This window comes from Blautia sp. TF10-30 (genome assembly GCF_003481245.1).
Taxonomy (GTDB): Bacteria; Bacillota; Clostridia; order Lachnospirales; family Lachnospiraceae; genus Fusicatenibacter; species Fusicatenibacter saccharivorans.
The window spans coordinates 306-57,976 of sequence record NZ_QUKM01000014.1 but is presented as its reverse complement, the minus strand read 5'-3'; the positions used below and the strand labels follow the sequence as shown (position 1 = coordinate 57,976).

Below are 57,671 nucleotides of genomic sequence, written 5' to 3'. Positions count from 1 at the left end.
CCTCCACATACGCGGAAAACCGGCGGTTCTCACCAGGGGAAAAGAACGGGGAAAAATACCAGAACAGCAGGGCGAAAAGAAGTCCGCCGCACAGAAGCAGAGGGAACAGGATGCGGCGGTGCAGAGAAGCTGGTTTCATAGAATAGGCTCCGGTGCGGACAGTTATCATAAAGTATGAAAAAAATGCTGATTTTATGCGCTTTTTCCGTGGCCTTTCATTTGACTTTCCAAAACGGCTTTGCTATAATCAGTAACGAATGAAATAAGGGACTTTTCAGTGCGGAACGGATTTGAAAAAGAATCCGCGAAGATAAAAGGGAATCAGGTGGAAATCCTGAGCGATCCGGTCACTGTAAGCAGGGAGTGTTAGCTGCAGAAATGCCATTGTGCGAAACGCATGAGAAGGCGCGGCTGCCGTGAAGATCTGCGAGTCAGGAAACCTGCTGGAAAGGTTAGTGAATCGCTTCCGATGAAAGCATATATTCATGGAAAGATGTACGAAGCAAAATCGGACATCTGCTTTTTTGTCGCCATGCGTCCGAAAAAGAGCTCCGGTGGAGAAACTCTTTTGCAGAAAAAGCAGATGTCTGTTTGTCTTTTCGCAGAAAAAATGTGTCCTCAAAAACAAGATTACTTGCAGGGAGACATCATTGACGGGGACAGGCACCGCCCAGCTGCCTGAAAAAGTCAGACGGAATCCGGAGCAGATGCGCGAAGGATATCCGAAGAAAAGGAGAAGTTATGAAAGGAAATTCAAGCAAATTTCTGGCACTGCTGTTGTCGGCGTCCATGATCATGAGCCCGACTGCCAGCGTATTAGCAGATACGCAGGAAAAAGCAGCACAGACAGAAAGCAGCGCAGCCGCAGAGGAAGCGCTGCAGAGCGAAGAAACAGCAGAGACGGCAGAACCGGAAACAACACCGGCAGAAACCGAGAGCAGTGAAAGCACTGCAGAGACTCCGGCAGAAGAGCCGACGGAAACACCGGCTGCGCCTGCAGAGGATCAGACACCGGCAGGATCTGACGAGACCGAGACACCATCTGCAGATGAGGATGCTTCGGAAGATACTGCAGAGGACACTGCAAAAGACGGTGAAGAGACTGCCGATACCACAGAAAAAGAGCCGGAAGCAGCAGATGAGACTTCCCAGGATGCTAAAAAAGAAACACCGGCAAAAGAAGAAACCAAAGATGCTGTAAAAGAGAATACCAGTCCGGCGGCAGAACAGCCGAAAACGGAAGTAAAAGAAACAACCAAAAATGAGGCATCCAATACAGCCGAGGAGAAAGAAACAAAAGCAGCGGAAGCAGCAAAACCGGCAGATGGTGAGTATGAGACTTCTGCAGAAGCAACCGGAAGCATGTTCCGTGTGATTTCTTCCAGACTCATCGTAAAAGATGGAAAACTGAAAGCATCCATTCTGCTGAGTGGAACCGGCTATGATTACCTGTATACGGGAACAGCAGCAGAAGCTGCCGCAGCAGATGAAAAGAGCTGGATTGCTCCGACAGGAAGCGAAACCTATACGGATACGAAGACCGGTGCAGAAAAGACCGGATATCGTTTTGAAATTCCGGTGGAAGAGCTTGACAAACAGATGGATGTTGCCGTTCGCTCAGCCAAGAAAAAAACATGGGCTGATAAAACTGTTACGATCCACAGCACCGCTGCAATCCCGACCGTAACCCCGGAACCGACCGAGCCCCCGGCCCCGAGTGAAACACCAGGCGATGATTCTTCCGAGACACCAGTCAGCGTAGAAGCACCTGTTGTAAAGGACAACGGTCAAGCATTCAAAATGTTCCTCATCTCTGAGGCGACCATGATCAACAAGGGCGACAAACTTGTTCTTACCCTGAAAACAAACAACACATCGTTTGATAAACTGTATTTTGGAAATAATGATGACCTTGCAAAAGCACCGGTTATTCAGGGAATGCAGGAAGCAAACGACGGTTTTTCCTTTGCGTTTGAAGTAGATGCTGACAAAGCCGGCACAACCGTTCCGATTGTTCTTGGAAAGAAAGACGGAACCTGGTATACGAAACAGCAGCTTTACTTTGTGATTCCGGGAACGAAAACACCAGATGTTACACCAACCCCGGAACCGACCGTAACCCCGGAACCGACTGAGACCCCGGCACCAACCGCAACGCCGACCCCGAAGCCATCTAAAGTTCCAAATGGCATTTACAGCGGAACCGCCGAGACGGGTGCTCAGATGTTCAAAGTAGTGGCTGTGGAGCTGACCGTAAAAGATGGTGATATGAAAGCTAAGATCACCTTAAGCGGTGTTGCTTATGACTACCTGTATATGGGAACTCCGGAAGAGGCAGCTGCTGCAGATAAGAGCGCATGGATCGCGGGCATCGGAACAGCGGATTATACGACCGATGACGGACAGACCAAAACCGGAATGCAGTATGAAATCCCGGTAGCAGCACTTGATCAGCCGCTTACCGTTGCATCCCATTCTGAAAAACGGGACAAATGGTATGCAAGAACCATCACCATCGCATCAGCAAGTCTGAAAAAGACCTCAGATCTTCCGGCAGATGAGACAAACAAAATTGCAGACGGTATCTACGAAGCAACTGCTGAGACTGGTGCAGCAATGTTTAAAGTAGTCAAAGTAAAACTGACTGCAAAAGATGGAAAAATGACAGCACTTATCACCTTAAGCGGAGCAGGTTACAATTACCTGTATCTGGGAACAGCAGCAGATGCAGCAGCAGATAAGAGTGCATGGATTGCATCCAAAGGAAAAGGTGAGTACACCTTAAACGGCGAGACCAAAACAGGACTGCAGTTTGAAATTCCGGTAGAAGCACTGGATCAGGGCCTGGCAGTGGCAGCTCACGCAGTAAAGAGCGGCAAATGGTTTGACAGAACCATCACGATCGCATCCTCCAGCCTGAAAAAGACCGGAGATCTGCCGTCGGATGATTCCAACGATCCGAAACCAACCCTCGTTCCGACCAAGACCCCAACCGTATCTCCATCCGAGACACCGGTTGTAAAACCGACCAGCACTCCGACTCCGGCACCGACCCAGAAACCGGCCGATACCAAACCGGAGCAGGAATCCAAATATGAGTCTGACTTAAGCGGCGGCACATCCAAAGTAGACAGTGCAACCACACTGGCAGACGGCGTTTACACACCAGACGGATTCTCCTTCTCCGGCGGATCCGGAAAGGTAACCATCTCCTGCAGCAAGATTACTGTAACGAACGGACAGGCTTATGCAACGATCGCATTCAGCAGTCCGTACTACGGATATGTAAAAGCAAACGGAAATAAATACATGGCAAATGTCAGCGGCGGAAGCAGCATCTTCACCATTCCGGTTGAGCTGAACAAGAACAATACCATCATCGGTATGACCACCAGAATGTCCGTTGCCCATGAGATTTCCTACAACATCTTCATCTCCCTGGCAGCAGCAAAGAAGGGCGGCAGCACTTCTTCCAGCACAGGATTTGTAAAAGCAGACGGAACAATCTCCACGATCAGCACCGATAACTCCAAGCTGGATACCACCGCTCCGGAGATCATGGGACTGGAATACAAAGCAGAGACAAAACTTGCTTACGCAGAGTACTTCAAGATGTATCATTACGACGAAGGTATCACCCTGCTGGAGATCGATATGACAAAAGATACCGAGCGTGATCCGGAGAAACAGACCGAGGACGACAAGAAAGCAGAAGATACCAATACCGCAGCAGCAGAGGATACCGCAGCAGCAACCGACGAGGAAGAAGCGGCAGCAGCATCCGATTCCAAAAAGACCAGCACTGAGAAAGCGAAAGATCTGACCGAAAAGACGAAAGAGCTGTACGAAGGCAATGTTGTCAAATATCTGATCGTTCCGAAAGATGTTGAGATTCCGGCAGGACTGGACAAAGATATGATCGTGATCCAGCTTCCGGTTGAGAAAGCATACGTAGCATCTGAGGATGCCCTGAAACTTCTCGACGAGCAGTTAGACGCAGCAGAGAGCATTAAAGCAGTCGGCATGGAGCAGAAAGACTGCCAGATCGAAAAAATTGCAAAAGCAATGGAAGACAAAAAAATCTCCTTCGACGGAGCATTCGATGATCTGGACTACAAAGCTCTGGTAAAAGACGAAATTGACTTTGCAATTCTTCCGTCTGAGTTCCTTCCGGGAAATGCAAAAGATGAGGAAGATACTGACGCAGCCGACGAGACCGCAGATACCAAAGCTGAGGATCAGAAGGACGATAAAGACGATAAGACAACGGATGAGAAAGCAGACGAAGACAAGACTACGGAAGAACTTCTGAAAGAGGAAAATGAGCGTCTGTCCGACACCGCAGAGCGTCTGGCAACCCTGACCATTCCGATGCTGGTTGACCGTTCCGCAGACGAGAAGACCGATCTTGCGAAAGCAGAGTGGCTGAAAGTCTACGGCGTGATCTTCGGATGCGAGGATCAGGCAAACGAGCTGTTCCAGCAGATGGTAAAGGCAGAAGAGAATAAATAAGTACAATAATTTGCAGCAAAAAATGAGAAAGGGCTGCTGCCGTATGGCAGCGGCTTTTTCTTTAAGAAAGGAATATCAAATGACAGGAAAAAACGAAAGAAAGCTGAAAAAATGGGCCGCACTTTTTCTTGCAGCAGCGATGTCACTGACGGCCTGCGGCAGCACCGCATCAACGGGAAGCAGCACATCGTCCGCGTCGGGCACTTCGGCAGTTTCTGAGAGCAGCACATCCACAGCATCCGCAGCAGACGTTTCCGAAAGCCGGACGGAGAGCACATCCGTCTCGGAAAGTACGGCTGAAAGTGAAAGCACCTCCGAAGCCACTGCTGCGAGCAGCACCTCCGGGAGTGATACCGCATCCGCGGATGGTTTCGCAACGACAGACGATGTGAGCGACGCACCGGACATCACCGGAATCACCATCGAGAGCCAGATGGTCCTGAATTACGCCGAGTGCTTTAACGTATACTACTGCACAGACGGCTATAAACTGATCGATGTCAAAGACGGCGCGCAGTATCTGCTCGTCCCGGACGGAAAAGAGGCGCCGGATGACCTCGATTCCGACGTAATTGTAATCCATCAGCCGCTGGAACGCATCTACATGGCAGCAACCTCTCCGATGGCGCTGTTCGATGCCATCGACTCCCTCGATACGATTCGTCTCTCCGGTGAAACCGCAGACAACTGGTACGTACAGGATGCCGTTGACGCGATGAATGCCGGAACGATGATCTTCGCCGGAAAATACAGTGAGCCGGATTACGAACTTCTGGTCAGTGAGAACTGTGATCTGGCCATTGAATCCACGATGATCCTCCATTCCCCGAAGGTACAGGAGATGATCGAGATGCTCGATATTCCGGTCTTCATCGACCGTTCCAGCTACGAATCCCAGCCTCTTGGCAGAACCGAATGGATCAAACTCTACGGTGCCATGCTGGACAAAGAGGAGGAGGCAGCCGACTTCTTTGCAAATCAGGCAAGTGTTGTGGAAAATCTGAAGGATTTCCAGAATACCGAAAAAACGGTCGCTTTCTTCTATATTAATACGAGCGGAGCTGCCGTTGTGCGGAACCCGGAGGACTATATTTCCAACATGATCGAGCTTGGCGGTGCGCGCAACGCCTTCCGTGATCTCCAGGACGACAGCGGAAAAACATCCGTGCCGATCACGATGGAGCAGTTCTACGATACGGCCGAAGATGCGGACTACCTGATCTACAACGCAAGCATCGATTCCACCGTCAAAACCCTGGACGACCTGCTGGCAAAGGATTCCATGTTTGCCGATTACAAAGCAGTCAAAGAGGGCAACGTCTGGACAACCGAGAAATCGATGTATCAGGCAACCGATAAAATTGCACAGTTTACCAACGACATTAACCTTCTGGTAACGGGCGGCGATCCGGATCAGATGGTATTCTTAAGAAAATTATCCTGATGGAGGAACGTATGTCAGAGAAAAAAAATATGACAGGAAAAGAGAACAGTTTCCATATGGAAAACTTCCGGCGCCGTTCGCGGTATGCCGCTGTGTTCCTGGTGCTGATTCTGGCGTTCGCCGCCATCACCGTGCTGAATATCAATTCCGGAAACGTAAATATTTCGATTCCGGAAATTTTCCGGATTCTGCTGCGGCGGACCGGAGAGGGGAAAGCGTACAATATTATCTGGAAAATCCGCCTTCCGCGTATTCTGATGGCGGCAATCCTAGGCGGTGCTCTGTCCCTGTCGGGCTTCCTTTTACAGACTTTCTTTGAAAACCCGATTGCCGGTCCGTTTGTTCTTGGAATTTCCTCGGGAGCCAAAATGGTCGTGGCGCTGACCATGATCTTTTATCTGGAGCGGGCGCGCAATATCACATCTTACACGATGATTGTTGCAGCATTCTTAGGATCCCTTCTCTCCGTCAGCTTCATTCTGCTGATGTCCCGACGGATCAAAAATATGGCAGGACTTCTCGTCGGCGGTATTATGATCGGTTACATCTGCTCGGCGGTCACGGATTTTGTTGTCACCTTCGCGGAGGATTCCGATATCGTCAACCTCCACGGCTGGTCACAGGGAAGCTTCTCCGGCATGAGCTGGAGCAACGTAGCGATCTCTGCGGCTGTGATCGGCATCACCTTTGTCATCACGTTCCTGATGGCAAAACCGATCGGTGCATACCAGCTCGGTGAGGCGTATGCGCAGAGCATGGGTGTCAACATCAAAGTATTCCGCATCGCGCTGATTCTGCTTTCGAGTATTCTCTCCGCATGCGTCACCGCATTTGCCGGTCCGATTTCGTTTGTCGGCATTGCCGTCCCGTTCCTCGTCAAACAGAGCCTCGGCACATCGCGTCCGCTCGTCGTAATCCCGGGAACGTTCCTCGGCGGAGCCGTCTTCTGTATGATGTGCGACCTGATCGCGCGTATGGCGTTTGCACCGCTGGAGCTGTCCATCAGTACGGTCACATCGATCTTTGGTGCGCCGGTCGTCATTTTCATGATGCTGCGCCGGAAAAGGGGGTAAGAGAATATGAATGAATATTATTTTCATCTGGACCACCTGACGGTCGGCTATGATAAGAAGCCGCTGATCAAAGATATCTGCATCAGCATCGAAAAAGGCGAGATCGTTACGCTGATCGGACCGAACGGTTCCGGTAAATCAACGATTCTGAAAAGCATCACCCGCCAGTTAAAGCTGGTCGGCGGAAATGTGGAGTTTGACGGGAAAAACCTGCATGAGCTTTCGTTCCGCGAGTTGTCCACGAAGATGGCCGTTGTGCTGACGGAGCGCATGAAGCCGGAGCTGATGACCTGCCACGATATTGTGGCAACGGGCCGCTATCCGTACACCGGACGGCTCGGCATGCTGACCCGCGAGGATGAGGAGAAGGTCGAGAAGGCGATGCGCGCCGTTCATGCCGAAGAGCTCGGCGGCCGCGATTTCAACGCCATCAGCGACGGCCAGCGCCAGAGAGTGCTTCTTGCGCGTGCGATCTGTCAGGAGCCGGAGGTCATCATCCTCGACGAGCCGACTTCTTTCCTCGATATCCGCCACAAGCTGGAACTGCTCGCGATTCTGCGCCGCATGGCAAAGGAGAAGGGCATCACCGTCATCATGTCGCTGCATGAGATCGATCTGGCACAGAAAATTTCAGATAAGATCATCTGCGTCAAGGGCGATGCTATTTCCCATTTCGGCGCACCGGAGACAATTTTCCGCGAGGATATCATCCGCGAACTGTACGAGATTGACAATGGTTCGTTTGACCCGTGCTTCGGAAGCATCGAGCTGCCGCGGCCGGAGGGAACACCGCGCGTCTTTGTCCTCGCAGGCGGCGGAACGGGAATCCCGGTGTTCCGGAAACTGCAGAAGGAAAATGTCCCGTTTGCGGCAGGCGTCCTGTATACGAACGATATCGATTACCAGCTCGCCCGCATTCTGGCGATGGAGACGGTAACCGAAGCACCGTTTCAGGAGATCGGCAACGAGGCATTTGCCCGCGCCTGCGAGCTGATGAAGAGCTGTGAACGTGTCATCGACACCGGCGTCCCGGTGGGCATGTGCAACCGCCGGATCGAAGAGCTGAGGGCAGAAGCAAAGCGGCTTGGAAAGCTGGCAGAGTAAAACAAAGAAAAATCCAATCAAAATCTCCTGTATGGGAACGAAACAATCGTTTTCCGAACAGGAGATTTTCTTTTTGCAGCCATTGTAAAAACAGCAAAAGAACACGAAAAATGTAATATTAAATTGTACGAAAAATTCACACAATTCAAGTCAAAAACCAACAGAGATTGACACTTAAAAAGTCAAGTGCTTTGTAAAATCTTTTGGCGAAATAACGGTTTTCTCTGTTATGACCAAAACACGCGTTCTGATTTCGCAAAATTTAAACACATGCTTTCCACACCGTTTTTCGTGGATAATGTGGATAACTCGGTGTATAACTTGTTTTTAGGCATGTTTTCGGTGGTTAACTATGTGGATAACTTGTGGACGGGATGTTTATAAAATTGGCCCGTGTGGGAAAAAACCGGTTTCTTTGTGCAATTTCGACAAAAAGAGGTTTTAAAGTTTTACACGACTGACATGAAAGGTTTTTCAGATTTCAGAAACTACGGAAAAACAGAAAAAAGCAGGCAGTTCTCCGTACAATACGAAGAATGCCTGCTTTTGCCGTATTCTATTCGAAAGAAGCCATCAGTGGCTGATCAGATATTTCTCTACCGAAGTCACACAGTTCGCGCCGTCGGCGGCTGCAGTGATGATCTGACGGAGCTGCTTCGTGCGGACATCGCCTGCGGCGAACACGCCCGGCACGCTCGTCACACCGTCTTCGCCGGCTTTGATGTAGCCAGCCTCATCGGTTTCTACGATGCCTGCGATCAGTGCGGAGACCGGAACGATGCCGACGGCAATAAACACGCCGTCTACCGTGATCACACCGGCTTCCCCTGCCTTTTTGTTCGTTACCTTCACGCCGGACACCATCTCGTTTCCTTCGATGGAATCCACAACCGTATCCCACACCATTTCCACATTCGGCAGTGCCAGCAGTGCATCCTGGAGAACACCGGCTGCCCGCAGTTCATCGCGGCGGTGGATCACGTAAACCTTTTTGCACGTTCTGGCAAGGAAAATCGCATCCTCCACGGCGACATCGCCGCCGCCGATAACGGCAACGGTTTTGTCTTTGAAAAATGCGCCGTCACACGTTGCACAGTAAGAGACGCCCATGCCGGAGAGCTCCTTTTCACCAGGTACATTTAACGCGCGGTGCTCCGCACCGGTTGCAAGAATGACCGTTTTGGCATGATACTCATTTTTTCTCGTGCGGACAATCTTGATCTCTTCGTCAAGAACAAGCTCCTTCACACGCTCACGGGAAAATTCCGCGCCCATTTTTTCAGCGTGTGCGCGCAGCGTGCTTCCGAGATCCATGCCGCTGATGCCCGGAAGGCCGGGATAGTTGTCTACTTCATAGGTATTCAGCACCTGGCCGCCGCTTGCAAAGTTTGCCTCAATCGTAAGAGAGGAGAGCTTTGCGCGTTTCGCATAAATCGCGGCAGAAAGACCCGCCGGGCCGGAGCCGATGATGATAACGTCGTATAAGTTTTCCATAAAAATCCTCGTTTTCGTCTGTAGTAAGCTGCCATGCAGCCATTTTTCTGAAAGTATCGTTACGGAGCCGGTGTTTCGGACGGTTCCTGACTGTCGGAAACGGAAGATGAATCTTCCGCGGAAGTTTTTTTGGCTTCTTCTTCCGGCGCTTCCGGCTGGTTGTGAACCACCTTGATGCTGCGTACCAGCTTCAGATCGTTGTCGATGCCGATTTCAGTGTAGTCCAGCTTTTCGTCATCACTATAGAATGTGTAGAGTGTCAGGTTACTATCCTCTTTTTCCGTTTTTTCTGATTTGGCATCCCCTGCCTTCGCCAGAAAATCGCTCTCGGAAGTGCCGAGCGTGATGCCGTTTGTGATTGAAATCGGAATCTTTGTCGTATCGAGATCGCCGTACAGCGAAGTAACAAAACAGTTGCGTACTGTCGTCGCCTCCGCGCCGTAATTATGTACGGTGCAGTAAAGCTTCTGACCGCCCTTTTCCAGCGTGACGTAGCCGTATTTTCCGTTTAAAACGGCCGTATCGGACTCTTTCGTATTGACGGTCCAGTCGTGGTCCAGAAGTTCACTGACCGGAACGGGAAGATGGTAGAGTACATCGTCAAAGCGGACGGTCCAGTCGTTGATTTTACTGCTGTCGGCTTCCGGTGCCTGGTAGGCCTCCACTTCCGGTGTTGTGGCATCGCTGACACCATCGAGCGCTTCTGCATCAGCCGTGGTCGTAAAGTTCTGCATATCGAGGGAATACAGAATTCCCGTTTCGTTATCGAAGCCGAGCGTGATCGTCTGGTACAGCCCGTATTCATACGTGAACTGCACAGAGGTATCGGCCTCATAACGGTCCTTTGGCGCACCGTAGATGCTTTCCACATCCTCCATCAGCGACTGCTGCAGGGTGACGCCGTTCGGCAGGCCGACATAGATATTCTGACCCTCAGCGGTCGAGGTATCGATGTGAATGCCTCCGATCAGGCATTCCGCCACTGGCTTTGCCGTGGTGTCCGGATTGGCAATATCGACGGTAATCTGGTTTCCGTCCTTTTCAAAGCTTTCGCCCTCTGAGAAGGATTCCGGCTGGATTTCCTTTGTGTCGTCGCCGCTGTAGACCCAGCCAAGCGCTGTAAAATCCGCGTAGGATTCCGGAACTTCGTATGTATCGCCCCAGATGGCAAGCTGAAAACTGTTCAGGTTCTTCGAGAGATCCACATCGTATTCCGGAATCTCATCGGAATCGCCGGAGGCCGCCAGATTGTCTTTGGGGTCGTCATCGTCGGTACTCTGACTGATGGTTGTGATCGGAATCGTTTCTGTTTTCTTTCCGCAGCCGCTCGTTCCCACGAGGAAAGCGGCAAATACTGCTGTTAAAACCCAACGGTATTTTTTCATCAAAACCTCCTCATAATAAATGGTTAAAAATATTTGAGAGTTACTTCATGTAAGTAACGATATCAGTTCCCCCTATTCTATCACATTCCGCTTCGTTTTCCAATGTCTGAAGCGGATTTGAGAAAAATGGTTTTTCAAAAGCGCGGTACGGAATACATATTTAGTAAGGAACTGGAAAGGGCAGAAGTCTGGGAGGAGGCTGTGTATGCGTTTTACAAAAATGCAGGGCTGCGGAAATGATTATATCTATGTAAATGCCATGGAGGAGCGGGTGGAGAGTCCGGGACGGCTGGCAAAAGCGGTAAGTGACCGCCATTTCGGCATCGGCGCGGACGGGCTGATTCTGATCGGGGCATCCAAAACAGCAGATTTTTCGATGGAAATGTACAACGCCGACGGCTCGAAGGGCGCGATGTGCGGCAACGGCATCCGCTGTGTGGGAAAATACGTGTACGAGCATGGGCTGACGAGAAAAACGACGCTGACTATCGAAACCGGCAGCGGAAACCGTGTGATTCATCTGCAGACGGGGGAGAATCCGAATAAGATCTGTCAGGTGACAGTGGAGATGGGAACGCCGGAATTCCGCGCCGCACAGATCCCCGTTGTTTCTCTGGGGGAATATGTGCTGGAGCATAAAATTACCGTGTGCGGGGAAAATTATACGATGACCTGCCTTTCGATGGGAAATCCGCATGCGGTGATTCCGGTGGAAGATGTGGAAAAAATATCCATTGCAAAGACCGGTTCCGCTTTTGAACACCTTTCCTGCTTCCCGGACCGTATCAATACAGAGTTTATCCAGACTTTAGATCAACACACAATAAAAATGAGAGTCTGGGAACGTGGGAGCGGTGAAACGCTGTCCTGCGGAACGGGAGCGTGTGCGGCAGCCGTCGCGGCGATGCTTTCCGGCTGTGTTTCGGAGGGAGAAACTGCCGTAGAACTGCGCGGCGGCAGGCTTTTCGTTACATGGGACCGGACGAAAAATAAGGTCCTTCTGACCGGCCCGGCCGAGACCGTTTTTGAAGGAACGCTTGCAGAACGAATTTGAAAAATGCAGATTTCTGTCTGCACGAAAGAGCAGTATGCAATATTCTGAAAATAAAAACTTACAGGAAATGCCTTTTCTTTTCAAAAGAAACATGCTACAATATGTGGTGCCCGCTACAAGAAAAGGGTGGGGGACACACAAGATATAGTGTTTGAATTGGAGGACACCACAATGGTTTATATTATCAAAAAGGACGGCACCAAAGAAGAATTCGACGCGCAGAAGATCGTCCGTGCCGTAAATAAATCCGCACAGAGAATCCTGTATACCTTCTCACAGCAGGAGATTGACTTTATCTGTAAGTTCGCAACCGAGCACGTATATTCCCTTGGAAAGACCGAAATTCCGATCAGCGATATGCACAATATCGTGGAGGGAGCACTCGAAAAAGTAAACCCGGCTGTGGCAAAAAGCTACCGCGATTACCGCAATTACAAAACTGATTTTATCCATATGATGGACGAGGTCTACACGAAGAGCCAGTCCATCCGCTACATCGGCGACAAGAGCAATGCCAACACCGACAGCGCCCTCGTTGCAACGAAGCGAAGCCTGATTTTCAACGAGCTGAACAAAGAGCTGTACCGCAAGTTCTTCATGAACCGCAACGAGCTGCAGGCCTGTAAGGACGGTTACATCTACATCCACGACCAGTCCGCACGTCTCGATACCATGAACTGCTGTCTGTTCGATGTCGGAAACGTTTTAAAAGGCGGTTTCGAGATGGGAAATGTCTGGTACAACGAGCCGAAGACACTCGACACCGCATTTGATGTCATGGGCGATATCGTCCTCAGCACCGCTGCACAGCAGTACGGCGGCTTTACCGTGCCGGAGGTGGACAAGATCCTTGCTCCGTACGCACAGAAGAGCTACGATTACTACGTAAAAGAGTTCCTGAAATATACCGACGCATCCTGGGAGGGTGCACAGGAGAAAGCCATCGAGTATGCGATCGACAAAGTAAGAAGAGAGTGCGATCAGGGATGGCAGGGAATTGAGTATAAACTGAACACTGTTGGATCTTCCCGCGGTGATTATCCGTTCGTTACCGTGACCCTCGGCCTTGGAACGAGCATGTTCGAGAAGATGATTTCCATCTCCCTTCTTGAGGTCCACAAAAACGGACAGGGCAAGAAAGGCCACAAAAAGCCGGTGCTCTTCCCGAAAATCGTCTTCTTATATGACAAGGCAATTCACGGAGAGGGCGGCATCGCAGAAGATGTCTTTGAGGCAGGACTTGACTGTTCCTCTAAAACCATGTATCCGGACTGGCTGTCGATGAGCGGCGAGGGCTACATCGCCGAGATGTACAAGAAATACAAGAGAGTCATCAGCCCGATGGGATGCCGTGCTTTCCTTAGCCCGTGGTACGAGCGCGGAGGCATGGAGCCGGCAGATGAGAACGACAAACCGGTCTTTGTCGGACGTTTCAACATCGGAGCCGTTTCCCTTCATCTTCCGATGATCCTGGCAAAATCCCGTTCCGAGAACCGCGATTTCCACGAAGTGCTTGATTTCTACCTCGAGATGATCCGCGATCTGCACAAACGGACCTACGATTACCTCGGCGAGATGCGTGCATCCACGAACCCGCTGGCTTACTGTGAGGGAGGTTTCTACGGCGGCCACTTAAAACCGTCCGACAAGATCCGCCCGCTGTTAAAGCCGATGACCGCATCGTTCGGTATCACGGCGCTGAACGAGCTGCAGGAGCTGTACAACGGAAAATCTCTTGTTGAGGACGGACAGTTCGCACTTGACACGCTGAAATATATCAACGACAAGGTTGCCGAGTTTAAGAAAGAGGACGGCATCCTCTATGCGATCTACGGCACACCGGCAGAATCCCTGTGCGGCCTGCAGATAGAGCAGTTCCGCAAACAGTACGGCATCGTCCGCAACGTTTCGGACCGCCCGTATGTGAGCAACAGTTTCCACTGCCACGTAACCGAGGACATTACCCCGATCCAGAAACAGGATCTCGAGGGACGTTTCTGGGAGCTCTGCAACGGCGGAAAAATCCAGTACGTGCGCTATCCGGTCGGCTACAACAAAGGCGCGATCAAGACACTGATCGAGCGTGCGATGGAGCTTGGCTACTACGAGGGCGTCAACCTGTCCCTGGCTTACTGCGATGACTGCGGCCACCAGGAACTCGACATGGATGTCTGCCCGGTCTGCGGTTCCAAGAACCTGACAAAGATCGACCGTATGAACGGCTATCTTTCCTACAGCCGTGTCCATGGCGACACACGTCTGAATGAAGCAAAGATGGCGGAAATTGCAGAGAGAAAATCGATGTAAAATCATTGCGATATTTGTAATACGATAAAAGAACGAAATCCCCTGCGGGAAATCCATTCGGTTTGGATTTTCCGCAGGGGATTTTATAGTTCGGCAATTATTCTTCGATATCGCGGGTGATGTTGCGTACCCAGACGTATTTTTTATAATGAAGATAAACCGCAGGCAGTTTCACGATCTCATCGAGGTTTACGATACAGTAGACAACCATGACCGGCAGCTTCAGCCAGAACGCGGCGAGGAAACCAAGCGGTACGGAAAAGCACCACATCGCGCCGATATTTCCCTGCATATCGAATTTCGCATCGCCGCCGGCACAGAAGATGCCGTCGAGAACGGTGGTGTTGACCGACTGTGCCATCAAGTTCAGACCGCAGAAGAGAAGCATGTACTGCAGATATTCTGCCGCGGTATCGGTAAGCGGAGCGAAGTGGACGATTGCAGGAGAGATCAACATCAGAAGACCGCCGGTCACAACGCCGATGGCAATTGCAAGATGCGTCAGGCGGCCGCCGTATTCGCGTGCTTTCTCGAGTTCATCTGCACCGAGCAGGTTTCCGATCAGAACACCGGCACCGCCGCTCACACCGCGGATCAGGCAGGAGAGGAGGCTCTTTGCAATCGAGGTAATCGAGTTTGCTGCAACAGCATCGCTTCCCATGTGGCCCATGATAACGGAGTACAGAACGTAGGCAATTCCCCAGACGAGGGAGGCCGCAAGCACGGGAAGCGTGTAGCGCCAGAAGTCTTCTGAAAGTATTTTCCCTGCGGAAGAGAAGAGGCGGTTCCAGAGAATCCGTACACGCTCCGGTTTCTTTGTCTCGAGATAAGCCCAGATCAGTTCCACAACGCGGGCAGCTACCGTTGCATAAGCTGCTCCGCGGATCCCAAGTGCCGGAGCACCGCAAAGACCGTAGATGAGGATGGCATTTAAAATGATGTTCAGTACAACCGCAGTGGAACTGATGCGGGAGCTGACTGCTGCATGACCGGTGTTTTTCAGCAGGATCAGATAGACCTGCGAAATACCGCAGAGTACGTAGGAGAGTGCAACAGCGCGTAAATACTGGCTTCCGCTTGCAACCAGGGCCGCATCATTTGTAAAGATGCGCATCAGCATTTCGGGACAGAAACCGGCAAGGATGGTAAACAGGCCGGAGAACAGCAGGTTGGTGCGAAGTGCGATCGGAATCACTTTTTCGATCGAAGCGGCATCCTGTTTCCCCCAGTACTGCGCTGCCATAATACCGGCGCCCGCCGCGATGCCTGAGATAAAAAGGCTCAAAACAAACTGCACCTGTCCGGCCAGTGAAACAGCAGACAACGAAGTCTGATCAATCCAGCCCAGCATGATCGCATCCGTTGCGCTGACGAGAGCCAGCATAAAATTCTGGATCGCAATCGGAAGGACGAGGAGTTTTAGTTTCTGGTAAAATTCATCCTTAAAATTCATTCGTGTTTTCATAAAAATTCCCCCAAAGTATAAATAGTAGTTTTTGCTGTATTATAGCGGAAAGGAAATGGGAAAACAATGGCTAAAACAAGCTATTTTCTGGTCATTTTTGACATTCCCTGTATAATATAGAAGAAAAAGAACTTTTCCGGTGCCCGTGTCCGGTACGCCGGAAAGCGGAGAAGAAGTTTGATCAGAAAATCAGGTTTCCTTCAGCAGAAACTCCAGGATTTCTGCTATCAGAATAAATATGCCGGCAGCGGCTGTCTTTATAAAATCCAGAAATCCATGCAGGAGCTGGAGAAGCTTTTGAAAAAGAAAGATAAGAAACGGAAGTAGGTTCGGCTGCCATTGGAGCCGTCATCGAAACAAACGGAAATATACGAAAAAATTGTGAAATTTAATAGAATTATAAGACCTGTTTTCGCTGTTTTTAACAAAAGTAAAGAAACAGTGAAAAAAAGGTTGCTTTTTTCGGCAGAATCCTTTATAATCTTATTTGTGTTCAGCGAGTGGATCATCCAATGAAACACAGAAAAACAAAAGTAAGCGCCTTTAGCTCAGTTGGTAGAGCAGTAGACTCTTAATCTATTTGTCCAGGGTTCGAGTCCCTGAAGGCGCATCGAAAGCACTGTTTTTGCAGACCTGAGAGCTGCGGGGACGGTGTTTTTCTTGTTTTACAAGCAAAATACCAAAAGTCTGTGTATCAACTTTTTTACATTGCGATAGAAACAGAGAAAAACCGGCAGCGGAGCGGTCTTACTTTTCAAGAGACCGTTCTGCTGCCGGTTTGTATTTTGGATGGGAATCAAATCATTTGCGAAAGCATTCCGCTACAGAAACCGTGCCTCCATCTTACAGATCGGGTTTCCAATTGAGGAAAACTTCTCCTCATATTCCGTCATTACATTTCCTTCTGAGAGAACCACATCGTGGTGCAGATCGTATGTGAATGCAGTGAGTTCCCATCCCTCTGCATTTTTCATCTCTTCAAGAGAGAAGTCAAACAGATCTTTATTATCGGTTTTGAATTCCAGTGTTCCGTCCTTCTTTAAAATCTTCTCGTACCGTGCAAGAAACTCATGTGACGTCAGTCTCCGCTTCGCATGGCGGTCCTTCGGCCACGGATCGGAGAAGTTGAGGTAAATGCGGTCTACCTCGCCCTCAGCAAACACTTCCGGAAGCTGGCGTGCATCCATGCGGATGAAAAACAGGTTTTTGATTTCCGTCTCCAGTTTTTCCCGTTTCTGTACTGCGCGGAGCAGCACGCTGTCGTACATTTCAATGCCGACGTAGTTGATTTCCGGATGCAGAACCGCCATATCCATCAAAAAGCGGCCCTTTCCCATACCGACCTCAATATGAATCGGATTTTCATTTCCAAAAATTTCAGCCCACCGTCCCCGGCAGCTCTCCGGCTCCTGCACAACGAACGGACAGGAAGCAATCACATCTTTTGATCCTCTGATATTTCTAAGGCGCATATGCGTAAAATTCCTTTCTTAAGTGATAAATATTAGAATAAAAGCCAATCATATCCAGTATATCATAGCTCCCGAAAAAGCAAAACAGAAAAATCCCGTTTTCAAATTTTCAAAGTTTTCAAAATACTATATACAATATCAACCTGCACATAGCATTTCTTATCAGCAATATGACAATCGGATTGGAACCATATCGAAATCATATGAGGGACCATCTTTTGGCTATTGAGATTGGAAGAAAAAATATGACCCATTGTCTATTTTTAATCAAAAAGTCGATCGAAATTCCACTTTTTTTTACGATTTCAATATGTCAACTTTGGAAAAAAAGGTGTAGAATACTAACAGCAAAGATGCGGGGAGTTTTCCTCGTCTTTGTTGTCTTTTAAATAAATAAGGAGGGAAAGCGATGCTATGGAATCTGTAATTAACAAACTTGCAGAGATCGAAACGGCTGCTACCAAGATTATGCAGGCTGCCGAGAATCAGAAGAAGCTCCAGGATGAGCAGCAGGAAGAGCGGATTGCAAAATTCGATGCAGATCTGGAAGCGGAAACGGCAAAGCGGATTGAAGAGATCACAACAAAACTTCATTCTACTACAGATGCGGATCAGAAAAAGCAGCGGGACTCTGCCGCCGAACTTCTATCTTCACTGGACGCTTATTACGAACAGAATCACGGAACACTGTCCACGCAGATTTACGAAAACATTATAAGGAAGTGAAACGATGAGCGGTCTATTATCCTACAGCGGCCTTACCACAAAGATAAGAGCCATGCAGAGCCATCTTTTAAACGACCAGAATTTTCGGGAAATCGTGGAATTGGAGAGTGTACCGCAGGCAGTTTCTTACCTCAAGCAGCATAAAGGCTATGAGGATCTGTTTGAGGGCTACAACGAAGCTGACCTTCACCGAGGTCAGATCGAGAAAATGCTGCGCCTGACGGTATACCGGGATTTTTCCAAGCTGTACCGTTTTGCAAATGTGGAGCAGAGAAAGTTCCTTGCGCTCTACTTTAAACGATACGAAGTGTCCGTTATCAAAGAATGCCTGAACACGGTATTTGATCACCGTGATGTGGTATTGAACCTGTCCATATTCGACGAGTTCTTTAACAAGCATTCCCAGCTGGACATCAATCTTCTGGCGTCCTCCAGGACGATCGAAGAACTGATTGCGAACCTGAAAGGGACAGAATATTATGCCCCGTTGTCGCAGCTCGCGGATATCGAGCGTCCGACCCTGTTCGACTATGAGATGACCCTGGATCTGTATTACTTTGCACAGATGTGGAAAGACAGATCAAAAGTAGTGACAAAGCGGGATCTGGAAGAGCTGACCGCTGCATGGGGAAGCAAGTTTGACATGCTGAACCTTCAGTGGATCTACCGTTCCAAACGCTATTATCACATGACCAGCGCACAAATCTACGCCCTGCTGATTCCGGTTCATCACCGGCTGAAAAAGGATGTGGTAAAGGCACTGGTAGAAGCCGAGAATATGAGTGCATTTTCCCAGCTGCTGGAACAAACCTATTATGCGAAACGGTATGATTCCTTCAAAGTCGATACGCTGGAATCCATGTATGCAGCCATTATGAAGCACATACTTTCCAGTGAATCCAGACAGGATCCTTATTCCGTTGCCACCATATACTCATACCTCTATCACAAAGAGCACGAGGTAAACCGGCTTATTATTGCACTCGAGTGCGTACGTTACCGTATCAGCGCTGACGAGGCAATGCAGCATATCGCAAAAACTTAATACACGGGGAGGTGTACTCATTGATTGTCAAGATGAAATTTTTGAGCATCACCGGGCCGAAAGCCGACATTGACCGTGTGGTCAACACTTATCTCTCAAAATATGAGATACATCTGGAAAACGCTCTGACGGAGCTGTCTACGATGCAGAATATCACACCGTATATCCAGATCAACCCATACAAAGAGACCTTAAAACAGGCGGAAGATTTTACAGCACTTCTGCCGGAAGACAAGCGTACCACCACGAAAAGACTTTCCCTGGAAGATGCCATCAACTGTGTCCATGGTTTGGATCACACCCTTGGCCAGTTGAACCAGGAGCGTACAGAACTGGAAGCAAAAAAGAAAGACTTGATGGAAAAAGCACAGAAAATCGAGCCGTTCCAGGATCTGCACTGCAATCTTTCCTCCATTCTGGATTTCCACTTTATCAAATTCAGATTCGGAAAGATCACAAAAGAGTATTACAACAAGTTTGAGAGCTACTGCTATGAGAACAGCGATACGGTATTCTACCGCTGCCATTCCGATGAGCAGTATGTATGGGGCATTTACTTCTGCCCGAGAGATCAGGTCACGAAAGTGGACGCCGTATTCTCATCCCTGCACTTCGAAAGAATCTACGTTCCGGACGAGTACAGTGGAACGCCGGAGGATGCTTACGCAGCACTTCAGGCAGAAATCAAAAAGACAGACGATGCACTCAGCGAGTGCTCACGGAAACTGGCAAAATGCCTTTCGGATTCCGCAGAGGATCTGGTTGCAGCAAAAGAGCAGTTAGAGCAGCTCTCCGGCAACTTTGATGTCCGTCGCCTGGCAGCCTGCACAAAATCCAAGAAGGAAACTTTCTATATTCTGTGCGGCTGGATGTCGGAAAAAGATGCCGCTTCCTTCCAGAAGGACATCGAAAACGACACAAATCTCTTCTGCTTTATCGAGGATGATGCAAACAACGTTCTGCGTCAGCCGCCGACAAAGCTGAAAAACCCGAAAATCTTCCGTCCGTTTGAGATGTATGTGAAGATGTACGGACTGCCAAATTACAATGAAATTGACCCTACGATTATCGTAGGACTCACCTATGCCTTTATTTTCGGAATCATGTTTGCCGATGTAGGACAGGGATTGTGTCTGCTGATTGGCGGCGCACTGCTGTACCACTACAAGAAGATGGATCTTGCAGCGATCATGAGTACCTGCGCGGTATTCTCTGTGATCTTCGGATTCTTGTTCGGCAGCTTCTTCGGATTTGAGAATGTCATACCGGCCCTCTGGCTGCATCCGAAGGAAGCGATGACAACGCTTCCGTTCATCGGTTCGATGAACACCGTATTTGTCGCAGCGGTTGCATTTGGTATGTTCATGATTCTGACAGGAATGGTTCTGCATATGATCAATGCAGCAAGAAACCATAAGCTCGGCGAGCTTCTGTTCAGCCAGAACTCCCTGGCAGGCTTCATTTTCTACGGAGCCCTTGCCGTTACACTCGTTCTCCTGTTCAGCGGCCATAAAGCTCCGGCTGTCGGCGTGATGGTAGTCATGTTCGGTATTCCGCTTCTTGCGATCTTCTTAAAAGAGCCACTGGAGCGTATGGTAGAGAAGAAGGGCAATGCATTTCCGGAGACCGGAAAGGGAATGTTCTTTGTACAGGCATTCTTCGAACTCTTCGATGTGCTTTTGAGCTACTTCTCCAACACAATTTCCTTTGTCCGTGTCGGCGCATATGCAGTCAGCCATGCGGCTATGATGGAGGTTGTCCTGATGCTCGGCGGAGCAACAGGCGGCGGCAGCATCAGCTGGCCGGTTATTGTTCTCGGAAATGTCTTCGTTGCCTGCCTTGAGGCACTGCTGGTAGCGATCCAGGTACTGCGTCTGGAGTATTACGAGATGTTCAGCCGGTTCTATGAAGGAGACGGAAAACCGTTTGTTCCGTTTTTGAAAAAAGGCGAGAAATAAAAGAGGATTCAGAGCCATGCGAAATGGAAGTGAATATGGCGGGAAGCTGTATCGGGAAAAAGTGAAAATGGCTCCGGATCGCAGCAAAGAGTAAATTTAATGAATTAACTTCAGGAGGAAAACTATTATGAACTCAGCATTTGTACAGGTACTTACTGCAATCGCAATGGTATTAACCATCGTTGTTCCTATGACTTATTACTTCAAAGGTGAGCACAACAAAAATCGTTACAAAAAATCTCTGGCAGCCAATGTAAGCGGCTTCTTCGGCCTTCTGCTGATCGCAACCGTTGTTTCCTTCGCAGGCGCAACAACTGCATCTGCTGCAACAGAAGCAGGCGCTGGTCTTGCAACCGGTCTTGGTTACATCGGTGCAGCTCTTGTTACAGGTCTTTCCGGTATTGGTTCCGGTATCGCCGTTGCATCTTCCGCAAGCGCAGCTCTTGGAGCAATCAGCGAAGACGGCAGCATCTTTGGTAAATCCATGATCTTCGTAGCTATGGCCGAAGGTATCGCTCTGTATGGTCTGATCATCTCCTTCATGATTCTTGGTAAACTTTGATTCCAAAACCGGAAGGTATTGATCTTCACCTTAAGTTGGAGGAATCATAAATGAAAATGTTCTTGATCAGTGATAACGTAGACACTCAGACGGGCATGCGCCTGGCCGGAGTGGAAGGCGTTGTCGTTCATGAGCGCGAGGAGCTTTATGATACACTGCAGAAAACACTGGCAGACAAAGAGATCGGAATTATTCTCCTTACAGAAAAGTTCGGGAAGGAATTCCCGGACATTCTGGAGGATGTCCGCCTCAACCATAAGCTTCCGCTGCTCATTGAAATTCCGGACCGTCACGGTACCGGAAGAGCGCCGGACTTTATCACTTCCTTTGTAAATGAATCTATTGGATTAAAACTGTAAGAATGCCCTGGAGGTGACACACATTGACTACTGAGGAAAAACTTCAGAATTTTTATAATCATTCCCTGGACAGTGCAAACCGTGAAGCAGAACGTGTGATCGGCGATCACCAGAAAGCTCTGGATAAGATCTTCGAGGAGCATAAAGCAACCGCAAGACGTCAGGCAGAAGAAGAAGTTGCTGCCGAGACCGAGAAAGCAAAACGTGATGTCAATAAGACACTGTCTGCGGATCAGCTTCATATCAGACGGAAGCTGTCCCGTAAAAATCTGGAATTAAAAGAAAAACTGTTTAAAGAAGTTCGTGAAAAACTTACCGCTTATAAAAAGGATCCATCCTATGAGGAGTATCTGGAGCGCAAAATCCGCGAAGCCGTTACGTTTGCCGGAAATGACAAACTGACCTTATATCTGGATCCGTCAGACGAAGCTCATAAGGCTTCCCTGGAGCAGAAACTCTCCGTAACCCTTACCATTTCGGCCATGCCGTTCCTTGGCGGCGTGCGCGCGGTCATTCCGGAGAAAAATATTCTGATCGATAATTCCTTCGAGACCCTTCTGAACGAAGAGCGGGAGAATTTCATCTTTCACGGAGGTGTAGAGCATGAATAAAACCGGAGTTATCTATGGAATCAACGGTCCGGTCGTATATCTGAAAGGAAACACCGGATTTAAAATGTCCGAGATGGTTTACGTTGGTAAAGAACGTCTGGTCGGCGAGGTTATTGCCCTGACAAAGGATACCACTACAGTACAGGTTTTCGAGGAAACCACAGGACTGAAACCAGGCGAAACAGTTACCGCATCCGGAGATGCCCTCTCTGTTACATTGGGACCTGGAATCCTGAACAACATTTTTGACGGTATTGAGCGTCCGCTGTCCGAGATTGCAAAGCAGTCCGGTAAATACATCAGCCGCGGCCTTACCGTAGATTCTCTGGATACAGAGAAAAAATGGGATGTCCATGTAACTGTTTCGGAAGGCGAAGAGCTGATGGGCGGCGCAATCATTGCAGAAACACAGGAAACCCGTTCCATCGTTCACAAATCGATGGTTCCGCCGGATGTCAACGGCACGGTTATCTGGGCTGCCAAAGACGGAAAGTATACCATCCTTGACCCGATTGTAAAACTGAAACTGGAAGACGGCACCGAAAAAGAGATCACACTGGCACAGAAATGGCCGATCCGTGTACCGCGTCCAACCCTGAAAAGATATCCGGCATCCGTTCCGCTGATCACAGGACAGCGTATCCTGGATACGATGTTCCCGATCGCAAAAGGCGGCACAGCAGCCATCCCTGGCGGATTCGGTACCGGAAAAACCATGACCCAGCACCAGATCGCAAAATGGTCTGATGCCGATATCATCATCTATATCGGATGTGGAGAGCGTGGAAACGAGATGACACAGGTTCTGGAGGAGTTCCAGGAACTGATCGACCCGAAGAGCGGCAACCCGCTGATGGACCGTACCACCCTGATCGCCAACACATCCAACATGCCTGTTGCAGCCCGTGAGGCATCTCTGTATTCCGGACTGACACTGGCTGAGTATTACCGCGATATGGGCTACGATGTAGCAATCATGGCAGACTCCACATCCCGTTGGGCAGAGGCACTTCGTGAGCTGTCCGGCCGTCTGGAGGAAATGCCTGCCGAGGAAGGTTTCCCGGCATATCTGGCATCCCGTCTGTCCGCTTTCTATGAGCGTGCCGGCATGATGCAGACCCTTTGCGGCGCAGAGGGAAGCGTATCTATCATCGGAGCCGTATCTCCGCAGGGTGGTGACTTCTCCGAGCCTGTTACCATGAACACCAAACGTTTCGTCCGCTGCTTCTGGGGACTGGACAAATCGCTGGCTTACGCCCGTCATTTCCCGGCGATCCACTGGCTGACCAGCTACAGTGAATACCTGCAGGATCTGTCGCCGTGGTACAAAGATCACGTAAACAAAAACTTCGTAGATATGCGAAACCAGTTAATGGGAATCCTGAACTCTGAGAGCTCCCTGATGGAAATTGTAAAACTGATCGGTAGCGATGTTCTTCCGGATGACCAGAAGCTGACCCTGGAAATCGCCAGAGTTATTCGACTGGGCTTCCTGCAGCAGAACGCATTCCATCCGGATGACACCTGCGTATCTCTGGAAAAACAGTACAAGATGATGGAAGTTATTCTTTATCTGTACAAGAAATCCAAAGCGCTCGTAACGATGGGCATGCCAATGTCCGTACTGAAAGAGGACAAGATCTTCGACCGCGTCGTTTCTATTAAATACGATGTACCGAATGACCGTCTGGATCTGTTTGACACATACAAAAAAGATATCGACACCTTCTACGATAAGGTACTCGAGAAGAATGGTTAAGGAGGGAATTCATCATGGCAATTGAATATTTAGGCCTTAGTGAGGTCAATGGCCCTCTGGTTGTTCTGGAAGGTGTAAAAAATGCTTCCTACGAGGAAATCGTAGAATTTACCGTAGACGGCAATGAGAAAAAACTGGGACGTATCGTTGCCGTATACGAAGATAAAGCCGTTATTCAGGTATTTGAGGGAACTTCAAGCATGTCTCTTACCAATACCCATACCCGTCTGACCGGACATCCGATGGAGATCGGACTTTCCGAGGAAATCCTGGGACGTACCTTTGACGGTATCGGAAAACCGATCGACCGCATGGGACCGATTGACGCAGAGGTAAGAAGAAACGTCAACGGCCTGCCGCTGAACCCGGTTACCCGTAAATACCCAAGAAACTATATCCATACCGGTATCTCTGCAATCGACGGTCTGACCACCCTGATTCGTGGACAGAAGCTGCCGATTTTCTCCGGAAACGGACTTCCGCACGACCAGCTGGCAGCACAGATCGTACAGCAGGCATCCCTGGGAGATTCTGATGAAAAGTTCGCAATCGTATTTGCCGCTATGGGTGTTAAATACGACGTAGCAGAGTTCTTCCGCCGGACCTTCGAGGAAAGCGGTGTATCTGACCACGTTGTTATGTTCCTGAACCTGGCAAATGACCCGGTTGTAGAGCGTCTGATCACTCCGAAGGTAGCGCTGACAGCTGCCGAGTACCTTGCATTCGAGAAAGGCATGCATATCCTGGTTATCCTGACCGATATCACATCCTTCTGCGAGGCTATGCGTGAGGTTTCCTCCTCCCGTGGAGAGATTCCTTCCCGTAAAGGTTATCCTGGATACTTGTACAGTGAGCTGGCTACGCTGTATGAGCGCGCCGGAATCGTACAGGGCGTAGAGGGATCCGTAACACAGATTCCGATCCTGACCATGCCAAACGATGATATCACGCACCCGATCCCTGACCTGACCGGTTACATCACCGAGGGTCAGATCGTACTGGACCGCCAGCTTCACGGCCAGTCTATTTACCCGCCAATCAGCGTGCTGCCGAGTCTTTCCCGTCTGATGAAGGACGGTATCGGTGAGGGCTACACAAGAGCCGATCATCAGGACGTAGCGAACCAGCTGTTCTCCTGCTATGCAAAGGTAGGAGATGCGCGTTCCCTGGCATCCGTTATCGGTGAGGATGAGCTTTCTCCGATCGATAAACAGTACCTGGTATTCGGTAATGAATTCGAGCATGAATTCATCGGCCAGGGAATGGATGAAAACCGTTCCATGGAAGATACGCTGAACAAGGCATGGGAGCTTCTTGGACTGCTTCCGAGAGAAGAGCTCGACCGTGTCAACACCAAGGTTCTGGATCAGTATTATCATCCGACCACCATTGATGCAGTAGCAAAAGCAAAGGCAGAAGCCGATGCCATGAATGAGTAAGCGAGAGGAGTGAGATCGGAATGGACCCGAATACCTTTCCTACCAAGGGAAACCTGATTCTTGCAAAGAACTCTCTGAAACTTGCCCACATGGGTTACGAGCTGATGGACAAGAAGCGGAATATTCTGATCCGCGAGCTCATGGGCCTGATCGATGAGGCGAAGGATATTCAGCGTCAGATTGATGTGACGTTCCGCGAAGCATATGCGGCGCTGCAGATTGCTAACATGGAGATCGGTATCACCAACGTACAGACCGTGTCCTATACCGTTCCGGTGGAGGAATCCATCCGGATCAAGACAAGGAGTATCATGGGCGTGGAAATTCCGCTGGTAGAGGCTGATACGTCCGGACAGGCCCCGACGTATGCTTACTACAGCACGAAGGAGTCCCTGGATCAGGCAAGACAGGCCTTTGAAAAAGTAAAAGACCTGACCTTAAACCTTTCCATGATAGAGAACTCGGCGTACCGCCTTGCTGCGGCAATCAAGAAAACACAGAAGCGTGCCAACGCGCTGAAGAACATCACGATTCCGCATTACACCCAGCTGTCCAAGGATATCGCGGACGCACTGGAGGAGAAGGAGCGCGAGGAGTTCACACGACTGAAGGTCATCAAACAGAGAAAGAACAAGGCAAGCTGATAAGGCTTTCCCGGAATAGAGATGAAAAACCCGCTTGGGCCGCGAAGAGATTTGCGGTGCCGGGCGGGTTTTTATGTGTCATGCAAAAAATATGTTTTTGGCTGTACTTTTTGTGCAAAAATTTTATAAAAATTTTCTATCTTTTTAAAACGGTCTTTGCTATAATACGTAAGGCGATTGTAAAAAAAGTTAAGATTTTGTAAGCTGTAATGCTTTTTGGAGGCAGGAAGATGAAACACAAGAAACAGAAAAAAACGAAAAAAGCAGGGCGCATTCTGCTGGCTGTGTTTGCAGTGTTGATCGGAACGCTTGGCGTGCTGCTGTTTACGTCCGAGCGCTGGATGCGGAAAACATGGCCGAATCTGAGCATGGAAGAGCTTGTTTACCAGTTAAAGGCCCCGATTGCCGGAACCAGCCATGATCTTCTGATGAGTTATGTCTGCTCAAGTGCGCTGATCGCAGCGGCAGCACTCATCCTTCTGATTCTGGTCAGCATTTTTCTTCGGGAAAAACGCAAAGCCCATGTGGCGTTCGGGATGATCTGTATCGCGGCAGGAGCCGCCAGCATCGTCTATTCCATCAATGACGTGTGGGCAGCACTGGACGTAAAAGATTATCTGAAAAATCAGAGCACGTACAATACCGTGGTAGAAGACAACTACGTAGATCCGGACCGCGTGAATATCACGTTCCCGGAACAGAAACGAAATCTGATCTATCTCTATCTGGAATCCATGGAGAGCACCTACGCAGACAAAGCCTCCGGCGGAGCATTCGATAAAAACTATATCCCGGAGCTGACCCAGCTTGCCGCAGACAACATCAGCTTTTCCAACACGGAGCTGCTTGGCGGCGGCCAGCCTACCGTAAACGCAACCTGGACCATTGCCGGAATTTTCGCACAGACCTCCGGTCTGCCTCTCAGCATCGGAATCCAGCGAAATGAGATGGCATATCAGGCCAGCTTCTTCCCGGAAATCAATACCCTGGGTGATGTCCTGGCGGATGAAGGCTACAAGCAGTATTTCTTCATCGGTTCAATCGGACAGTTCGGCGGCCGGGAAGAGTACTTTAAAGAGCACGGTGACTACGAAGTAGACGATTACAGCTGGGCTATGGAAAAAGGCCTGATCCCGGAAGGATATTACGAATGGTGGGGCTATGAGGATGAAAAACTCTTTTCCTTTGCCAAAGACCGCCTGACCGAAATCGCAGCAGAGGGAGAGCCGTTCAACTTCACCATGCTGACCGCAGACACCCATTTTGAGGATGGATATCCGTGTGAGCTCTGCGATGAAGAAAACGACGGTGACAACCAGTACGGAATGGTTCTGCACTGCTCCAGCAAGCAGGTCACCGAGTTCGTTTCCTGGATTCAGCAGCAGGATTTCTACGAGAACACAACGATCGTAATTTCTGGCGACCATCTGACGATGGATTCCGATTTCTGTGAGAACATTGATCCGGACTACACCAGAACCGTATACAACGTGATCATCAACTCTCCGATCCAGCCGCAGCAGGAGAAAAACAGAAGTTTCACCACCATGGACATGTTCCCGACCACGCTTGCCAGCCTCGGCGCCACCATCGAGGGCGACCGCCTCGGCCTTGGAACCAACCTGTTCTCCGGCGAGCAGACACTTGCTGAGAAGCTGACCTTTGACCAGTTCAATGATGACCTCTCCCAGAAATCCAAATTCTTCGAGAAAATGGAAGAGCAGGTAACCTCCATCTGGACCAAAACCGATGAGGGCTGGAAGTTCTACATCGAAGACGAAGACCGCTGGGCCAAAGGCGAATGGGTATCCCTGAACCCGCACCGCTATGCGAATGACACCGAGCAGAGATACTACATCGATGCAAACGGCTATGCTGTCAAGGGATGGAAGCTGATCGACGGAAAGTGGTACTACTTCTCCGTCAAGGGAAGCTACCGCCTCCTTGAAGGACCTTGCGACGAACCGTTTGATGTGGATGAGTCGCAGTATTCTTAAAAAATAGAACATATAAAAACACCGGCTTCCCGGAGACAGATAAAAATCTGTTTCCGGAGAAGGCCGGTGTTTTTTGTTAATTCAGAGAGAGACTACAAAAGAGTGATGTATGATTCGATTATCTTGCCTGGAAACGGTCATAAACGGTTTGCACAATTTCTACTGCACGATCAACATTCATCTGCTTCAGCTGAGCGATAAAATCATCATATTCATCCATAGAAATAACACCTGTGATAAACTGAGATGTTTTTTCGTTTACAATTGTCGTAACATCAGTCATGATTTTGCTGTATTCTTTGTTTTCGTCTGAAGAAATACCCATAGCACTGACATCAGGCAGACAGTTTTCGGTGCCAGCTTCTGCCCAGATATCATAGGAAACAAGATCTTTTTCCGGAACGGCGGCAAGCTCACGTTTCCAGTCCTGCAGGCAGACACGGGAAGGTGGCATAGTGAAATAAGCCATTGCCTGTGCAAAAGTATAATCTTCGTTGGCAGTTACTTTGGAGGTGAAAACTGGAGTTCCGTCTTCCTGATATTCAAAAGTATCGCCCTCGGTACCATAGTTGGCTAAAAGAGCACCTTCCTCGCTGAAGAGATAATCCAGCCATTTTACACAGAGCTCGGCATTTGGAGAATCTGCGGAAACTGTGATGCACGGACCGAGCAGATAATACATATTTAATTTTACAGTATCTTCAGCATTTACTTTCGGGGCAGGAACAGGAACGTACTCGGCATTTGGATCTGAGTTTGCACCTTCGTATGCTGCGATTAATGTGTAAATAGAGCAAAATGCACCGGTTTTTCCTGTGGTAACCATTGCATTGTCCGGAAGGACTGCGTTTGTAGACATAAAGTCAGGATCAATTAATCCCTCACTGTACCAGCGATGCATCATTTCAACATAATCTTTCCAGCCGCTTTCAATCGGTCCGTATTTAACAACGCCGTTTTCCTGATAGAAAGTATTGGAAACTCCATAACCGGCATTTAAGGCATTGGCAAATACATCATATCCAGTATAAGAAAGCGTCAGCGGAGCAGTTGCACCTTCCTGGTCTTTAAAAGCAGTAAGCATGGTTTCCCAGTCATCGTAGGTGACCGGAGTATCCATACCGAGGTCATCGAGCCAGTCTTTGCGGACATACATGCCGGCATATGGTCCCTGCTGTTCTGACATGATCTGATAGATACCGACCATACGTCCGTCATTGGTATAAGCACTGCGCTTCAGATTTTCATCTTCTTCTCCGGCCTTTTCGAGAGCAGCCATATAATGAGGAGCATACTTCTGGATGAGATCTGTCAGGTCCATATAATAGCCATCGTCTACAGCGGCATCAAGACCGTCAGGATAAACATAGGAAGGGCCACTGTTTTTGATCATATCCGGCAGTTCGCCGCCTGCGATCATAAGATTGTAAGCAGATGCTTCGTCTCCAATGGCGGGATGCTGAAATTCAATATGTACATTCGTTTTTTCTTCCAGCTTTTGAAAAAATTCTGTATCACCGAGAGAATCTACAATACTTGCAGCATTGGCATCCATAGGAGTCCAGAGAGTTAATGTTGTTTTCTCATCCACTAATGGAAGAGAAACTTCAGTATCTGCAGCAGAAGTGTCAGAACTTACAGAAGAAGCTGCAGAAGAAGTATTAGAAGAAGCAGAGGTGGAACTGCCGGAAGAAGTGCTGCCGTTAGCACCGCATCCTGCCAGAAGAACAACGCTCTGTAATAAGGCGCCCATGCGTATAGCCTGTCGTATTCTTTTTTTCATACTTGAAATCTCCTTTTCTTTTGATTTTCGTTCTAATGTTCGTGCACGTTACCTGTATTATAAGAGAAAGGTGGGAAAAAAGAAAAGAACCAGTTTTTGCGTCAGGTGCAGTTTGCCGTCAGAATCAGAATTGCCAGAATGTGTTTTGATTGCCGTTTTGCGTGATCCTTGGGCAATTTTGAGACTTTTCCGGGGGTGCGTGCTATAATTTAAGGAAGAAAATGCATGGGGGATGCAAAAGATGAAAGAGAAAAAAATATTTTTATCCGTGATGAAAACGTATCTGGTGTTGGTGATGATCCTGTTGATTGTACTGATTGGCTGTTCTTTTTATTCCTATCAGAGTTTTAAGAGCAATACGAAAAATGCGCAGGTTGCATTATTAAATCAGGTACAGCATGAGATGGACATTCGGCTGGAAAATATTTCAAAGATCAGCCAGCTTCTGGCGGATCATCCGATTGTTCAGGAAATAGCGGAACTGGAAGATGAGCAGCCGGAGTATCAGCTGAAGTATACAGAATTGAATCAGGTTCTGCGCAATGAAAATACGATGCAGCAAAGTGAAGCAGAAACGGTATTGTATTTTAAAAACAGCAACGCTGTGTTTACTGGAAACTATCGGTACCAGGACGAAAATTTGGATGCATTTTTGAAAAAGAAAGGAATTTCTGAAGAAGAATTTCAGAATCTGGTTTTCCTGGAAAGAAATAAGGGAGCATATCAGATTTTAAAATCGGGCACAAAAAGTGCGGTACTGATCCATTTAAACCCAATTTTGGATAAAAGCTATCATCGGGCTGGTGTAGTTATTACGTTTGTTTCTGTCAGAGAGTTTGAAAAAATATTAAACCTGAGTGACTATATTGAGCAGAGTATTTGCTGCATGGCAAACGGAGATCGCTCCCTGATGATTGGTACCGTTCCGGAGGGACAGGATGTGCTGCAGCAGAACAGTTATGAAGAGATTGTGTGCAATTCCGAACCTGTGATGCAGGAAATACAGGGAAAACGATATATTACAATGGGAATATCTTCCCAAAGCGGAGTATGGAACTATTATTTTTCTATTCCAATGTCGATTTTTTATCAGCAGAACAGAACATATTTTATCATTATTGCGGGTGCTGTTCTGATGAGCCTGTTGGCAGGCGTTTTTCTGGCATGGCATTACAGTAAAGCATTTTCAGAACCAATCCAGGAGATTCTGGATACGTTTCGGATGGATGGAGCAGACAGTTATCCTGAAATGATGAAATCCTTGGAAAAAACAATGCTTGTCTATGAGTATAGGCTGCATGACATACAGAAACAGTTAAGAGGAAGTATGCAGCAGCAAAAAGATGAGTTTCTGTTTTCCATGTGCAGAGGTAATATCAATGAGAAAAAAGTACAGGAAAAACTGAGTAAATATGAGATTTCATTAAAAAATGCTCCGTTCGAATTTATGATGTTCCAATACAGGGAGATCGAAGAATCTACATTTTGTGTGAATGGTACGGTAGATTATGATCTGCTGTTGTTTGTAAGTCAAAATGTTATTGAGGAGTTGCTTTGTAAGAACGGAGGGGCTGCATTTCGTCATGACAGAATGATCTTGTGTATCTGTCAGCCGGTGGAAGAGGCTGATGTACTCAATCAGCTGCTGAACCAGATCGTTGATTTCCACAAGGATGTTATTCATGCAGAACTGTGTGTGTTCCGCGGAGGCCAGGGCAGTGAGCTAAGCGATATTCCAGAGCTGTTTTTAAATGCGGAGGAAATGGCAAACTATAAGACTTTCTGGGAAAAGGATATTTCGAATATTTTAGACTATCGTGACAGCAAATCCAGGAAAGCGCTGGAAGAAGATTCTATTTCGCTGGATATTCAGAAACGCTTTTTAAATCTGCTGTCCATCAAAGACTACACGAATGCGTATGAACTGCTGACAGAACAGTTAAATATGGTGGAACAGGGAGAAATCAAAAACTTTCAGTTGGAGCGATACAAAATTTATGGTTTGGTAAGCAATCTGTTGGAAGGAATTCCACATGTGGATCAGCTCGAGAAAAACAGCACGGAAGAAGCAAGACAGATCGGTGAGATTCTGGAATCACTTTCTAATGTAAGATCACTGCAGGAGATCAGGGAAAAAATTGATCTTCTGTTTGAAAAAATTATTTCCTATCAGAAGGGAACGGAGAAAGAAGGCTTTCCATGGGTATGGGAAGTGCAGAGTTACATTGAGAAAAACTATGCAGACCCGCAGATGGATGTGCAGTATCTGGCGGAAAAGTTCCATCTGTCAACATCACATCTGAGCAGAAACTATAAAAAAGTAACGTCAATTGGTGTGAGAGACAACATTCATATCGTGCGGATTGCGAAGGCAAAAGAACTTTTGATGCAGGGAATGAGCGTGCAGGAAATTGCGGAAAAGGTAGGATATGTGGAATCCAGAGCATTGATTCGTACGTTTAAACGGTATGAAGGAGTGACTCCGGGCCAATATCGGGAAACTATGGTGCAGAAATAGCAGAAAATGAGTACCACCACAAGAAAAGGCCATAAAAAAGCAGCAGAAAAAGGAGGGAAGCCACAAAAAGTGGTTCTTTCGAACCGGCAGGGAAGACGATACAATCAGATTAATGATAAGTCCGGCGGGAAGAAAGGAGCACATATGAAAACAAAAAAATTTACAAGGAAGGAAATCGTAAAAGACTGGAAGAAAAACAAACTGCTGTATCTTATGGCGGTTCCGTTGATTGCATTTTTTATCGTATTTGCATATCTTCCAATGGGAGGCATCCTGATGGCATTTGAAAATTACAAGCCAAAACTTGGAATTCTCAGAAGCCAATGGGTAGGTCTGGAAAATTTTAAAGACTTTTTTCAATCGGTATTTGCGTGGCGTGTCATTCGGAATACGGTTGTGCTGAGTATGTTGCAGCTGATCATTGAGTTTCCGCTCACGATCATTTTTGCGCTGCTTCTGAATGAACTGAAGGATTCCATTTTCAAAAAAGGTGTACAGATGATTACCTATATGCCGTATTTTATTTCCATGGTCGTTCTGGCAGGTATCATTGTAGACTTTACCAAAAGTACAGGTGTCCTGTCGCAGATCGTTACCTTTTTTAGTGGAAAACAGGTAAATCTGTTATCCGATCCGGCGTGCTGGCGTCCTTTGTACATTGTTTCGGATTTATGGCAGGGACTTGGCTTTGGAAGTATTATTTATGTAGCAGCACTTTCCGGCGTGGATCAGGAACTGTATGAGGCAGCAAAAATTGACGGAGCAAACCGCTGGAAACAGACACTGCATGTAACACTGCCTGGAATTTCCTCCACCATTATTATTATGTTGATTCTGCGAATCGGTTCCATCATGTCGGTTGGATATGAGAAGACCATTCTTTTATATAACCCTCAGGTTTATGAAACCGCAGATATTATTTCCAGTTTTGTTTACCGAAAAGGTCTGGAAGAGTTTAACTATGGATACAGTACGGCTGTCAGTCTGTTCAACTCTGTGATTAACTTCATTATGCTTGTAAGTGCAAATGTTATCAGCCGGAAGTACTCGGAAACAAGTCTGTTTTAGGAGGAAAAAACATGAAAAAAACAAAAACGTCTCTGGCGCGAAAAATATTTATTGTATTTGACTATCTGGTTCTAATTTTTCTTGCAGTTGTATGTTTGCTGCCGATTCTTCATGTGGCGTTTGCATCGGTTTCTGATCCCAACTGGGTCATGAACCAGAGCGGATTGATTTTAAAATCACATGGTTTTACGCTGGAGGGATATAAGCTGGTATTTCAGACAAGACAGTTGATGGGAAGCTATGGAAATACTCTTTTTTATGTGTTTGCATCGACAGCACTTGGAATGCTGATTACTGTATTGGGAGCGTATCCGCTTTCGAAAAGCGATCTGCTCTGGTCGAATGCACTGATGCTGATTATTTCCTTTACCATGATGTTCAGCGGAGGAATTATCACGTTCTATATGGTAGTAAGAAGCCTTGGAATGTACAATACCCGCCTTGCGGTTATTCTTCCGACGTGTGTCAGCGCATTTAACCTTATTCTGGTCAGAACGGCAATGGCAACGCTTCCGAAAGAACTGGAAGAATCTGCGCGTCTGGATGGGGCAGGACCAATTGCTGTACTTTTTAAGATTGTTCTTCCATTGATAAAAGCAACGCTTGCAACAGTAACGCTGTACTATGTAGTTGCAAACTGGAATTCCTGGTTCAATGCATCCATTTTCCTGACAGACCGGGACAAATATCCACTGCAGCTGATTCTGCGGGAAGTACTGATCCGAAACGATACAAGTTCGGCAACATCCGCATCTTCAGGAGAACTTGCAGGACTTGCGGATTCTTATAAGCAAATTATAAAATACTGCACCATTATGGTGGCATCTGTTCCAATTTTATGTTTTTATCCGTTTGTTATGAAGTATTTTAAAAAGGGTGTTATGGTAGGATCAATCAAAGGCTAAGGAGGAAGATCATGGAATTTTACGAAAAAGTCAATCGAATTGCGAAAACAGAAAAAGGAGAAATTGAGGGGATTCCGGGAAATATTCCACAGTATACGGTATTTAAAGGGATTCCTTATGCAAAAGCCCCAGTTGGAGAGCTCCGCTGGAGAGAGCCGCAGGAAACAGAAAAGTGGGAAGGCGTTTATCATGCAGATCATTTCGGACCGATTGCGCCGCAGATGCGCCACCCGAAAGGCAGTTTGTATGGTGATGAATTTTTCCAGTCCGCAGAAGATATGAGTGAAGACTGTCTGTACCTGAACATCTGGACGCCGGAAGTGAAGGAGGAGAAAAAACTGCCGGTTCTGTTCTGGGTACATGGCGGCGGACTCACAGGTGGATATGGATTTGAACCGGAGTTTGACGGAGAAGCTTTTTGCAAAGAAGGCGTGATTCTGGTAACGTTTAATTATCGTCTGGGCGTTCTTGGATTCCTCTGCCACGAGGATCTGGCAAAAGAAAGTGAGCATGGTGTTTCTGGAAACTATGGTCATCTTGACCAGATTGCCGCACTCAAATGGGTAAGAAAAAACATTGGTGCGTTTGGCGGAGATCCGGATAATATTACAATTTTTGGACAGTCTGCGGGTGCATTCAGTGTGCAGACAATGCTTGTGTCACCGCTTACCAGAGGAGATATTGCCGGAAGTATTATTATGAGCTGTGCGGATATCAACTGGCCGGATCCAGGCATGGGGCAGAAACCGATGGAAACAGCAGAAAAACAGGGCGCTGAATTTATGAAAGATGCAGGATGCCATTCCATAGACGAACTGCGCGGCAAGAGTGCAGATGAGCTAATGGCAGTTATGATGAAGGGATTTATGAAATATCCGATGGGAACGGTGATCGATCATTATCTGCTGGATGAGGCAGTATCCGACAGTTATTATCAGGGAAATTACCCGGATCTGCCGATGATGATTGGAAACACCGCCGGGGAATGGACTCTGGTATTCGGCGTACCGGAAGACCCGGAAGTCTGGAAAGAACAGCAGCGTCAGATGATGGGACCTGCAGCGGAAAAATACCTGGAACTGCTGCAGGTAGAGAAAAAAGAAGACATTATGCGCGCGATTCAGGAAAGCCATTCCTGGATGGTAAAAAACAGAGTATTGTGTGAGCTGAATATCAGACATGATCATAAACCGTGCTATCTGTATCTGTTTGACCACGATCTTCCAGGGAACGAGGCAGGATCCTTCCATTCCTCCGAGCTGTGGTATGTATTTGGAACTGTTGCACGCTGCTGGCGTCCAATGACGGGAACGGATTATGATATTTCCAGAGTTATGACAAAAAGCTGGGCGAATTTTGCAAAACAGAAAAATCCAAATGGAGAGGGTGTACCGGAATGGAAGCCATATCAGCCGGAGAATCCTCAGAACATGGTATTTTCGGAAAAGACAGAATGCAAAGAAATCAAAGAACTGGAAGTACAGCGGTATTTAAAAGAAATTATGCTGGAACATGCATAAAAGGCTGAAAGAAAAGGAACCTGGGCAGAAAAAGCAGGTTCCTTTTCTACATAAAAAGACAAATTCCAGGGAAAAATTCTCCGCTCCGCCTTTTGGCGGAATTTTCTGCATTTTTTGGTACAAAACGTATAAAGATTGTGAAATAAATAATTATCAATTGAATCATCTTACAAAACATGGTAAAATATGACTATCAATCGGCGGACAAAGCGGAAAAAAGAAAGGGGATTTGAAAACAATGGGTTACAAATCAGACATTGAAATTGCACAGGAATGTACCATGCAGCCGATCACAGCGATCGCAGAAAAAGCAGGTATTGATGACAAATATCTGGAGCAGTACGGAAAGTACAAAGCAAAAATTGATTACAACCTGTTAAAAGACACCGATGCGGAGGATGGAAAACTGATCCTTGTTACAGCGATCAACCCGACACCGGCAGGAGAAGGAAAAACAACAACATCCGTAGGACTGGTAGACGGACTTTCCAAAATCGGCAAAAAAGCAATGGTTGCACTTCGTGAGCCATCCCTTGGACCGGTATTCGGCGTAAAGGGCGGAGCAGCAGGCGGCGGATACGCACAGGTTGTTCCGATGGAGGATATCAACCTTCACTTCACCGGTGACTTCCATGCAATCGGCGCAGCAAACAACCTGCTGGCAGCTATGATCGACAACCACATTTTCCAGGGCAACGCTCTGAATATCGATCCGAGAAAGATCACCTGGAAACGATGCGTAGATATGAATGACCGTCAGCTTCGAAGCGTTGTAGACGGCCTTGGCGGAAAGACAAACGGAATGCCAAGAGAAGACGGCTACGATATCACCGTAGCATCTGAGATCATGGCAGTTCTGTGTCTGGCAAGCGACATCTCAGATCTGAAAGAAAGACTTTCCAGAATCATTATCGGATATACCTACGGAAAAGTAGCTGAGCAGAAACCGGTAACCGCAGGCGATCTGCACGCAGAAGGCGCTATGGCAGCACTCTTAAAAGACGCTCTGAAACCAAACCTGGTACAGACTCTGGAAGGAACACCGGCCATTGTTCACGGCGGACCATTCGCAAACATCGCACATGGCTGCAACTCTGTAACAGCAACCAAAATGTGCCTGAAATTAGCAGATTACACTATCACAGAGGCAGGCTTCGGTGCTGACCTTGGTGCTGAGAAATTCCTCGACATCAAATGCCGTATGGCAGGCCTGAAACCGAACGCAGTTGTAGTCGTAGCAACCGTTCGTGCCCTGAAATACAACGGCGGCGTTCCGAAAGCAGAACTGAACGGCGAGAACCTGGAAGCTCTGGAGAAAGGTATGCCGAACCTTCTGAAACACGTAAGCAACATCACAAACGTATACAAACTGCCATGTGTCGTTGCCATCAATGCATTCCCGACCGATACCGAAGCAGAGCTGAAGCTGGTTGAGGAGAAATGCAAAGAGCTCGGTGTTAACGTTGTTCTGTCCGAGGTATGGGCAAAAGGCGGCGAGGGCGGCGTAGCCCTGGCAGAAGAAGTTGTCCGTCTCTGCGAGCAGCCGAACGATTTCACCTATGCATACGATCTGGAAGGCTCCATCGAAGAGAAACTGAACGCCATCGTTCAGAAGATCTACGGCGGAAGCAGAGTGGTTCTGACCGCAAATGCACAGAAACAGGCAAAACAGTTAGAGGCTCTCGGATTTGGCAACTGCCCGATCTGTATGGCAAAAACCCAGTACAGCCTGACCGACGATCAGACCAAACTCGGTGCACCGACCGGATTCGAAGTTACCGTACGTAACCTGAAAATCTCCGCAGGTGCAGGCTTCATCGTAGCCCTGACCGGTGACATCATGACCATGCCAGGTCTGCCGAAAGTTCCGGCAGCAGAGCGTATCGATGTAGACGCTACTGGAAAGATTACAGGACTGTTCTAATAACACAGGATATCGTCTTGAAAAGACAGAATAAAGCATGAAATAAAACACAGAAAAAAAGAGACATTCCTTCGTGAATGTCTCTTTTTTTACGTTTTTATTGCAAAATATTACAAAAGATAATATAATTTCTAATGGTAACATGGAGAGAAAAGCAGATATAATATAGTAAGGGAGTTACTTGCCAATGACATCGAAGAAAAAATTGAGAAGTCTTCTGGGCGGTACACTTTTTATGGTGCTGATGCTCAGCGTACATCCGACGACTGTTTCCGCGAGTGCTGTGGGGAGCAGCACGGTGATGGACCAGTCTGTGGAGACAGAGGATCAGCAGAGCGGGATACAGAGTGAAACGCAGACACAGGCTTCACAGGACAGCGGTGCTGCTGTGCGGGCCAGTCAGAATGGCTGGGTTAAGGCAGGCGACAGCGGCTGGTATTTTTATGAGAACGGACAGCTGAAAACAGGATGGCTTTACCGGAATGGAAACTGGTACTGGCTGGATCCGGACCGGAACGGCCGCATGGCAGAAAACAGCTGGTTCACATACGATAATAATTTTTATTATGCCAAGGGAGACGGAGCAATCTATAAAAATGGTTTTCAGGAAGTAGATGGAAACCTTTATTATTTCCAGAGCTGGGGCGGCATTCAGAGAAATGTGTATCTCAGCATCAGCGGAAAAATGTATTATGTACAGGAAAATGGTATCGTTGCCCGTGGAATAGTCAGAACAATGAATGGACATGGTGATCTCTGCGCATTTGATGATACTACGGGAGCGCAGATCACACAAAAAGGCTGGCTGAAAAAAGGCACATCATATTATTGGGTAAGAGAAGACGGCATCCTGCAGACCGGCTGGCTGCTGTACGATGATAACTGGTACTGGTTTGATGATAATGGTGTCATGATGGCATCCGGCTGGAAAGAAATCAACAACAATCTGTATTACTTCCGGAGCTGGGGCGGCATTTATAAAAACGGTTTCCAGAGCATCGGAGGAAACGAGTATTATTTCCAGAGCTGGGGTGGTGTATATCGAAACACCTTCTTTACCGTAAAAGGGAAAACCTACATAGCGCAGAATGACGGATCGATCTATCATGCCAGCCAGACCGGCTGGGTTCAGCTGGGAGATCAGACTTACTGGATCAATCAGGATGGTTCTGTTCAGACCGGCTGGCTGAAGCTGGAAGGCAAATGGTACTGGCTGAAAGCGGACGGCACACGTGCTGCATCTGAATGGATCACGTATGACAACAACCGATACTATTTTGATGGTGACGGTGTGATGTACACCGGAATGAAAGAGGTTGACGGAGCAAGATATTATTTCCACAGCTGGGGCGGCGTTTACCATAACGAATCTTTTACCTGGCAGGGAAAGAAATACTGGGCAAAGGATGACGGAACCTTCTATACAGGTGTCTGCGATATCAATGGAAAGAAATACTATTTTCTGGAAGACGGCGAGCAGATTACAAAAGAGGGCTGGTATCTGACCAACGGAACGTATTACTGGATCAACAAGGATACGTCGCTTCAGACCGGCTGGGTGAAATATGACAACAACTGGTACTGGATGAAAGAAGACGGTACGATGGCATCGTCTGAATGGATCACCTACGACAAAAACCGCTACTATTTCCGAAGCTGGGGCGGCATGTACACCGGAATTCATACCATCGGCGGAACAAAATACGCATTCCAGAGCTGGGGCGGTCTGTACCATGATCAGACATTTACCATCGGCGGTAAAACATACTATGCCAATTCAGATGGAACATTTGCCACCGGCTGGGTGCAGAACGGCGGAAAAACGTATTATTTCGATGAGGACGGCACAAGCCATACGGGCTGGCTGCTTCTGGACGGAACGCATTACTGGATCAACGCCAATGGAACCAGAAGAGATGACGAGCTGTTTCAGTACGACGGAAACTATTATTATGTAGACAAAAACGGCGTTATGGCGACAAGCGGCTGGGTATACTGGGATTATAACTATTATTATCCGAGAAGCTGGGGCGGCATGTACAAGAATGCGTTTATTACCTATGATAATAACCTCTATTACCTTGGATCTGACTCGAAAATGGCAATCGGCTGGCAGTCGATTGGCGGAAATACATACTATTTCCGAAACTGGGGCGGCATGATAACCGGAAAACAGGTGATCGACGGAAAAACGTATGTGTTCGATGAGGACGGCAAGCTGGTACAGAGTCCGGACGGATTTGAACCGTCCGCGCAGATCGGTGTCCGCACCGTACGGAACTTTCTGAAAAATGCACTGCTTCCGCTTGGAAACACCCTGTATATCTGGGGAGGCGGCCACACAGACGCAGAGGCAGAGAGTTACGGCGTCAATGCGCAGTGGAAACAATTCTTCAATACACAGAATTCCACCTACAACTATTCCGATCATCTGTATGAGTACGGAAAAGGTCTTGACTGTTCCGGCTATGTCGGATGGACCGCACATCAGGTGACGAAAGAGTATGCAACGACAACCTCCACTGGAATGCCGGCCTACTTTGCAAGAAAAGGCTGGGGAACCTGCGTGACAGGCGATACGTCCCAGAAATTTACGCCGGGTGATGTGGTCAGCAAGAGCGGTCATGTCTGGATTGTCATTGGCCAGTGCTCGGACGGCAGCGTGGTTGTCATTCATGCGACACCGCCGTATATTCAGCTTGGCGGAACCGTTTCTTCAACAGGAAGCATTAACAGTGAAGCTATTGAGCTGGCAAATGAATACATGAAAATGTATTATCCGGTTGCGTATGAGCGGTATGGTGTAAAAGTTCTTGACCGGTCCTATCTGACCGGTGTGAATCATTTCACCTGGAGCAGCAGTATCTTAAGTGACAGGGAAGGCTACCGCAGGAAGAAACCGGCAGAAATCCTGAACGATCTGTTCCAGTAAAATATCTTCTATAAAAAATAAGAGAGAATACAAAAAAACTTTGTAGTTCGTGTATTCTCTCTTTCTTTTTGCGCTGGAATTGTCTATACTAGAAGGTGCGTGAAAGACGCAGATCAGAAATACAAAAGAAAAAATCTGGAAAATAAAAATACAAGGGGAGTAAACATGCGAAAGAGCTGGAAATGGGCGCTCTGTCTTGGCGTAGTGTCGTTGCTGCTGCTGGGCGGCTGCGGAAAAGAAAAGGCGGAACCAGTGGATCTGGTGCTGGTAACCGACGGCAGTGAGGTAGCTTCCGATGCCGTGTATCAGTCAGCATGGAACGGTCTTGCGCAGTATGGAGACGAGAGCGGTCTGAAATATGAAGCAAGTGTTCCGGCAGGACGGACAACAGAGGACTATGAAAACACCATCAAAGAGGCGGCGCAGAAGGGAGCATCCGTTATCGTCTGTGCCGGAACGAGCATGAGCCGCGCCGTTTACGATGCACAGCGCGACTGGAAGGATGTCCGTTTTCTGCTGCTGGAGGCAGAACCGGTCAGTGAGAGCGGCCGCAGCCGTCTCCGCGGAAATACAGAAAGCCTGGAAATTGATGTATCAGAGGCCGGCTACCTGGCAGGATATGCGGCAGTACAGGCCGGCTACACGCACCTGGGCTATATCGGACAGAAAAACGAAGAGAACGGAACAAAGTACGGGACAGGTTATGCACTCGGTGCAGAGGCGGCCGCTGCGGATCTGGGACTTGGAGAAAACAGCATCACGCTGGATTATACGTATCGGAAAAGCAGCAGCGTATCACCGTCGTATTTGGAAAAAATCAAAAGCTGGTATGGTGAGGGCGGACAGATTCTCTTCTCGGACGGTGCATCGTATCAGAATGTACTTGGCGCAGCAGCATCTGCGGCAGGCGGAGCACTGATCGCAAACGGCGGCGTGGAGGAGTACGCCAATGCCGTGTTGAAAGTACGTTTGGATTATGGAACTGCAGTTTACAATGCGTTAAAAGAAATGAAACAAAAGGATTTTGAAGGCGGGAAAATTGTAACGCGCGGCGTGACCGATCAGGAAATCAGTCTGGAATGGAATCAGGATGCGGTGCCGTACTTTACAGAGGATCAGTACCGGGCACTCTGTGCGAAATTCTCCGCAGAGGACTTTTCAATCCCTGACGGCGATGCGCTTTCCTCGCCGGATCAATACAAATTGAGTTGTGTGAGTGTACAGAAGGTAAAATAACATGTATCGTTACTGTTCACGAATTGTTTACAAAAAGTCGGGATATTTTTCCTTGCATCCATTTGTGAATTGTGATATTATGTAAAAGAATTGGGAAAAATATTTCAAAATTGTTACAGAATAATTGAATTTCTAAGAAACAGGGAAACCTGAAACAAAGAAACCTACATACAACGAATCAATTTGGGAGTGAAAGAATGAGAAAAAAATTTCTTGCCTTAAGTTTAGCAGTGATCGTAAGTGCAGCTCAGGTAATGACAGTAAGCGCCTCGAAACAGGAGCAGTTACAGCAGCAGCAGGCAGCACAGGCAGAGACCAGCGCACAGCTTGACAACGCAAAAGCAGAAATCGACGATCTGGAAACCAAAAAGAATCAGATTACCGGCGAGATTGATGACCTGGACGCACAGCTTGTCGTAACCATGGCATCCGTGGAAAATCTGAAAAATGAAATTGCAGAGAAACAGACAGAAATTGAAACAACACAGGAAAAACTGGCACAGTCCCAGGCTGAAGAGGACGAGCAGTACGAGCTGATGAAAAAACGAATCCAGTTCCTCTATGAGAGCGGCGGAGACAACGGCTGGGCAGCACTTCTTCTGGAGGGAAAAGATTTAAGCAGCATTCTCAACCAGGCTGAGTACACCCAGAAATTATACAAATACGACAGAGAGTGCCTGCAGGAGTACATGGATCTTGTACAGCAGGTAACAGACTACAGCAATCAGCTTGCAGATGAAAAAGCAGATCTCGAAGCCAGTGAGGCAGAGCAGGAAGCACAGCAGCAGTCCCTTGAGGCAATGCTTGAGCAGAAAAAAGCCGTTTCCGATGACTACGAAAACCAGATCGCAGACCTGAACGACATGGCTGCACAGTACAACGCAGTACTGGCAGAGCAGAACGCAAAGATCCAGCAGATCCAGGAGGAGATTGCAGCCGAAGAGGCAGCAAGAAAAGCCGAAGAGGCCCGTCAGGCAGCAGAAGCAGCCGAGGCAGCCCGCCAGGCAGAAGCAGCAAGACAGGCAGCAGCAGAAGCAGCCGCAAGCAGTGCTGCAAATAATACAACAACGGCAGACAACACACCGTCCAGCACAGGAAGCTCCACCACGACAACAACACCGTCTAACGGAGGAAGCTCTTACGATGATTCTTCGTCCAGCGATACCAGCAGCTCGGATGATTCCAGCAGCTCCAGCAGCTCCAGCAGCACCGGAAGCGCAACCGGAAGTGCCATCGTATCCTATGCAACACAGTTTATTGGAAATCCATACGTATGGGGCGGCACAAGCCTTACCAACGGAGCTGACTGCTCTGGTTTTATCATGAGCGTTTACGCACACTTCGGATACGACCTTCCGCATTCCTCCAGTGCACTGCGTGGTGTAGGACGCGGTGTATCTTATGCAGAGGCTCAGCCGGGCGATATTATCTGCTACAGCGGCCACGTAGCCATCTACATCGGCGGCGGTGCAATCGTACACGCAAGCAATGAGCGCGACGGTATCAAGATCAGCAGCAACGCAGCGTATACCACGATTCTTGCGGTAAGACGTGTGGTTTAAAAAAGAATTACATAGTAAGAATTTTCAGATCCCGGGAGAGAAAAATCCCGGGATCTTTTGCGTTTTGCTTAAAATTGAGTGCATTCGCGTTAAAACTGTGATATACTAAAGCACATCGGAGATACAAGGGCGTATTGACCAACAGAAGGTCAGTATGCCCTTTTGCTTGTTAGGAAGAAGGGAGAATCGTTATGAAACTGGAAAATTATTTTCGTCGTTTCGGTATTCGGAACGGATCTGGTGCGGAAAGTAGCGTCAGTGCTGTCCATCTGCATTATCGCCGGTCTGCTGATCGTCTACGTCCCGAACATCATCGCCGGAGCCGGAAAGATCGGCGATACTGTAAACGCCATGAAAACCGCAGACCTCCCATTCGGCAAAGCCCTGTACGCCGCATTCCTCTACGGAACCTTCCAGCTTGCCAATGTCGCAGTCTTCGTCCAGCATGCCAAATCCTTCGAAAAACCGCAGGATGCCGGAAAGAGCATGGCAGTCGGTGCCGTATTAAATGCCCTTCTGATGATCATGGTCGTCCTCGGAATCATGACCGTATACCAGAACCCGGAAATGATCCAGCAGAGCGTCCCGACATTATTTATGGTTCAGCAGGGCGTCGGCAGTAAATTCATGACACCGCTGATTTCCGTACTGATCATCCTCGGTGCCGTATCCACAGCCGTCAACATGGTTGCCGCCATGGTCAAACGAATCCACGCCGGTCTCGCTGAACGAAGCAGCAGAACAGAAACCGCAGGCAAAATCGGCCGCACCCAGATCCTTGCCGCGCTTGTCTGCTGCATCGCGGACTTCCTTATCGCACAGTTTGGTCTGCTGACGCTGATCCAGAAGGTGTACAGCATCCTGGCATACCTGGCAATCCCGGTCATCTTGGTGCCGTACGTGGTGCACATGGCGGTGATGCGGTTTGATACGAAAAAATAGAAAAGAACAATAAAAAATTTGTAACAAAAATTTACACCGCAGAAAGAGAGATTTGCTTCTGGAGAATGGAAGTATTTCGCAGACAGCAGAAAAAAGAAGATTCATGCAGAGCAGATGTGAGTCATAAAGAAATGACATGCGTCTGGCAGAGTATGTGTCGGTGACAAAGCAGAAAACAGGAACTCTTCTTTGGGACTCGATTGTGCCGTCAAAATATGGTATACTGCAAAAAGGATCAAAAAGCGGATATTGATATTTCACGGGAGGGGAAGAAGATGAAAAATGCACCGGCTTATGTGAAGGTTTACAGCAGACTGAAAAACGAGATCAATAAGGGAACATATCCTGTCGGGGGATTTCTGCCGAAGGAGTGTGAACTGGAGAAAATCTATCAGGTCAGCCGTACTACGGTACGGAATGCAGTAAAGATGCTGGTGCAGGAGGGACTGGTTGAGGTTCGCCAGGGTTCTGGAACGAGGGTGCTGAATCATAAGGCAATTCAGAATTATAACAAGGTCACATCGGTCACGGAATCCCTGATGAAAAAAGGATATCGGGTAACGACGTCAGATATGATGATCGACATCATTTCGGCGGACAAACAGCTCGCCGATGAACTGGAAATTCCGGAGGGAACCAGCGTGGCGAGGATTCAGCGGCTGCAGCTTGCGGATGAAGAGCCTGTTACGCTGATGGAAAATTATATCGAATATGCGAAAGTCCCTGGCATCGAGGCGTATGAGAATCAGTTTGTAGCGCTGTATCAGTTTCTGGAGGAGAAATTCGGCTTGCAGATTGATGAGACACGAGACAGAATTTCAGCGAAATCCGCGACCTTTATGGAAGCCCAGGTTCTGAAAACGGAGCCGAAGGATGCGCTTCTTGTGGTGCACAGAGTCACCTACTGGCAGAACCGGCCGGTGAGCATTGACCACGTGCGGATCATCGGAAGCAAGTACGAGGTGGAGATTTCGGGAAAAGGACGGAGTAAATGAGCGATGAGACAGAAGAACAGAAGAAACTGATGCGGCAGATTGATATCAGCTGTGTACAGGCATTTCATACAATGGATGAAATTGATGCGATGGTGGAGCTGGCAAAGAAATATCGTCTGGCTGCTGTGTTTACCTTGCCGGCGTTCAGCGCCCATGTGGCAGAACGGCTGCAGGACACCAGAGAAATCCATGCGGGAGGCGTGGTAAGCTTTCCGGGCGGCGGAGATACGACCGGACAGAAGAAGCGGCAGGCAAAAGAACTGTGGGAGGCTGGCTGCCGGGAAATCGACATGGTGATGAATCTTACGGCATTCAGAAGCCACGAATTTTCTTATGTAAAAGAAGAACTTCTGGCCATCCGGGAGCAGGTGCCTTCGGCGATTTTTAAGGTGATCATCGAGGCACCGCAGCTGACGGAGCAGGAAATCTGCCAGGCAGTGGATCTGTGTGTGGAAGGCCGTGCGGATTATGTAAAGACGAGCACCGGATGGTATCCCGGCTGTCCTTCCACCGTGGAGCAGGTTAGAATCATGAGCCGTGAAGCCGCCGGTCGCATTCAGATCAAGGCCGCCGGTGGAATCCGCAGTCTGGAAACTATACAGGAAATGCAGAAAGCCGGCTGTAGCCGTTTCGGTATGGGAATGCGGTCGGTACAGAATTTGATAAAAAGTATCTATAAGTAATCTATTGTGCAAAAGCTATAAAAAAGTCACGGAATATTCTACGATATTCCGTGACTTTTCTGTTGAATTAGTAACCTATTAGTGATATATTCGAATCATAGGAATCGATAAATCATTAACAATCTGAAAGGAGAGCAAAAGATATGAAAGGTTATGCAATGCTGAAAATCGGTGAATCCGGATGGATCGAGAAAGAACGCCCGAAATGCGGGCCGATGGATGCCATTTGCCGTCCACTGGCAGTTGCCATCTGCACATCAGATATCCACACTTTATGGGAAGGGGCCATCGGTGACCGTCATAACATGATTCTGGGCCATGAGTGCTGTGCAGAGGTTGTGGAAGTCGGAGAGCTCGTAAAAGATTTCAAACCAGGAGACCGGGTTCTTGTGCCGGCCATCACTCCGGACTGGAATTCTCTGGAAGCACAGGCTGGTTATTCCATGCACTCCGGCGGAATGCTGGCAGGCTGGAAATTCTCCAACTTCAAAGATGGTGTCTTTTCTGAATTCTTTCATGTAAATGATGCCGATGGAAACCTTGCGCTGCTTCCGAAAAACATCAATGTTGTCGACGCGTGCATGCTTTCCGATATGGTGCCGACCGGATTCCACGGCGTAGAGCTTGCCGATGTACAGTTTGGTGATACAGTTCTTGTCATCGGAATCGGACCAGTTGGTCTGATGTCGGTAGCCGGAACGAATATGCGCGGCGCATCGAGAATCATTGCTGTCGGAACGAGACCGGTCTGCGTAGAAGCGGCAAAAAAATACGGCGCAACGGATTTTGTCAGCTACAAGAACGGACCGATTTTCCAGCAGGTACTTGATATGACAGATGGAAAAGGTGTTGATAAAGTAGTCATCGCCGGCGGTGGTGTAGAAACCTTTGCAGAAGCAGTAAAATGTCTGAAACCGGGCGGAAAGATCGGAAATGTAAACTATCTTGGATCCGGTGACAACATTGATATTCCGCGTGTAGAGTGGGGCGTTGGAATGGGTCACAAACAGATTAACGGAGGCCTGATGCCTGGCGGAAGACTCCGCATGGAAAAACTGGGAGCTCTTGTTTCGGCAGGCAAGCTGGATGTCAGCCCGCTGTCCACACATGTGTTTGATGGATGGGATCATCTGGAAGAAGCACTGTTCCTGATGAGAGATAAACCGAAGGATTTAATCAAACCAGTCGTTAAATTGGCTGACTGATGATTTGAAAATTTGACTGAAAAAGGAAACGTATGAAAATATTGATCGTATCCGGCTTTTTGGGCGCGGGAAAAACAACATTTATCAAACGGCTGGCCAGGAACGTCGATCAGCGGTTTGCCATACTGGAAAATGAATATGGAGCCGCAGGAATCGACGGCGCACGTCTTGACCAGAACCGGCAGGGAACGCAGAAAAATGTATGGGAAATGACAGAGCAGTGCATCTGCTGCATCGGGAAAAAGGATTTTGCAGCATCCGTGCTGACCATTGCCAATGTGGTAGACCCGGAATACCTGATCGTAGAACCGACAGGCGTCGGAAGTCTCGCCCGGATTATAGAAAATCTGCGTCAGATCGAGTACGAGAGAATTCAGCTTCTCTCGCCGGTCACTATTGTGGATGTTTACAGTTACCGCCGCTATATGGCGGAATATCCCGAGCTGTATCAGGATCAGATCCGAAGCGCGGATACGATCATTGTTTCCAAAACAGAAGCATGCCAGGCGGAAGAAAAACAGCGCATCCAGAAATTTCTGCAGGAAATTAACCCGCAGGCAAAAATCATCACGGATTATGCATCCACGATGACATGGGAAGATTACCAGAGCCTGCTGCTGGGCGGCCGATATGAGAAAGAAGTACAGGATACGCAGAGCGGCGAAAAGATGCCGGAGACCTTCTCCTTCGAAAATATCCGAATGGAGGCACCGGAAACCCTGTGGTGTTTTCTGGAACAGATCATTCGCGGAGCGTTTGGAAATATCATCCGTGCAAAAGGACAGTTCGCAGCCGGAGACCAGTTTCTCCAATTTGATGTCGCCGATCACCGCTACAGCATCACCGGCACAGAACAGAAAAACGCCGGCCAGGCTGTGTTTATCGGAAACGATATGAACGAAGATGCGATCCGGCAGTATTTTAAGAAATGCGCCGGAAACCAGAAAATGAAATATGCTGCCCGTCATGTATCATAAAGTAAATAGGAAAAAGAGATTGCGGAGTCCTGCCAAAACAGGGTTTCGCAATTTTGGTTTTTACAGAAAGATTCAATTGAAAAACGAAGGATAGGCAAAAACGAAAAATTACGCTAAAATAAACATACAAGTATTCCAAATAAAACAAAAGAAAAATCAGGGGGGATCTGATATGGAGGAACAGAAAAGAAGACGGGAAAGAAAATCAGCGGCATACTGGTTGAGCAAAAGCTCGATTTTATATCCGATCTGTATCTTGTATGTGATGTATGTGAAACAGGTTGAGGTATATATTACAGAATGTTCCGTCCATATTTCGTCGGGGACAATGCTTTTTGCCTATGCGCTGTGCCTGATTTTGTGGCTGGCCTCACCCATTCGAAGCTACTGCGCAGATGGAACTGCAAATGAAGTTTTATTCTATGCATTTCCGCCGAGCATACTGATGCTGTTTTTGTTTGCCCAATATTCACTGAAAATTGTGTTGTTTCTTGCAGTGCTGGATGGGATATTTCTTGTTACGGTTTTAAGAGATTTACATAGAAAAAAACGAAAATATTCTCCGAAAAAATTCTGGAGATTAAAAAGAAGTGACTTAAACGCATTTCTGTTTGTTTCAGTATGCGTGAGTATGGTACCGACTTGTATGATGATATATTGGAAGCTTGAGTCTCCGTCCGGAGTGGCAGAACTTTACGAACGAAAAAAGGACTATAATCTCGTCCAGAATCAGGAGAACATTTTTCAGGAAAATAAAGAATTTCTGCTGAGCTTAAAGGAGAGCGAATGGAGGCAAAAAACACTGGAAGAAAGAACAATTGCAGCACAGAAGATGGTACGGCTTGAAACAGAACGACTTGGAATTCCCGAAATTCCGCTGTATGTGAAAGAGACAGGATCATCGAATTGCGTTGCATTATATAATAACGAAGAGAACGAAATATGGTATGCTCCAGAGCATTTAACATCTCAGACAGCAGAAGAATTTTTTACGGGAATTTGCGAAGAATGTTATCATGGAATGGAGTATTATCTGCTGGAGCGAATGGACTGGAATTCGGAAATGGCGAATACTGCTTATTTTGAAGAAATGAGGAAGTGGAAACTAAATGATAATCGCTACATATCTGGACGCGACGAGGGCGATTCGTTTGAAGCATATCAATCACAGCCGCTGGAAGCATCTGCCAAAAAGTATGCCAGTTCCGAAACAGAGGCACTGATTCATTTTATTGCTGTGTACGGCGATGAATAAAAATCTTTTAGGGGGGGAGGGAGAAAAGGAGCGTCGGGAAAAAAATAAAAAAATTAGCACTCTCCTATTGACAGTGCTAACAACTAGTGTTATAGTACGACTAGAACAAAGAAAGAAAAGAAAATTCACATCAACGCTCTTTTTGTTCGGAGCGAATGTTAGCACCCAAATAGATAAGGAGGAAGCCGATTATGAATATCAGTAAATTCACACAAAAATCGCTGCAGGCTGTACAGGACCTGGAAAAGACCGCATACGATTTCGGCAACCAGGAAATAGAGCAGGAGCATCTGTTGTATAACCTCCTGCATCAGGACGACAGCCTGATTCTGAAAATGATCGAAAAGATGGAAATCAACAAAGATCATTTTCTGAACCGTGTCGAGACGGCGCTGAACGACCGCGTCAAAGTATCCGGCGGTCAGCCGTATATCGGTCAGTATCTGAATAAAGCACTGATAAATGCTGAGGATGAGGCGAAAGCCATGGGAGACGAGTATGTTTCCGTAGAACACCTCTTCCTGGCAATGCTGAAAAACCCAAGCCCGTCCATGAAAAAACTGTTTCAGGAGTACGGCATCACAAGAGAACGTTTCCTGCAGGCATTAAGCACCGTGCGCGGAAACCAGAGGGTTACCACCGACAACCCGGAGGCAACATACGACACCCTGGAAAAATATGGACAGGATATCGTAGAAAAAGCCAGAAACCAGAAAATGGACCCGGTTATCGGCCGTGATACCGAAATTCGGAACGTTGTCCGTATCCTGTCCCGTAAGACAAAAAACAATCCGGTTCTGATCGGTGAGCCTGGTGTTGGTAAAACCGCAGTCGTAGAAGGCCTGGCCCAGCGAATCGCCAACGGCGATGTACCGGAGAGCCTGAAAGATAAAACCATTTTCTCCCTAGATATGGGAGCCCTGGTAGCCGGAGCAAAATACCGCGGCGAATTCGAGGAGCGTCTGAAAGCCGTTCTGGAGGAAGTCAGAAAGAGCGACGGAAAAATCATTCTGTTCATCGATGAGCTGCACCTGATCGTCGGCGCCGGAAAGACCGACGGCGCGATGGATGCCGGAAACATGCTGAAACCTATGCTGGCACGAGGCGAACTGCACTGCATCGGTGCCACAACGCTGGATGAGTACCGCCAGTACATCGAAAAAGATGCCGCCCTGGAGCGCCGTTTCCAGCCGGTTCAGGTTGATGAGCCGACCGTAGAGGATACGATTTCCATCCTGCGTGGCTTAAAAGAGCGCTACGAAGTTTACCACGGCGTAAAAATCACCGACGGTGCCCTCGTTGCAGCCGCAACCCTTTCGAACCGTTACATCAGCGATCGTTTCCTGCCGGATAAAGCAATCGACCTGGTCGACGAGGCATGCGCTCTGATCAAGACAGAACTGGATTCCATGCCGGCCGAGCTGGATGAGCAGCGCCGTAAGATTCTGCAGATGCAGATCGAGGAAGCCGCACTGAAAAAAGAGACCGACAATCTGAGCCGCGAGCGTCTGGAAACACTGCAGAAAGAGCTGGCTGAGTTAAAGGATACCTTCAATTCTGCAAAGGCACAGTGGGAAAATGAAAAGAGTTCCGTTGAGAAACTGTCCAAACTGCGTGAGCAGATCGAGGACATGAACCGCCAGATCCAGAAAGCAAAGAATGATTACGATCTGAACCGCGCCGCTGAACTGCAGTACGGTGAACTCCCGAAATTACAGCAGATGCTGGAAGCAGAAGAGAAAAAAGTTAAAAATGAAGATCTCTCCCTGGTACACGAGAGTGTAACGGATGAAGAGATTGCCAGAATTGTCTCCCGCTGGACTGGAATCCCGGTTGCAAAACTGACCGAAGGCGAGAGAACTAAGATCCTCGGCCTGGAAGATGAACTTCACACGAGAGTTATCGGCCAGAATGAAGCAGTCACCAAGGTTTCGGATGCGATCATCCGTTCCAAAGCCGGAATCAAGGATCCGACAAAACCGATCGGTTCGTTCCTGTTCCTTGGACCTACCGGTGTCGGTAAAACAGAGCTTGCGAAAACGTTGGCAGAAAAGCTGTTTGATGATGAGAACAACATGGTTCGAATCGATATGAGTGAATACATGGAGAAATACTCCGTCTCCCGTCTGATCGGAGCGCCTCCGGGATATGTAGGCTACGAGGAGGGCGGCCAGCTGACCGAGGCAGTGCGCAGAAAACCATATTCTGTTGTTCTGTTCGATGAGATCGAGAAAGCGCATCCGGACGTCTTCAACGTTCTGCTGCAGGTACTCGATGACGGCCGTATCACCGACTCCCAGGGCCGTACCGTAGACTTTAAAAATACGATCCTGATCATGACCTCCAATATCGGATCCCAGTATCTGCTGGACGGCATTCAGGACGACGGCAGCATCTCCGAAGAGGCGAGAAACCTGGTCATGCAGGATCTGCGTGCACACTTCCGTCCGGAGTTCCTGAACCGTCTGGATGAAACAATTATGTTCAAACCATTGACAAAAGACAACATTGGTCATATCGTAGATCTGTTGCTGAAAGGACTGAACAAACGTCTGGCAGACCAGGAGCTTACCGTCGAACTGAGCCCGGCTGCAAAACAGTTTGTCATCGAGGGCGGCTACGACCCTGTTTACGGCGCCCGTCCATTGAAACGTTTCGTACAGAAAGAGGTAGAAACCAGCACCGCAAAACTGATCCTTGGCGGTCAGGTCAGCGAGGGCGATACGATCCTTCTGGATGTGGAAAACGGCGGCCTGAAGGCAATGATCAAACCAGGTGTGGAGGTAGTAGACGAATGATGCCGAAAGATCCCGTAATGCTGCTGAGCTATGTCAATACGCAGTTAAGAGATTTTTACCCGTCGCTCGCAGAATTCTGCGCGGCCATGCAGACAGAGGAATCCGATCTGCGGGAAAAACTGGCGCTCATCGACTATGAGTACGATGAGAAAACGAACCAGTTTGTATAAGAATAACCAGGCCCTGAAAAAAATGGCGGAAAAAGGCGTTCCGTATGTGGAAAAAACACATACGGGGCGCCTTTTTTACGCAAAGCGTGTTTCTTATAACTGACAGGAAAAATCATATCTATAATAGAAGAAATGTGGTAAAATGGAGGAAAAGAAAATCCGCTGAAAATGGGGAAACAGCGGATCTGGAGAAGGAGGAAACAAATATGTATTTTGGTGTACAAATGTATGGGGTATCCAAAGAATGGAAACAGGATCCCGAAGGATTTTTAAAGAAAATCTATGAGGCAGGCTACCGCCAGATCGAGCCGTGTCTCGGATTCCGTGTTGATGCCAGGGACTACGGTTTCTGGATCCCGGAGGATCTGGAGCAGGCAATGCCGCTGCTTGCGAAATACCACATTGAGGTTCATACGGTCCACATTTTCCTGGATGAATACCACTATGAAAGAGAACTTGCCATTCTTACAGAACTGGCGCAGAAATACCATATTTCCTGGTTTGTCGTAAAGAGCCCGGAACGCCTGACAAAAGATGTTCTGGATGAAACCGCTGCAAGATACCGCGAACTGGCAGAAGAACTGGAAAAAGCCGGAGCAGGTCTTCTGATCCACAACGAAAAAGAAGATATCTGTATCCGCGTGAATGGAAAAACAGCGTACGAATATCTCCTGGAAGCCTGCGGTGAAAAAGTCGGAGCAGAAGTAGATGCCGGCTGGATGTACTGCGGCGGCGTCGACCCGGAAGAGTTCCTCTGGGCGCATGCGGACCGAGTCAAAGCCGTTCATTATAAAGATATGAAAATCACCGGCCAGGAAGCGCCGCTTGGAAAAGGCATGGTTGATCTGAAAGCCTGCTTCCAGTTCGCCCGCGCAAACGGTGCACTGCAGATTGTGGATATGGATGCGGCAACACTGGAGGATACCTGCCGCGCCGGAAAAATGCTCTCCGGATGGACAGGGGACAGAGACAACACCGACAGCATTCTCTGCACGATGGATGTGGAGACCGGAGAAGAAACCGTGCTGCATGAGTTTCCGGGAATCATCGAGGCACCGAACTGGCTGAACGATGGAAACACCCTGCTTTATAATGCGGATGGAAAAATCTACCGCTATGAGATCGACAAAGACCATGTGGAGCAGGTTGATACCGGTTTCTGCGTGCAGTGCAACAATGACCACGTTCCGTCACCGGACAACCAGCTGCTGGCGGTAAGCTGCATGCCGCCGGAACTCACAGATGGAACGTATGAATCCCACATCTACGTGCTCCCGATGACAGGCGGTGAACCAAAAGACCTCACCGGACCGGGTCTCAGCTATCTGCACGGCTGGTCGCCGGACGGAAAAGAGCTTGCGTACTGTGCCTTCCGCAAAAAGCCGGAGGAGGAGACTATGCGCATTGAGATCTGTACGATTCCATCAGACGGCGGCGAGGAAACCTGCCTGACGGACGGCAAAGGCTACAACGACGGTCCGGAGTATTCACCGGACGGAAAGCACATCTGGTTCAACAGCACCAGAAGCGGTCTGATGCAGGTATGGCGGATGAACCGTGACGGCAGCGGTCTCACCCAGATGACCGATTTCGATGCCAACAACTGGTTCGGCCACGTTTCGCCGGATGGAAAACACGTCATTTACCTGACCTTCGCTAAAGGTGAGCTGGAACCGAATGAGCATCTGCCGAACATGTATGTATCGCTTGGAATGATGGATTATGACGGACAGAATAAGAAAAAAGTGCTGGATCTTTTCGGCGGCCAGGGCAGTATCAACGTCAACTCCTGGGCACCGGACAGCCGCAGAATTGCGTATGTGAAATATGTGCTTCATCACAAATAAAGGAATATCTTAAGAAAATCTGACGGGCCGTAAAAATTCATGGAAGTATTGTGAAAAAACGTTGAAAGTATTTTAGCGGAAATGCACAAGAATTCTTACGAATTTTTACGGCCCGTTGACTCTTTTTCTGACACACGTATAATGAAAGTAACAAGAGAAACTGCGGCCCCTGGCGGCTGCAAAACAATCAAAAGGAAAGGAGGATTTGTGTTATGAAGAAAACGAAAAAAATGCTTTCGTTTGTACTGTCCATGCTTCTGATCGTGACGATGTTCCCAACCATGGCATTCGCAAAAGAGGAAGCCAAAACGTGGAAGTTCGGAGAGCTTTCGCTGAAAGCAGGCGACGTTCTCGGCAAAGATACGGAGATTAAAAATGATGCAGAGAACAGAGAAATCCGAATACTTTCAGAAAAAACAAATCTGGATGAAAAGAAAGATGACAAAGAAAGAATAAAAACAGAAAAAGAGGCTGTGATCGCAGCGGCGGCTTCCTGGAATCTGAAGGATCTTACGGAAAAGGCCAAAAAGGCTCCGGCAGATTATCTGCTTAAAAAGGCAGACAGCTGGAACGGAAGCTGGATTGTAACAAAGATCGCAGAAACGGAAACAAAAGATGCCATTGAAATCCAGATAAGAACCTATGAGTACGTAGCTGTAACAGAAATCCAGGGCATACCGAAAGAAATCCCGGGAATCACCGCACTGACGGGCAAAGCAGTTCCAGAAAATGCAGATCAGAAACAGATCACATGGGAAATCACGGATGCCGGAATGACAGGTGCTGTTTTAGACGGCACAAACCTGAAAGTAACGAATGCCGGAACCGTAAAACTTCTGGCGACAATCAAAGACGGAAAGAAAACCGGCGTTGACTTCACACAGGAATTCACTGTGATTGTAAAAGCCGCAGATTACACCAAAGTAACAGAAGCGCTGGCGCTGATCCCGGAGGACATGGGCCGGTATACAGAAGAAAGCGCGGCAGCTGTTCAGAAAGCAAAAGATGCGGTAAAAGAGAACCTGCCATCAGCTGAACAGGAAACCGTAAATGGTTATGCGGCAGCCATTCAGACAGCAGTAAACGCACTGACGCTTCTTGGCGCAGATTACACAGAAGTTGATGCAGTACTTGCCAAAGTTCCGGGAGATCTTTCTATCTATACGGAAGAAAGCGTGGAAGCACTGAATGCAGTCATCGCATCCATCGACCGCACCAAAACGGTAGAAGAGCAGCAGGCAGTTGATGCTTATGCGGAAGCACTGGAGAATGCAATTGCAGCACTGGTACGCAAACCGGTTCCAGCAGATTATCAGGGAGTGGAAGAACTCCTGGGAAAGATTCCGAAAGACTTATCCATTTATACCGAAAAGAGTGTAAAAGCACTGAATGTGGCAAAAGAAGCCATTGTATGGGATCTGGATGACAGCAGACAGGAGGAAGTCGATCAGTTTGCAGAAAACCTGAAAGCAGCTCTTGACGGACTGACCCTGAAACCGGCGGACTACAGCACCGTAGACGCGGCTCTTGCCAAAGTTTCGAATGATCTGAGTATTTATACGGAAGAAAGCATTCAGCCGCTTCAGACAGCGATCAACAGCGTAGAAAGCGGAAAAACCATTCTGGATCAGGCAGAAGTAGACGGCTGGGCAGCAGCAATTGAAAATGCACTGGCAGGACTGCAGGTTCGGAAAGCAGATTATTCCAAAGTAGAGGAAGCCATCAAAAAGATTCCGGCGGACCTCAGTCTGTATACCGATGCGTCTGTAAAAGCACTGGAAGATGCAAAGAACAGCGTCGTAACCGAGCGGCCGGTCACAGAGCAGGAGAGCGTAGACGGTTACGCAAAAAAGATCGAGGCAGCGATTGCCGGCCTTACGTATAAAGATGCGGACTACAGCAAAGTAGATGCCGCAGTGAAGAAGATTCCAAACGATCTGAAGAAATACACGGACGAGAGCGTAAAAGCAGTCAATGATGCAAAAGCAGCGATTGTACGCGGAAAGAATATCACGGAGCAGAAGACGGTGGATGGTTATGCGGCAGCGCTGGAAAAAGCGATTGCCGGCCTGAAACAGAAACCGATGACTGCGCAGAATCTTCCGAAGATTACCAAAGGAGTCAATCAGTCAGGTATGCAGGGCAAGGAGCTTTCCTTCACCGCAGATTTTGAAGCAAAGGATCTTAAAAAGGTTCTCATCGACCAGAAAGAGATTGATGCGAAGAATTATGTGACGGCTGGAAAAGAGAATACGCAGGTTACGCTGAAGGCCGAGTATACAAAGAGTCTGGCAGAAGGCAAGCATACGATTTCGATCGTTTCAAGCAAGGGCCAGGCGGATACCGTATTCTATCTGAAGAAAGCAACAAAGAGTCCGGACACGGGAGACCGCACACAGGTGATGCTGTGGGTGATCCTGCTCGGCGTTTCTGCAGCAGCAGTGGTCGGAGCAGTTGTTTATCGCAAACGTGAGAAATAAGAGTTGAAAGGGAAAGGCGCCGGAAGGCGCCTTTTCTTTTGGTGGTTTCGAAGTAGATTGTAAATAGTCAGATAAAATACAAAATATGCAGAATTAACTATATTTTTCTAAAAATAAGAAAATTCGAAAAAAGGTGTTGACTTTTGCTTTTGGCGGTGTTATTATAACTAAGCTGTCAGCGAGAGCTACAGTGAATGAGTTCTTTTGAAACAGAAAAACCTAGTTCGGAGCCGGGTGGCTGCCGCGGGTTGCAAAAACTGCTTCAAAAAAAATCTGAAAAAAGTTCTTGACAAAAGCAAATGAGTTTGATAAAATAAACGAGTTGCTGATCGAGAGAACAGCAAAGAAGTTCGAAAGAGCTTCAAAAAAATAAATTAAAAAAGTTCTTGACAAACGAAAAGTTCTGTGATAAAATAAACGAGCTGATCCGAGTCGGAACAGCAGAGATCCTTGATAATTAA

The 57,671-nt window shown here is 48.1% G+C and carries 43 protein-coding genes, 1 tRNA gene and 1 riboswitch (1 of these 45 only partly in view); of the genes, 37 read left to right on the top strand and 7 right to left on the bottom strand.

Annotation, left to right across the window (positions count from 1 at the left end; all coding sequences use genetic code 11):
• A protein-coding gene (locus DXD02_RS12285) for a DUF885 domain-containing protein (RefSeq protein ID WP_158580141.1) crosses the window boundary here: on the bottom strand, positions 1-139 show its beginning. 1,628 nt of this gene lie to the left of the window's left edge; the window shows 139 of its 1,767 coding nt (coding positions 1-139); it begins with the start codon at positions 137-139; its stop codon lies beyond the left edge, outside the window.
• Between the two features lie 119 nt (positions 140-258).
• Positions 259-462: riboswitch (cobalamin riboswitch) on the top strand.
• Between the two features lie 7 nt (positions 463-469).
• Here DXD02_RS12285 and DXD02_RS15325 point away from each other — a divergent pair.
• The 5 genes from DXD02_RS15325 to DXD02_RS12265 all read left to right on the top strand — a co-directional run bounded on the left by DXD02_RS15325 (position 470) and on the right by DXD02_RS12265 (position 8,133).
• Positions 470-682 carry a hypothetical protein gene (locus DXD02_RS15325; RefSeq protein ID WP_119188919.1) on the top strand — a complete coding sequence of 71 codons (213 nt, stop codon included), beginning with the start codon at positions 470-472 and terminating at the stop codon, positions 680-682.
• A gap of 59 nt (positions 683-741) precedes the next feature.
• Entirely contained in the window at positions 742-4,512 is a 3,771-nt protein-coding gene (locus tag DXD02_RS12280) for a hypothetical protein (protein ID WP_118666909.1), read from the top strand.
• A gap of 79 nt (positions 4,513-4,591) precedes the next feature.
• Positions 4,592-5,956 (top strand): ABC transporter substrate-binding protein, encoded by a 1,365-nt coding sequence (locus DXD02_RS12275; RefSeq protein WP_243108248.1) that lies wholly within the window; start codon positions 4,592-4,594, stop codon positions 5,954-5,956.
• Between the two features lie 11 nt (positions 5,957-5,967).
• Entirely contained in the window at positions 5,968-7,029 is a 1,062-nt protein-coding gene (locus DXD02_RS12270) for a FecCD family ABC transporter permease (RefSeq protein ID WP_243001844.1), read from the top strand.
• Positions 7,030-7,035: 6 nt separating this feature from the next.
• Positions 7,036-8,133 (top strand): ABC transporter ATP-binding protein, encoded by a 1,098-nt coding sequence (locus tag DXD02_RS12265; protein WP_118666908.1) that lies wholly within the window; start codon positions 7,036-7,038, stop codon positions 8,131-8,133.
• A gap of 573 nt (positions 8,134-8,706) precedes the next feature.
• On the opposite strand, the gene trxB is transcribed toward DXD02_RS12265, so the two are convergent.
• Both trxB and DXD02_RS12255 read right to left on the bottom strand, forming a co-directional pair.
• Entirely contained in the window at positions 8,707-9,627 is a 921-nt protein-coding gene (trxB, locus tag DXD02_RS12260; RefSeq protein WP_117510103.1) for a thioredoxin-disulfide reductase, read from the bottom strand.
• A gap of 59 nt (positions 9,628-9,686) precedes the next feature.
• Positions 9,687-11,012: a hypothetical protein gene (locus DXD02_RS12255; protein WP_117801548.1), complete on the bottom strand. Its 1,326-nt coding sequence runs from the start codon at positions 11,010-11,012 to the stop codon at positions 9,687-9,689.
• 205 nt (positions 11,013-11,217) lie between these two features.
• Between DXD02_RS12255 and dapF the strand changes: the two genes are divergently transcribed.
• Both dapF and nrdD read left to right on the top strand, forming a co-directional pair.
• Positions 11,218-12,066: a diaminopimelate epimerase gene (gene dapF, locus DXD02_RS12250; protein WP_117805222.1), complete on the top strand. Its 849-nt coding sequence runs from the start codon at positions 11,218-11,220 to the stop codon at positions 12,064-12,066.
• A 171-nt stretch (positions 12,067-12,237) separates the two neighbouring features.
• On the top strand, positions 12,238-14,373 hold the full coding sequence (nrdD, locus tag DXD02_RS12245; RefSeq protein ID WP_022461695.1) for an anaerobic ribonucleoside-triphosphate reductase: 2,136 nt from the start codon (positions 12,238-12,240) through the stop codon (positions 14,371-14,373).
• Between the two features lie 97 nt (positions 14,374-14,470).
• Here nrdD and DXD02_RS12240 read toward each other — a convergent pair whose 3' ends face one another.
• Positions 14,471-15,838 carry an MATE family efflux transporter gene (locus tag DXD02_RS12240; RefSeq protein WP_117510099.1) on the bottom strand — a complete coding sequence of 456 codons (1,368 nt, stop codon included), beginning with the start codon at positions 15,836-15,838 and terminating at the stop codon, positions 14,471-14,473.
• A gap of 177 nt (positions 15,839-16,015) precedes the next feature.
• Between DXD02_RS12240 and DXD02_RS15485 the strand changes: the two genes are divergently transcribed.
• Together DXD02_RS15485 and DXD02_RS12235 are read left to right on the top strand one after the other, a co-directional pair.
• Positions 16,016-16,165, top strand: coding sequence for a hypothetical protein (locus DXD02_RS15485; RefSeq protein ID WP_156327623.1), 150 nt, complete (start codon positions 16,016-16,018; stop codon positions 16,163-16,165).
• Between the two features lie 210 nt (positions 16,166-16,375).
• A tRNA-Lys gene (locus DXD02_RS12235) sits at positions 16,376-16,448 on the top strand.
• A gap of 211 nt (positions 16,449-16,659) precedes the next feature.
• On the opposite strand, the gene trmB is transcribed toward DXD02_RS12235, so the two are convergent.
• The gene (gene trmB / locus DXD02_RS12230; RefSeq protein ID WP_117801545.1) at positions 16,660-17,310 is read right to left on the bottom strand and encodes a tRNA (guanosine(46)-N7)-methyltransferase TrmB; all 651 of its coding nucleotides are present in this window, start codon (positions 17,308-17,310) and stop codon (positions 16,660-16,662) included.
• 414 nt (positions 17,311-17,724) lie between these two features.
• Between trmB and DXD02_RS12225 the strand changes: the two genes are divergently transcribed.
• The 10 genes from DXD02_RS12225 (at position 17,725) to DXD02_RS12180 (ending at position 28,410) form a co-directional block, all read left to right on the top strand.
• On the top strand, positions 17,725-18,036 hold the full coding sequence (locus DXD02_RS12225; protein ID WP_022461691.1) for a hypothetical protein: 312 nt from the start codon (positions 17,725-17,727) through the stop codon (positions 18,034-18,036).
• Positions 18,037-18,040: 4 nt separating this feature from the next.
• Positions 18,041-19,081 carry a V0D/AC39 family V-type ATPase subunit gene (locus DXD02_RS12220; protein WP_022461690.1) on the top strand — a complete coding sequence of 347 codons (1,041 nt, stop codon included), beginning with the start codon at positions 18,041-18,043 and terminating at the stop codon, positions 19,079-19,081.
• 11 nt (positions 19,082-19,092) lie between these two features.
• Positions 19,093-21,039 carry a V-type ATP synthase subunit I gene (locus DXD02_RS12215; protein ID WP_308054128.1) on the top strand — a complete coding sequence of 649 codons (1,947 nt, stop codon included), beginning with the start codon at positions 19,093-19,095 and terminating at the stop codon, positions 21,037-21,039.
• Between the two features lie 127 nt (positions 21,040-21,166).
• Positions 21,167-21,601 carry an ATP synthase subunit C gene (locus tag DXD02_RS12210; RefSeq protein ID WP_022461688.1) on the top strand — a complete coding sequence of 145 codons (435 nt, stop codon included), beginning with the start codon at positions 21,167-21,169 and terminating at the stop codon, positions 21,599-21,601.
• Positions 21,602-21,651: 50 nt separating this feature from the next.
• On the top strand, positions 21,652-21,960 hold the full coding sequence (locus DXD02_RS12205) for a V-type ATP synthase subunit F (protein WP_055220228.1): 309 nt from the start codon (positions 21,652-21,654) through the stop codon (positions 21,958-21,960).
• 23 nt (positions 21,961-21,983) lie between these two features.
• Entirely contained in the window at positions 21,984-22,571 is a 588-nt protein-coding gene (locus DXD02_RS12200; RefSeq protein WP_055220230.1) for a V-type ATP synthase subunit E, read from the top strand.
• Positions 22,564-24,330, top strand: a complete 1,767-nt coding sequence (locus DXD02_RS12195; protein WP_022461685.1) for a V-type ATP synthase subunit A — start codon at positions 22,564-22,566, stop codon at positions 24,328-24,330. Before DXD02_RS12200 ends, DXD02_RS12195 begins: the two co-directional genes overlap by 8 nt.
• Positions 24,331-24,344: 14 nt before the next feature.
• The gene (locus DXD02_RS12190; protein WP_022461684.1) at positions 24,345-25,769 is read left to right on the top strand and encodes a V-type ATP synthase subunit B; all 1,425 of its coding nucleotides are present in this window, start codon (positions 24,345-24,347) and stop codon (positions 25,767-25,769) included.
• A 20-nt stretch (positions 25,770-25,789) separates the two neighbouring features.
• Positions 25,790-26,413 (top strand): V-type ATP synthase subunit D, encoded by a 624-nt coding sequence (locus tag DXD02_RS12185; RefSeq protein ID WP_117801544.1) that lies wholly within the window; start codon positions 25,790-25,792, stop codon positions 26,411-26,413.
• Between the two features lie 230 nt (positions 26,414-26,643).
• The gene (locus DXD02_RS12180; RefSeq protein ID WP_117801543.1) at positions 26,644-28,410 is read left to right on the top strand and encodes a sulfatase-like hydrolase/transferase; all 1,767 of its coding nucleotides are present in this window, start codon (positions 26,644-26,646) and stop codon (positions 28,408-28,410) included.
• Between the two features lie 118 nt (positions 28,411-28,528).
• Here the strand turns inward: DXD02_RS12180 and DXD02_RS12175 are convergent, their stop codons facing one another.
• Entirely contained in the window at positions 28,529-30,193 is a 1,665-nt protein-coding gene (locus tag DXD02_RS12175; RefSeq protein ID WP_055267699.1) for an extracellular solute-binding protein, read from the bottom strand.
• Positions 30,194-30,434: 241 nt separating this feature from the next.
• On the opposite strand from DXD02_RS12175, the gene DXD02_RS12170 reads away from it, so the two are divergent.
• From DXD02_RS12170 to DXD02_RS12075, 18 genes are all read left to right on the top strand, one after another.
• Positions 30,435-32,711: a helix-turn-helix transcriptional regulator gene (locus tag DXD02_RS12170; protein WP_158581241.1), complete on the top strand. Its 2,277-nt coding sequence runs from the start codon at positions 30,435-30,437 to the stop codon at positions 32,709-32,711.
• Between the two features lie 144 nt (positions 32,712-32,855).
• Entirely contained in the window at positions 32,856-33,779 is a 924-nt protein-coding gene (locus DXD02_RS12165; protein WP_055267750.1) for an ABC transporter permease, read from the top strand.
• Positions 33,780-33,790: 11 nt separating this feature from the next.
• The gene (locus DXD02_RS12160) at positions 33,791-34,684 is read left to right on the top strand and encodes a carbohydrate ABC transporter permease (RefSeq protein ID WP_117801541.1); all 894 of its coding nucleotides are present in this window, start codon (positions 33,791-33,793) and stop codon (positions 34,682-34,684) included.
• 11 nt (positions 34,685-34,695) lie between these two features.
• Positions 34,696-36,204, top strand: coding sequence for a carboxylesterase/lipase family protein (locus DXD02_RS12155; RefSeq protein WP_055267694.1), 1,509 nt, complete (start codon positions 34,696-34,698; stop codon positions 36,202-36,204).
• Positions 36,205-36,442: 238 nt separating this feature from the next.
• Positions 36,443-38,128: a formate--tetrahydrofolate ligase gene (locus DXD02_RS12145; protein ID WP_055267749.1), complete on the top strand. Its 1,686-nt coding sequence runs from the start codon at positions 36,443-36,445 to the stop codon at positions 38,126-38,128.
• 187 nt (positions 38,129-38,315) lie between these two features.
• On the top strand, positions 38,316-41,060 hold the full coding sequence (locus tag DXD02_RS12140) for a hypothetical protein (protein WP_118666905.1): 2,745 nt from the start codon (positions 38,316-38,318) through the stop codon (positions 41,058-41,060).
• 165 nt (positions 41,061-41,225) lie between these two features.
• Positions 41,226-42,296, top strand: coding sequence for a BMP family ABC transporter substrate-binding protein (locus DXD02_RS12135; protein ID WP_147399056.1), 1,071 nt, complete (start codon positions 41,226-41,228; stop codon positions 42,294-42,296).
• A 197-nt stretch (positions 42,297-42,493) separates the two neighbouring features.
• On the top strand, positions 42,494-43,858 hold the full coding sequence (locus DXD02_RS12130; RefSeq protein WP_118666903.1) for a C40 family peptidase: 1,365 nt from the start codon (positions 42,494-42,496) through the stop codon (positions 43,856-43,858).
• Between the two features lie 240 nt (positions 43,859-44,098).
• Positions 44,099-44,800 (top strand): hypothetical protein, encoded by a 702-nt coding sequence (locus DXD02_RS12125; RefSeq protein ID WP_199691644.1) that lies wholly within the window; start codon positions 44,099-44,101, stop codon positions 44,798-44,800.
• Positions 44,801-45,075: 275 nt separating this feature from the next.
• Entirely contained in the window at positions 45,076-45,795 is a 720-nt protein-coding gene (locus tag DXD02_RS12120) for a GntR family transcriptional regulator (RefSeq protein WP_055220242.1), read from the top strand.
• The gene (deoC, locus tag DXD02_RS12115) at positions 45,792-46,478 is read left to right on the top strand and encodes a deoxyribose-phosphate aldolase (RefSeq protein ID WP_055220244.1); all 687 of its coding nucleotides are present in this window, start codon (positions 45,792-45,794) and stop codon (positions 46,476-46,478) included. The genes DXD02_RS12120 and deoC overlap by 4 nt, the downstream gene beginning before the upstream one ends.
• Positions 46,479-46,621: 143 nt before the next feature.
• A complete protein-coding gene (locus DXD02_RS12110) occupies positions 46,622-47,683 on the top strand; it encodes an NAD(P)-dependent alcohol dehydrogenase (RefSeq protein WP_118666902.1) in 1,062 nt (353 codons plus the stop codon).
• A 32-nt stretch (positions 47,684-47,715) separates the two neighbouring features.
• Complete coding sequence (locus tag DXD02_RS12105) at positions 47,716-48,660, top strand: CobW family GTP-binding protein (protein WP_118666901.1); 945 nt, start codon at positions 47,716-47,718, stop codon at positions 48,658-48,660.
• Positions 48,661-48,832: 172 nt separating this feature from the next.
• On the top strand, positions 48,833-49,915 hold the full coding sequence (locus DXD02_RS12100) for a hypothetical protein (protein WP_117814360.1): 1,083 nt from the start codon (positions 48,833-48,835) through the stop codon (positions 49,913-49,915).
• Positions 49,916-50,106: 191 nt separating this feature from the next.
• Positions 50,107-52,713, top strand: coding sequence for an ATP-dependent chaperone ClpB (clpB, locus tag DXD02_RS12090; RefSeq protein ID WP_055220290.1), 2,607 nt, complete (start codon positions 50,107-50,109; stop codon positions 52,711-52,713).
• Positions 52,710-52,883 carry a DUF4250 domain-containing protein gene (locus DXD02_RS12085; RefSeq protein ID WP_022461670.1) on the top strand — a complete coding sequence of 58 codons (174 nt, stop codon included), beginning with the start codon at positions 52,710-52,712 and terminating at the stop codon, positions 52,881-52,883. The genes clpB and DXD02_RS12085 overlap by 4 nt, the downstream gene beginning before the upstream one ends.
• A 206-nt stretch (positions 52,884-53,089) precedes the next feature.
• Positions 53,090-54,730: a TIM barrel protein gene (locus DXD02_RS12080; RefSeq protein WP_158580143.1), complete on the top strand. Its 1,641-nt coding sequence runs from the start codon at positions 53,090-53,092 to the stop codon at positions 54,728-54,730.
• Positions 54,731-54,942: 212 nt separating this feature from the next.
• Complete coding sequence (locus tag DXD02_RS12075; RefSeq protein WP_118666898.1) at positions 54,943-57,210, top strand: hypothetical protein; 2,268 nt, start codon at positions 54,943-54,945, stop codon at positions 57,208-57,210.
• Positions 57,211-57,429: 219 nt separating this feature from the next.
• Here DXD02_RS12075 and DXD02_RS15650 read toward each other — a convergent pair.
• Positions 57,430-57,671 (bottom strand): hypothetical protein (locus DXD02_RS15650; protein WP_207665682.1); only part of this gene is annotated, 242 nt, incomplete at its 5' end.

Coding starts and splice junctions, on each gene's coding strand:
- trxB (WP_117510103.1), bottom strand. CDS start 9,627: ATGGAAAACTTATACGACGTTATCATCATCGGCTCCGGCCCGGCGGGT.
- DXD02_RS12085 (WP_022461670.1), top strand. CDS start 52,710: ATGATGCCGAAAGATCCCGTAATGCTGCTGAGCTATGTCAATACGCAG.
- DXD02_RS12160 (WP_117801541.1), top strand. CDS start 33,791: ATGAAAAAAACAAAAACGTCTCTGGCGCGAAAAATATTTATTGTATTT.
- DXD02_RS12270 (WP_243001844.1), top strand. CDS start 5,968: ATGTCAGAGAAAAAAAATATGACAGGAAAAGAGAACAGTTTCCATATG.
- DXD02_RS12135 (WP_147399056.1), top strand. CDS start 41,226: ATGCGAAAGAGCTGGAAATGGGCGCTCTGTCTTGGCGTAGTGTCGTTG.
- trmB (WP_117801545.1), bottom strand. CDS start 17,310: ATGCGCCTTAGAAATATCAGAGGATCAAAAGATGTGATTGCTTCCTGT.
- DXD02_RS12275 (WP_243108248.1), top strand. CDS start 4,592: ATGACAGGAAAAAACGAAAGAAAGCTGAAAAAATGGGCCGCACTTTTT.
- DXD02_RS15325 (WP_119188919.1), top strand. CDS start 470: ATGAAAGCATATATTCATGGAAAGATGTACGAAGCAAAATCGGACATC.
- DXD02_RS12225 (WP_022461691.1), top strand. CDS start 17,725: ATGGAATCTGTAATTAACAAACTTGCAGAGATCGAAACGGCTGCTACC.
- clpB (WP_055220290.1), top strand. CDS start 50,107: ATGAATATCAGTAAATTCACACAAAAATCGCTGCAGGCTGTACAGGAC.
- DXD02_RS12165 (WP_055267750.1), top strand. CDS start 32,856: ATGAAAACAAAAAAATTTACAAGGAAGGAAATCGTAAAAGACTGGAAG.
- DXD02_RS12190 (WP_022461684.1), top strand. CDS start 24,345: ATGGCAATTGAATATTTAGGCCTTAGTGAGGTCAATGGCCCTCTGGTT.
- DXD02_RS12110 (WP_118666902.1), top strand. CDS start 46,622: ATGAAAGGTTATGCAATGCTGAAAATCGGTGAATCCGGATGGATCGAG.
- DXD02_RS12195 (WP_022461685.1), top strand. CDS start 22,564: ATGAATAAAACCGGAGTTATCTATGGAATCAACGGTCCGGTCGTATAT.
- DXD02_RS12240 (WP_117510099.1), bottom strand. CDS start 15,838: ATGAAAACACGAATGAATTTTAAGGATGAATTTTACCAGAAACTAAAA.
- deoC (WP_055220244.1), top strand. CDS start 45,792: ATGAGCGATGAGACAGAAGAACAGAAGAAACTGATGCGGCAGATTGAT.
- DXD02_RS12080 (WP_158580143.1), top strand. CDS start 53,090: ATGTATTTTGGTGTACAAATGTATGGGGTATCCAAAGAATGGAAACAG.
- DXD02_RS12205 (WP_055220228.1), top strand. CDS start 21,652: ATGAAAATGTTCTTGATCAGTGATAACGTAGACACTCAGACGGGCATG.
- DXD02_RS12185 (WP_117801544.1), top strand. CDS start 25,790: ATGGACCCGAATACCTTTCCTACCAAGGGAAACCTGATTCTTGCAAAG.
- DXD02_RS12120 (WP_055220242.1), top strand. CDS start 45,076: ATGAAAAATGCACCGGCTTATGTGAAGGTTTACAGCAGACTGAAAAAC.
- DXD02_RS12075 (WP_118666898.1), top strand. CDS start 54,943: ATGAAGAAAACGAAAAAAATGCTTTCGTTTGTACTGTCCATGCTTCTG.
- dapF (WP_117805222.1), top strand. CDS start 11,218: ATGCGTTTTACAAAAATGCAGGGCTGCGGAAATGATTATATCTATGTA.
- DXD02_RS12130 (WP_118666903.1), top strand. CDS start 42,494: ATGAGAAAAAAATTTCTTGCCTTAAGTTTAGCAGTGATCGTAAGTGCA.
- DXD02_RS12175 (WP_055267699.1), bottom strand. CDS start 30,193: ATGAAAAAAAGAATACGACAGGCTATACGCATGGGCGCCTTATTACAG.
- DXD02_RS12180 (WP_117801543.1), top strand. CDS start 26,644: ATGAAACACAAGAAACAGAAAAAAACGAAAAAAGCAGGGCGCATTCTG.
- nrdD (WP_022461695.1), top strand. CDS start 12,238: ATGGTTTATATTATCAAAAAGGACGGCACCAAAGAAGAATTCGACGCG.
- DXD02_RS12145 (WP_055267749.1), top strand. CDS start 36,443: ATGGGTTACAAATCAGACATTGAAATTGCACAGGAATGTACCATGCAG.
- DXD02_RS12265 (WP_118666908.1), top strand. CDS start 7,036: ATGAATGAATATTATTTTCATCTGGACCACCTGACGGTCGGCTATGAT.
- DXD02_RS12100 (WP_117814360.1), top strand. CDS start 48,833: ATGGAGGAACAGAAAAGAAGACGGGAAAGAAAATCAGCGGCATACTGG.
- DXD02_RS12255 (WP_117801548.1), bottom strand. CDS start 11,012: ATGAAAAAATACCGTTGGGTTTTAACAGCAGTATTTGCCGCTTTCCTC.
- DXD02_RS12210 (WP_022461688.1), top strand. CDS start 21,167: ATGAACTCAGCATTTGTACAGGTACTTACTGCAATCGCAATGGTATTA.
- DXD02_RS12140 (WP_118666905.1), top strand. CDS start 38,316: ATGACATCGAAGAAAAAATTGAGAAGTCTTCTGGGCGGTACACTTTTT.
- DXD02_RS12170 (WP_158581241.1), top strand. CDS start 30,435: ATGAAAGAGAAAAAAATATTTTTATCCGTGATGAAAACGTATCTGGTG.
- DXD02_RS12280 (WP_118666909.1), top strand. CDS start 742: ATGAAAGGAAATTCAAGCAAATTTCTGGCACTGCTGTTGTCGGCGTCC.
- DXD02_RS12105 (WP_118666901.1), top strand. CDS start 47,716: ATGAAAATATTGATCGTATCCGGCTTTTTGGGCGCGGGAAAAACAACA.
- DXD02_RS12220 (WP_022461690.1), top strand. CDS start 18,041: ATGAGCGGTCTATTATCCTACAGCGGCCTTACCACAAAGATAAGAGCC.
- DXD02_RS12155 (WP_055267694.1), top strand. CDS start 34,696: ATGGAATTTTACGAAAAAGTCAATCGAATTGCGAAAACAGAAAAAGGA.